General features: G+C 51.3%; 50 protein-coding genes (1 of these 50 running past the window's edge). 20 read left to right on the forward strand and 30 right to left on the reverse strand.

Features of this window, described 5'->3' with window-relative positions:
* Positions 1 to 21: 21 nt before the first annotated feature.
* A complete protein-coding gene (gene srmB, locus QWY20_RS14835; protein ID WP_330129780.1) occupies positions 22 to 1,242 on the reverse strand; it encodes an ATP-dependent RNA helicase SrmB in 1,221 nt (406 codons plus the stop codon).
* 116 nt (positions 1,243 to 1,358) lie between these two features.
* Between srmB and QWY20_RS14840 the strand changes: the two genes are divergently transcribed.
* Positions 1,359 to 2,066, forward strand: a complete 708-nt coding sequence (locus QWY20_RS14840; RefSeq protein WP_330129781.1) for a tRNA1(Val) (adenine(37)-N6)-methyltransferase — start codon at positions 1,359 to 1,361, stop codon at positions 2,064 to 2,066.
* 20 nt (positions 2,067 to 2,086) lie between these two features.
* Here the strand turns inward: QWY20_RS14840 and fldB are convergent, their stop codons facing one another.
* Positions 2,087 to 2,602, reverse strand: coding sequence for a flavodoxin FldB (gene fldB, locus QWY20_RS14845; RefSeq protein WP_330129782.1), 516 nt, complete (start codon positions 2,600 to 2,602; stop codon positions 2,087 to 2,089).
* A gap of 113 nt (positions 2,603 to 2,715) precedes the next feature.
* On the opposite strand from fldB, the gene xerD reads away from it, so the two are divergent.
* The 5 genes from xerD to lysS all read left to right on the forward strand — a co-directional run bounded on the left by xerD (position 2,716) and on the right by lysS (position 8,870).
* Complete coding sequence (gene xerD / locus QWY20_RS14850) at positions 2,716 to 3,642, forward strand: site-specific tyrosine recombinase XerD (protein ID WP_330129783.1); 927 nt, start codon at positions 2,716 to 2,718, stop codon at positions 3,640 to 3,642.
* Positions 3,643 to 3,681: 39 nt separating this feature from the next.
* Positions 3,682 to 4,404, forward strand: coding sequence for a bifunctional protein-disulfide isomerase/oxidoreductase DsbC (gene dsbC, locus QWY20_RS14855; protein WP_330129784.1), 723 nt, complete (start codon positions 3,682 to 3,684; stop codon positions 4,402 to 4,404).
* 1 nt (position 4,405) lies between these two features.
* Positions 4,406 to 6,130: a single-stranded-DNA-specific exonuclease RecJ gene (gene recJ / locus QWY20_RS14860; protein ID WP_330129785.1), complete on the forward strand. Its 1,725-nt coding sequence runs from the start codon at positions 4,406 to 4,408 to the stop codon at positions 6,128 to 6,130.
* 83 nt (positions 6,131 to 6,213) lie between these two features.
* Positions 6,214 to 7,312, forward strand: a protein-coding gene (prfB, locus tag QWY20_RS14865) for a peptide chain release factor 2 (protein ID WP_330129786.1) whose coding sequence is annotated in 2 segments (ribosomal slippage) — positions 6,214 to 6,288 and positions 6,290 to 7,312 — 1,098 coding nt in all. Because the reading frame shifts where the segments join, the coding sequence is not laid out codon by codon here.
* A gap of 40 nt (positions 7,313 to 7,352) precedes the next feature.
* Complete coding sequence (gene lysS / locus QWY20_RS14870; protein ID WP_330129787.1) at positions 7,353 to 8,870, forward strand: lysine--tRNA ligase; 1,518 nt, start codon at positions 7,353 to 7,355, stop codon at positions 8,868 to 8,870.
* A 42-nt stretch (positions 8,871 to 8,912) separates the two neighbouring features.
* Here the strand turns inward: lysS and QWY20_RS14875 are convergent, their stop codons facing one another.
* Together QWY20_RS14875 and ispB are read right to left on the reverse strand one after the other, a co-directional pair.
* Complete coding sequence (locus QWY20_RS14875; RefSeq protein ID WP_330129788.1) at positions 8,913 to 9,266, reverse strand: DUF3718 domain-containing protein; 354 nt, start codon at positions 9,264 to 9,266, stop codon at positions 8,913 to 8,915.
* 104 nt (positions 9,267 to 9,370) lie between these two features.
* Positions 9,371 to 10,342 carry an octaprenyl diphosphate synthase gene (gene ispB, locus QWY20_RS14880; RefSeq protein ID WP_330129789.1) on the reverse strand — a complete coding sequence of 324 codons (972 nt, stop codon included), beginning with the start codon at positions 10,340 to 10,342 and terminating at the stop codon, positions 9,371 to 9,373.
* 213 nt (positions 10,343 to 10,555) lie between these two features.
* Between ispB and rplU the strand changes: the two genes are divergently transcribed.
* The 5 genes from rplU (at position 10,556) to QWY20_RS14905 (ending at position 13,414) form a co-directional block, all read left to right on the forward strand.
* A complete protein-coding gene (gene rplU / locus QWY20_RS14885; protein WP_330129790.1) occupies positions 10,556 to 10,864 on the forward strand; it encodes a 50S ribosomal protein L21 in 309 nt (102 codons plus the stop codon).
* A gap of 17 nt (positions 10,865 to 10,881) precedes the next feature.
* Positions 10,882 to 11,139 (forward strand): 50S ribosomal protein L27, encoded by a 258-nt coding sequence (gene rpmA, locus QWY20_RS14890; protein ID WP_330087436.1) that lies wholly within the window; start codon positions 10,882 to 10,884, stop codon positions 11,137 to 11,139.
* A gap of 155 nt (positions 11,140 to 11,294) precedes the next feature.
* The gene (cgtA, locus tag QWY20_RS14895) at positions 11,295 to 12,464 is read left to right on the forward strand and encodes an Obg family GTPase CgtA (RefSeq protein ID WP_330129791.1); all 1,170 of its coding nucleotides are present in this window, start codon (positions 11,295 to 11,297) and stop codon (positions 12,462 to 12,464) included.
* A 20-nt stretch (positions 12,465 to 12,484) separates the two neighbouring features.
* The gene (folA, locus tag QWY20_RS14900; RefSeq protein ID WP_330129861.1) at positions 12,485 to 12,964 is read left to right on the forward strand and encodes a type 3 dihydrofolate reductase; all 480 of its coding nucleotides are present in this window, start codon (positions 12,485 to 12,487) and stop codon (positions 12,962 to 12,964) included.
* A gap of 75 nt (positions 12,965 to 13,039) precedes the next feature.
* Entirely contained in the window at positions 13,040 to 13,414 is a 375-nt protein-coding gene (locus tag QWY20_RS14905; RefSeq protein WP_330129792.1) for a DUF3718 domain-containing protein, read from the forward strand.
* A gap of 64 nt (positions 13,415 to 13,478) precedes the next feature.
* Here QWY20_RS14905 and QWY20_RS14910 read toward each other — a convergent pair whose 3' ends face one another.
* From QWY20_RS14910 to lptD, 7 genes are all read right to left on the reverse strand, one after another.
* Positions 13,479 to 15,488: a methyl-accepting chemotaxis protein gene (locus QWY20_RS14910; RefSeq protein WP_330129793.1), complete on the reverse strand. Its 2,010-nt coding sequence runs from the start codon at positions 15,486 to 15,488 to the stop codon at positions 13,479 to 13,481.
* 116 nt (positions 15,489 to 15,604) lie between these two features.
* Positions 15,605 to 16,429 (reverse strand): symmetrical bis(5'-nucleosyl)-tetraphosphatase, encoded by an 825-nt coding sequence (locus tag QWY20_RS14915; protein ID WP_330129794.1) that lies wholly within the window; start codon positions 16,427 to 16,429, stop codon positions 15,605 to 15,607.
* 11 nt (positions 16,430 to 16,440) lie between these two features.
* Positions 16,441 to 16,815 (reverse strand): Co2+/Mg2+ efflux protein ApaG, encoded by a 375-nt coding sequence (apaG, locus tag QWY20_RS14920; protein WP_330129795.1) that lies wholly within the window; start codon positions 16,813 to 16,815, stop codon positions 16,441 to 16,443.
* A complete protein-coding gene (gene rsmA / locus QWY20_RS14925; RefSeq protein WP_330129796.1) occupies positions 16,812 to 17,624 on the reverse strand; it encodes a 16S rRNA (adenine(1518)-N(6)/adenine(1519)-N(6))-dimethyltransferase RsmA in 813 nt (270 codons plus the stop codon). Before rsmA ends, apaG begins: the two co-directional genes overlap by 4 nt.
* The gene (gene pdxA / locus QWY20_RS14930; protein WP_330129797.1) at positions 17,624 to 18,634 is read right to left on the reverse strand and encodes a 4-hydroxythreonine-4-phosphate dehydrogenase PdxA; all 1,011 of its coding nucleotides are present in this window, start codon (positions 18,632 to 18,634) and stop codon (positions 17,624 to 17,626) included. Before pdxA ends, rsmA begins: the two co-directional genes overlap by 1 nt.
* A gap of 3 nt (positions 18,635 to 18,637) precedes the next feature.
* The gene (gene surA, locus QWY20_RS14935) at positions 18,638 to 19,921 is read right to left on the reverse strand and encodes a peptidylprolyl isomerase SurA (protein ID WP_330129798.1); all 1,284 of its coding nucleotides are present in this window, start codon (positions 19,919 to 19,921) and stop codon (positions 18,638 to 18,640) included.
* A gap of 11 nt (positions 19,922 to 19,932) precedes the next feature.
* Positions 19,933 to 22,179 carry an LPS assembly protein LptD gene (gene lptD / locus QWY20_RS14940; RefSeq protein WP_330129799.1) on the reverse strand — a complete coding sequence of 749 codons (2,247 nt, stop codon included), beginning with the start codon at positions 22,177 to 22,179 and terminating at the stop codon, positions 19,933 to 19,935.
* Between the two features lie 281 nt (positions 22,180 to 22,460).
* On the opposite strand from lptD, the gene djlA reads away from it, so the two are divergent.
* Positions 22,461 to 23,270 (forward strand): co-chaperone DjlA, encoded by an 810-nt coding sequence (gene djlA / locus QWY20_RS14945; protein WP_330129800.1) that lies wholly within the window; start codon positions 22,461 to 22,463, stop codon positions 23,268 to 23,270.
* Between the two features lie 37 nt (positions 23,271 to 23,307).
* Positions 23,308 to 24,147: an ion transporter gene (locus QWY20_RS14950; RefSeq protein WP_330129801.1), complete on the forward strand. Its 840-nt coding sequence runs from the start codon at positions 23,308 to 23,310 to the stop codon at positions 24,145 to 24,147.
* Here QWY20_RS14950 and QWY20_RS14955 read toward each other — a convergent pair.
* From QWY20_RS14955 to rapA, 5 genes are all read right to left on the reverse strand, one after another.
* Complete coding sequence (locus QWY20_RS14955; protein WP_330129802.1) at positions 24,108 to 24,530, reverse strand: hypothetical protein; 423 nt, start codon at positions 24,528 to 24,530, stop codon at positions 24,108 to 24,110. The genes QWY20_RS14950 and QWY20_RS14955 overlap by 40 nt on opposite strands.
* A 42-nt stretch (positions 24,531 to 24,572) precedes the next feature.
* Positions 24,573 to 25,346 (reverse strand): DUF3530 family protein, encoded by a 774-nt coding sequence (locus tag QWY20_RS14960; protein ID WP_330129803.1) that lies wholly within the window; start codon positions 25,344 to 25,346, stop codon positions 24,573 to 24,575.
* Between the two features lie 110 nt (positions 25,347 to 25,456).
* A complete protein-coding gene (locus QWY20_RS14965) occupies positions 25,457 to 26,527 on the reverse strand; it encodes an OmpA family protein (protein ID WP_330129804.1) in 1,071 nt (356 codons plus the stop codon).
* Between the two features lie 218 nt (positions 26,528 to 26,745).
* Positions 26,746 to 27,396 carry a pseudouridine synthase gene (locus QWY20_RS14970; protein ID WP_330129805.1) on the reverse strand — a complete coding sequence of 217 codons (651 nt, stop codon included), beginning with the start codon at positions 27,394 to 27,396 and terminating at the stop codon, positions 26,746 to 26,748.
* 6 nt (positions 27,397 to 27,402) lie between these two features.
* Positions 27,403 to 30,312 carry an RNA polymerase-associated protein RapA gene (rapA, locus tag QWY20_RS14975; RefSeq protein WP_330129806.1) on the reverse strand — a complete coding sequence of 970 codons (2,910 nt, stop codon included), beginning with the start codon at positions 30,310 to 30,312 and terminating at the stop codon, positions 27,403 to 27,405.
* Positions 30,313 to 30,561: 249 nt separating this feature from the next.
* Here rapA and QWY20_RS14980 point away from each other — a divergent pair, with 249 nt between their 5' ends.
* Positions 30,562 to 31,947, forward strand: coding sequence for a PhoH family protein (locus tag QWY20_RS14980; protein WP_330129807.1), 1,386 nt, complete (start codon positions 30,562 to 30,564; stop codon positions 31,945 to 31,947).
* Here QWY20_RS14980 and QWY20_RS14985 read toward each other — a convergent pair.
* The gene (locus QWY20_RS14985) at positions 31,942 to 32,817 is read right to left on the reverse strand and encodes a hypothetical protein (RefSeq protein WP_330129808.1); all 876 of its coding nucleotides are present in this window, start codon (positions 32,815 to 32,817) and stop codon (positions 31,942 to 31,944) included. The genes QWY20_RS14980 and QWY20_RS14985 overlap by 6 nt on opposite strands.
* 68 nt (positions 32,818 to 32,885) lie before the next feature.
* Entirely contained in the window at positions 32,886 to 33,518 is a 633-nt protein-coding gene (locus tag QWY20_RS14990; RefSeq protein WP_330129809.1) for a choice-of-anchor H family protein, read from the reverse strand.
* A gap of 84 nt (positions 33,519 to 33,602) precedes the next feature.
* Here QWY20_RS14990 and QWY20_RS14995 point away from each other — a divergent pair, with 84 nt between their 5' ends.
* Positions 33,603 to 34,436 (forward strand): pseudouridine synthase, encoded by an 834-nt coding sequence (locus QWY20_RS14995; protein ID WP_330129810.1) that lies wholly within the window; start codon positions 33,603 to 33,605, stop codon positions 34,434 to 34,436.
* A gap of 33 nt (positions 34,437 to 34,469) precedes the next feature.
* Here the strand turns inward: QWY20_RS14995 and QWY20_RS15000 are convergent, their stop codons facing one another.
* Together QWY20_RS15000 and QWY20_RS15005 are read right to left on the reverse strand one after the other, a co-directional pair.
* Positions 34,470 to 36,497: a hypothetical protein gene (locus tag QWY20_RS15000; RefSeq protein WP_330129811.1), complete on the reverse strand. Its 2,028-nt coding sequence runs from the start codon at positions 36,495 to 36,497 to the stop codon at positions 34,470 to 34,472.
* A 68-nt stretch (positions 36,498 to 36,565) separates the two neighbouring features.
* Entirely contained in the window at positions 36,566 to 37,510 is a 945-nt protein-coding gene (locus QWY20_RS15005; RefSeq protein WP_330129812.1) for a D-2-hydroxyacid dehydrogenase, read from the reverse strand.
* A gap of 103 nt (positions 37,511 to 37,613) precedes the next feature.
* On the opposite strand from QWY20_RS15005, the gene QWY20_RS15010 reads away from it, so the two are divergent.
* Positions 37,614 to 38,525 carry a GGDEF domain-containing protein gene (locus tag QWY20_RS15010; RefSeq protein WP_330129813.1) on the forward strand — a complete coding sequence of 304 codons (912 nt, stop codon included), beginning with the start codon at positions 37,614 to 37,616 and terminating at the stop codon, positions 38,523 to 38,525.
* Between the two features lie 26 nt (positions 38,526 to 38,551).
* Positions 38,552 to 38,779: a DUF2798 domain-containing protein gene (locus QWY20_RS15015; protein WP_330129814.1), complete on the forward strand. Its 228-nt coding sequence runs from the start codon at positions 38,552 to 38,554 to the stop codon at positions 38,777 to 38,779.
* A 9-nt stretch (positions 38,780 to 38,788) separates the two neighbouring features.
* Here QWY20_RS15015 and QWY20_RS15020 read toward each other — a convergent pair whose 3' ends face one another.
* Genes QWY20_RS15020 through QWY20_RS15035 form a run of 4 tightly spaced genes read right to left on the reverse strand, consistent with a single transcriptional unit; the run spans position 38,789 to position 43,023 of the window.
* Positions 38,789 to 39,208 carry a group I truncated hemoglobin gene (locus QWY20_RS15020; RefSeq protein WP_330129815.1) on the reverse strand — a complete coding sequence of 140 codons (420 nt, stop codon included), beginning with the start codon at positions 39,206 to 39,208 and terminating at the stop codon, positions 38,789 to 38,791.
* Positions 39,208 to 40,038, reverse strand: a complete 831-nt coding sequence (locus tag QWY20_RS15025; RefSeq protein ID WP_330129816.1) for a DUF3034 family protein — start codon at positions 40,036 to 40,038, stop codon at positions 39,208 to 39,210. Before QWY20_RS15025 ends, QWY20_RS15020 begins: the two co-directional genes overlap by 1 nt.
* Positions 40,035 to 42,365 carry a putative bifunctional diguanylate cyclase/phosphodiesterase gene (locus QWY20_RS15030; protein WP_330129817.1) on the reverse strand — a complete coding sequence of 777 codons (2,331 nt, stop codon included), beginning with the start codon at positions 42,363 to 42,365 and terminating at the stop codon, positions 40,035 to 40,037. Before QWY20_RS15030 ends, QWY20_RS15025 begins: the two co-directional genes overlap by 4 nt.
* Positions 42,366 to 42,375: 10 nt before the next feature.
* Complete coding sequence (locus QWY20_RS15035) at positions 42,376 to 43,023, reverse strand: cupredoxin domain-containing protein (RefSeq protein ID WP_330129818.1); 648 nt, start codon at positions 43,021 to 43,023, stop codon at positions 42,376 to 42,378.
* A 115-nt stretch (positions 43,024 to 43,138) separates the two neighbouring features.
* On the opposite strand from QWY20_RS15035, the gene QWY20_RS15040 reads away from it, so the two are divergent.
* The gene (locus QWY20_RS15040; protein ID WP_330129819.1) at positions 43,139 to 45,418 is read left to right on the forward strand and encodes a patatin-like phospholipase family protein; all 2,280 of its coding nucleotides are present in this window, start codon (positions 43,139 to 43,141) and stop codon (positions 45,416 to 45,418) included.
* Positions 45,419 to 45,457: 39 nt separating this feature from the next.
* Here the strand turns inward: QWY20_RS15040 and QWY20_RS15045 are convergent, their stop codons facing one another.
* The 4 genes from QWY20_RS15045 to QWY20_RS15060 form a co-directional block, all read right to left on the reverse strand.
* Complete coding sequence (locus QWY20_RS15045; protein ID WP_330129820.1) at positions 45,458 to 47,446, reverse strand: S9 family peptidase; 1,989 nt, start codon at positions 47,444 to 47,446, stop codon at positions 45,458 to 45,460.
* 92 nt (positions 47,447 to 47,538) lie between these two features.
* Entirely contained in the window at positions 47,539 to 47,718 is a 180-nt protein-coding gene (locus tag QWY20_RS15050; protein WP_330129821.1) for a hypothetical protein, read from the reverse strand.
* A gap of 54 nt (positions 47,719 to 47,772) precedes the next feature.
* Positions 47,773 to 49,827 carry a putative bifunctional diguanylate cyclase/phosphodiesterase gene (locus QWY20_RS15055; RefSeq protein WP_330129822.1) on the reverse strand — a complete coding sequence of 685 codons (2,055 nt, stop codon included), beginning with the start codon at positions 49,825 to 49,827 and terminating at the stop codon, positions 47,773 to 47,775.
* Entirely contained in the window at positions 49,817 to 51,409 is a 1,593-nt protein-coding gene (locus QWY20_RS15060) for a methyl-accepting chemotaxis protein (RefSeq protein ID WP_330129823.1), read from the reverse strand. Before QWY20_RS15060 ends, QWY20_RS15055 begins: the two co-directional genes overlap by 11 nt.
* A 339-nt stretch (positions 51,410 to 51,748) precedes the next feature.
* On the opposite strand from QWY20_RS15060, the gene rmuC reads away from it, so the two are divergent.
* Entirely contained in the window at positions 51,749 to 53,122 is a 1,374-nt protein-coding gene (gene rmuC / locus QWY20_RS15065) for a DNA recombination protein RmuC (RefSeq protein ID WP_407935438.1), read from the forward strand.
* Here the strand turns inward: rmuC and QWY20_RS15070 are convergent.
* Positions 53,082 to 53,285, reverse strand: coding sequence for a hypothetical protein (locus QWY20_RS15070; RefSeq protein ID WP_330129825.1), 204 nt, complete (start codon positions 53,283 to 53,285; stop codon positions 53,082 to 53,084). The genes rmuC and QWY20_RS15070 overlap by 41 nt on opposite strands.
* Positions 53,286 to 53,620: 335 nt before the next feature.
* On the opposite strand from QWY20_RS15070, the gene QWY20_RS15075 reads away from it, so the two are divergent.
* A complete protein-coding gene (locus tag QWY20_RS15075) occupies positions 53,621 to 56,479 on the forward strand; it encodes a TonB-dependent receptor domain-containing protein (protein WP_407935437.1) in 2,859 nt (952 codons plus the stop codon).
* Positions 56,480 to 56,668: 189 nt separating this feature from the next.
* Here QWY20_RS15075 and QWY20_RS15080 read toward each other — a convergent pair whose 3' ends face one another.
* On the reverse strand, positions 56,669 to 57,671 hold the 3' portion of the coding sequence (locus QWY20_RS15080) for a dipeptide epimerase (RefSeq protein ID WP_330129827.1). The gene runs 92 nt beyond the window's last position; only the last 1,003 of its 1,095 coding nucleotides appear in the window; its start codon lies beyond the right edge, outside the window; it ends in the stop codon at positions 56,669 to 56,671.

The following is a 57,671-nucleotide window of genomic DNA, read 5'->3' on the forward strand; positions in this document are numbered from 1 at the left end:
CCGTATGGTGGGGGCTGTTGTTTACTTCTTAACCTTGGGTTTGGCAGCGGTTTTTTTCTTGCCCGCTGGTTTCTTCTTTTTCACCGGCACCTTGGCTTCTTTGTGCTTTGGTCGAAGGCCTTCGATAAAGCGCCGTTTCAGCTTTTGCTCGGTGTAACGCTCAATTTTGCTTAAAATCGCCATATCGTGCGCTTCGACCAGCGAAATGGCGGTGCCTTTCTTGCCGGCACGACCGGTGCGGCCGATGCGGTGCACGTAAATATCTGCGGTGCGTGGCATGTCGTAGTTGATGACATGGCTGATGTCGTCGATATCCAAACCGCGGGCGGCGACGTCGGTGGCCAGCAATACCGGCACCTGGCCTTGCTGAAAGCGGAAAATGGCTTGCTGGCGTTTATCCAGAGGCATCTCCCCCTGCAACCAGGCATTGCGAATGCCAGCCGTTTGCAGCTGACCAGTCAGTTGCGCCAGCCGTTCTCGGGTTTTCACGAACACAATGGCTTTTTTCACGTCTTCTTGTTGCAGGATGTGGGTGAGCAGCGCCAGCTTATGGTTTACATCATCCGCCAGGTGGATCCACTGGGTGATTTTGCCCCGTTCACGCCGTGGGGGCTCGGCTTCAATCCGCTCAGGTTCATGCAATGAGTGGCCGGCAAAACGTTCCAGGTTGGCGCCTTCCAGCGTGGCAGAGAACAACATGGTTTGTTTGCGCTGGCGCGCCTCCAGCACAATGCGGTTCATTTCACCAATAAAGCCCATATCCAGCATGCGGTCGGCTTCGTCCAGAATCAGTAGCTCGATGTGTTCGGCCTGGAATTTTTCTTTATCCAGGTACTCGGTCAACCGTCCCGGGGTGGCCACCAGTAAATCGTTGTTTTTGGTCAGCACATCGGTGTGGCTGTCGTAGTGGATGCCCCCGGTGATGACGCCGGCATTCAGCTCAGTGAACTGGATCAGCTTCTGGATTTCCTGATGCACCTGATACGCCAGCTCGCGGGTCGGCGTCATAATCAATACCCGGGCAAAGCCGGGCGAGCGACGCGGGAAATCCAGCAGGTACTGAATGGCCGGTAACAAAAACGCCAGCGTTTTGCCGGTACCCGTTGGCGCACAGGCCAGAATGTCACGTGCTTCCAGCGCAAAGGGCAGCACCATTTGCTGGATCTGGGTGGCTTGCTTAAAGCCGCATTTTTGCAGCGCCCGGTTCAGGGCCGGGTGCAGATCGAACTCATCAAATTGCATGCACTACTCTCTTGGTGTAAATCGCCAGCCGTTAGGTGTAAAGCCGCTCTTGCTGTAAAACCATCAGGCGGATGACAAGGTGACTGCCGCCAGATACACTTGGCTCTGGAGGAATTATGGCAGCAGGTTTTCAATGTAAACAGTTTTTCATCGGCCATCAGCACTGTGCGATGAAAGTGGGCACCGATGCGCTCTTGCTGGGTGCCTGGGCCCGTATTCCCGCCAGCGGCAACCTGTTGGATATTGGTTGCGGCAGTGGCATTCTTAGCCTGATGTTGGCGCAGCGTACTGAGGGCCGTCGACCCATTACCGCTTTGGATCTCGATGCCGGTGCTGTGCAGCAAAGCCGCAGCAATGTGGCTGCCAGCCCCTGGCCTGCCACCATACAAGTGCTGGAACAGGATATTCTAACCTATCAGCCGGCAGAGCGTTACTCTTTGCTGCTGTGCAATCCACCTTATTTTCATCAGGCCTTGCCTGCCAGGGATCCGGCGCGCCAGCTGGCGCGTCACAGCGATAGCTTGCCCTGGCCACACCTATTGCAACACGCGGCCCAATTGGCCTGTGACGATGCAGACTTTGCGCTGGTGATCCCGGATGCCAGCGCGACGATGTTGTTGCAGGCGGGGGCAGAGGCCGGCTGGCAGTTAAAACGATGGTGCCGGGTGCAACCAAGCCCACAAAAAGCAGTACGCCGGGCCTTGCTGCAGCTAAGCCGGCAACCGGCTGTGCCTGAGCACAGCCAGTTGTGCATCCAGCAGCACGATGGCCAGTACAGCGAGGCTTACCGGCAGCTGTTAAAAGACTTTTACCTGAAGTTTTAGCGGTTATTTGGCAGAAGCTGCTACAGCGTTTCCAGTTCAGCCAGCAGCTGATCGACCCATTGTTTTAAACGTGCATCGGTAAGATCGTACTGATTTTCATCATCCAGTGCCAGGCCATAAAACCACTGACCATCCGGGGTTAAGGCTTTGGAGGCTTCAAATTCATAGCCTTGGTTGGGCCACAAACCAATGCGATCACAGCGGTTGTGGCTGATGGCCTGATGCAGCATACCAAGCGCGTCCTGAAACCATTCGGTGTAGCCAATCTGGTCGCCCATGCCATACAGCGCTATGACTTTGTCATTCAAATCGAGCTCGGCGATATCGGCCCAGCAGGCTTCCCAGTCTTCCTGCAGCTCGCCAAAATCCCAGGTGGAAATGCCTAGGATCAGAATGTCGTAATCCTGCATCCGTTGAAGTGAGGTATCTTTCAGGTTGTGCAGTGCGACCAGCTCTGGTCCCAGCAATTGCTGAATTTTCTCTGCTACCATTTCGGTGTAGCAGGTGGTGGAACCATAAAACAGCCCAATCTGCATTGGCCTTGTACTCCGCAATCAGTTCAAAGACACAGTTTAGCAAATGCCGTGCAGCGGCAAAAGCAAGGCAAAGGCTTTGTGTCCGATTGGCTTCGCGGTACACTAGGGGCTTGATGGCAAAGAAAGTGAACAAGCTGGCCGTGGTCAAGTCCGAACATCCTTTGATTGAGCAATTTTTACAGCAGCTCTGGCTGGAGTCGGCTGCCAGTGCGCATACGCTTAGTGCCTATAGCAGTGATTTACGCAAGTTTGCCACTTTTTTAGCCGGATACGATGCAGGTACCGACTTGCTGCAGGTACAGCCAGAGCAGATCGAGTTTTATCTGGCCCACCGGCAGGATAAGCAATACAGCGCGCGCAGTACCTCGCGTTTATTAAGTGCCTTACGGCGTTTTTACAGCTGGTTGCAGCAAAGTGGCCAGCGGCCCGATCACCCACTTAGCCAGACACTCAATCCCAAACTGGGACTCAGCTTGCCAAAAAGTTTATCGGAAGCTGAAGTGGAGGCCTTGCTGTCTGCACCGGATCTAACCGCCACTATAGGGCTGCGTGATAAAGCCATGCTGGAAGTGCTCTACGCCGCCGGGTTACGGGTTAGCGAACTGGTTGGCCTCACCTTACGGCAACTGAATTTGCGCCAGGGGGTGTTGCTGGTACAGGGCAAAGGTCGCAAAGAGCGGTTGGTACCCATTGGCGAAGAGGCGATGGACTGGTTGCAGCGGTACTTAACTGAGGCCAGGCCAGATCTGCTGCGCCTGCCAACTGAGGTGCTGTTTCCTAGCAGCAGGGGCCAGATGATGACCCGGCAGACCTTCTGGCATCGAATTAAGTTTTACGCTAAGGTAGCGGGCATTCAAAACCCGTTGTCACCCCATACGCTGCGCCATGCGTTTGCGACGCATTTGCTGAACCATGGTGCTGATTTGCGGGTCGTACAGATGTTGCTCGGGCACAGCGATTTATCAAGCACCCAGATTTATACCCATATCGCGCAGGCCCGCCTCAAGGACTTGCATCAACAACATCATCCCCGGGGCTAATGTTCAGCATCGGGATAACTATAGAGTATAGGAACCATCATGCGTCGATTTCCAATCTTATCTGCAACACTCTTACTTGTACTCCATGGCTTATGGAGCAGTGTGTCGCTGGCAGAAGCGGCCCCAGCTTATGATGAGGCCAACATCAACCGCCAATTAAGTCAGCTTGGCTTGCAGGTCGACTCGATGTCGCCATCGCCGGTGGATGGATTGGTGCAGGTATTTACCAATCGTGGGCTGTTTTTTGTCAGCAACGACGGTAACTTCTTTTTTGAAGGCAACGTATTTGATATTCAAAACCGCCAATTGGTGAATGAGCAGCAAATGCGGCCATTCCGTCAACGGCAACTTGAGCAGCATAGCGATTACATTGAGTACAAAGCCAAAGATGAACGCCATGTGGTCACGGTATTTACCGATCCCAGCTGCGGCTATTGCCGTCGGTTGCACCAGGAAATTGCCGATTACAACAAAGCAGGTATCACCGTGCGTTACCTGGCTTTTCCTCGTGGTGGCCAGGGGTCGGATACCGCTAAAGAGCTGGAAGCCATCTGGTGTTCGCGCGATAAAAACAGTGCTATGGACCGAGCCAAAGCTGGCCGCTCCGTTAACTCCATTGAGTGCCGTAACCCGGTTGCTAATCACTACCAAGTGGGGCAAGCCTTTGGTGTGACCGGTACCCCGGCTATTGTGTTGCCAAGTGGCCAGATGATCCCTGGCTATCAGCCCGTTGCAACCCTGGTACAGCAGTTGACTAACTAAGATGATAGCGAAACAACTGCGTCAGCGCACGGTGCCGGCTGGTACCTTAACCGGTAATTTACACCCGGTATTGCAGCGTTTGTACTTAAGTCGTGGTGTGCGAAGTGTGCAAGAGCTTAGTCGTACTGCGGCCGATTTACTGCCCTGGCAGCAATTAAAGGGTATGCCTGAGGCCTCGGACTTACTGATCGAAGCGCTGCAAAGCCAACAGCACATTGTGATTGTCGGTGATTTTGATGCCGATGGCGCCACCAGTACCGCGGTGCTGATGGCTGGCCTGAAAGCTTTTGGTTTTAAATACCTGGAATACCTGGTACCTAATCGTTTCGAGTACGGCTATGGCTTAAGTCCGGAAATTGCCGAGCTTGCCGTGGCACAAGGGGCTGAGCTTATCATTACCGTGGATAATGGTATCTCGGCGCTGGATGGTGTGGCGTTTGCGAAAGCCGCAGGGGTCAAGGTGCTGGTGACTGATCACCATCTGGCAGGCAATGAGTTACCAGCTGCTGATGCGATTGTGAATCCGAATCAACCTGGCTGTGATTTTCCAAGCAAAGCCTTGGCCGGTGTTGGCGTTGCTTTTTACTTGCTACTGGCTTTACGTGCCCGTTTACGCGAGCAGCATTACTTTGAAGAAAAAAACCTGCCAGAGCCCAATTTAGCCGAGCTGCTCGACCTGGTCGCGCTTGGGACAGTCGCTGATGTCGTGCCGCTGGACAGCAACAACCGCATCTTGGTGCATCAGGGGCTGCAACGCATTCGTTCTGGTCGTTGCCGCCCTGGTATTCAAGCACTGATTGATGTGGCCAACCGCACAGCCAGCCGACTGACTGCCAGTGATTTTGGTTTTGCGTTGGCACCACGGCTCAATGCGGCTGGCCGGCTGGATGATATGTCGCTTGGCATCGGCTGCTTACTGGCGCCTGAGCTTGGGCTGGCACGTGAGTTGGCTGCCCGGCTGGATGAGCTGAATGTGGAGCGGCGTGCCATCGAGCAAAGCATGCAGTTGGAAGCTCAGCAGTTTCTTCGTCAGCTGTCTTTGCAGCAAGCCGAGCTGCCTGCTTGCTTGTGTCTGTACCAGGCCGACTGGCATCAGGGCGTTATTGGTATCCTGGCAGGTCGCATTAAAGAGCAGTACCACCGGCCGGTGATTGTCTTTGCTGAAGGAGACGCCGGTGAGCTAAAAGGCTCGGCCCGTTCGATCCCTGGTTTGCATATCCGCGATATGCTGGAAGCGATTGCCAGTCAGTATCCTGGTTTACTAAAAAAGTTTGGTGGCCATGCCATGGCGGCGGGTTTAACCATCGATGCTGACCGGCTGGAAACCTTTCAACTGGCACTGAACTATGTGGCCAGCCGTTGGGTCAGCGATGAACTCTTGCTGGCAGAACTATTGACTGATGGTGAGTTGCCGCAGGACTGCCTGGCGCTGGATTTTGCCGAACTGCTGCAACAGGCAGGCCCCTGGGGGCAAGCCTTTCCGGAACCCGTGTTTGAAGGTGAGTTTCGGCTGTTGCAACAAAAAGTGCTGGCCGATAAACACCTGAAGCTGATGCTGCAGCACAGTTCGGGTCAGTTGATGGATGCCATCTGGTTTAATGCCGATCGCAGCAACTGGCCGGATGTGAATGTGCAGCAGGTACGGCTGGCATATCAGCTGGATGTGAATGAATTTCGCCAGCAACAAAACCTGCAATTGCTGGTACGGCATATGATGGCCGTATAAACGGCGAAAACTACTGCCCTTGGCGTGGAAATTTGCTACAATCCACGCCAATTTTTTTGTCGCCGTAGCAAGGTCCAGATCCCATGTTTGAAGTCAACCCAGTCCACCAGAGTATCAAAGACGTTACCGAGCGCACTGCCGTGCTTCGGGGGTATCTTTGACTACGATACCAAGCAAGAACGCCTGGAAGAAGTAAGCCGCGAACTGGAAGATCCTGCCATTTGGAATGAGCCGGAAAAGGCGCAGGCATTGGGTAAAGAACGCTCGGCCTTAGAGCAGGTGGTTGGCACCATCCAGAAGCTGGAGCAGGGCGTGCAGGATGTGGCTGGCCTGGTGGAGCTCGCGGTGGAAGCCGACGACGAAGATACTTTTGAAGAAGCCAAAACGGAGCTGGCGGAGCTGGTGCAACAGCTGGAGTTACTCGAGTTTCGCCGCATGTTCTCTGGCAAACATGATGCATCCGATTGCTATCTGGATATTCAGTCGGGCTCGGGCGGCACCGAAGCACAGGATTGGGCCAGTATGCTGATGCGGATGTACCTGCGTTGGGGCGAAGACAAAGGCTTTAACCCTGAGCTTTACGAAGTCACCGATGGCGATGTGGCCGGCATCAAAGGCTGTACCATCAAGTTTAGTGGTGAATACGCCTATGGCTGGCTCCGCACCGAGACTGGTGTGCACCGGCTGGTCCGCAAAAGCCCGTTTGACTCCGGCAATCGCCGTCATACTTCCTTTGCTTCGGTGTTTGTGGCACCGGAAATTGACGACGATATTGAAATTGAAATCAATCCGGCCGATTTACGTATTGATACCTACCGCGCCTCTGGTGCCGGCGGTCAGCACGTTAACCGGACCGACTCGGCTATCCGGATCACTCACTTACCGACCAATACGGTGGTTCAGTGCCAAAGCGACCGCTCGCAGCACAAAAACCGTGACAATGCCTTTAAGCAATTGCGCGCCAAGTTGTATGAGCTGGAGCTGCAAAAACAAAATGCCGAGAAGCAGGCGCTGGAAGACAGCAAGTCGGATATCGGCTGGGGCAGTCAGATCCGCTCCTACGTGTTGGACGACTCCCGCATCAAAGATTTACGGACAGGCGTTGAAACCCGCAATACCCAGGCGGTGCTGGACGGCAATCTGGATAAATTTATCGAAGCCAGCTTAAAAGCCGGCTTATAAGTCACAAAACGCTCTTACTTACCAAACTCAGGAATCAAACATGGCCGAACAGCAGAACCAAGATAACGAAATTCAGGACGTTAACAAGCTGATTGCTGAGCGAAAACATAAATTAGCGGCTTTGCGCGAAGACGGATTTTTGTTCCCGAACGATTTTCGGCGCGACAGTATTTCCAGTGATGTGATTGCCAAATACGGGCACCTCAGCAAGGAAGAACTGGAAGCGCAGAAAATCACCGTCAGTCTGGGTGGGCGCATTATGACCCGGCGCATTATGGGCAAAGCCAGCTTTACCACCATTGCGGATATGGGCGGTAAAATTCAACTCTATGTCGCCCGGGACAGCCTGCCAGAAGGCGTGTACAACGAACAATTCAAAAAGTGGGATCTGGGCGATATTATCGGCGCCAGTGGCCACTTGTTTAAAACCCAGACCGGTGAATTAACGGTGTGGCTATCGGATATCCGCTTGCTGACCAAAGCCCTGCGGCCCTTGCCAGATAAATTCCACGGCTTAACCGATAATGAAGCGCGCTATCGTCAGCGTTATCTGGATTTAATTTCGAACGAGCAATCGCGTAAAACTTTCCTGGTACGCAGCAAAACCGTGGCCTATATCCGTCGTTTTTTCAATGATGAAGGCTTTTTAGAAGTCGAAACGCCAATGTTGCAAGGCATCCCAGGCGGTGCCTCGGCGCGTCCCTTTGAAACCCACCACAATGCGTTGGATATGCAAATGTTCTTGCGTATTGCGCCGGAGCTGTATTTAAAACGGCTGGTAGTTGGTGGTTTTGAAAAAGTTTTTGAGCTCAATCGTAACTTCCGCAATGAAGGGGTCTCGACCCGCCATAACCCGGAATTTACCATGCTGGAGTTTTACTGGGCGTATGCTGATTACAACGACTTAATGGACTTAACGGAAAAGCTGTTCCGTGGTCTGGCGCTGGATGTTCTCGGCACCACCGAAGTGCCTTATCAGGGCGAAGTGTTTGATTTTGGCAAACCCTTTGCCCGCATGTCGGTGACTGAGTCTATTTTGCATTACAACCCAACGGTCAGCAAAGAGCAGCTGGCAACGCGTGAATCGGTGGCAGAGCTGGCGAAAAGCCTGGGTATTGACGTCAAAGCCAACTACGGCCATGGCCGTATTTTGATGGAGGTGTTTGACGAGCTGGTAGAAACCAAGCTGCGTCATCCTACTTTTATTACCGAATACCCGGCGGAAGTGTCGCCGTTGGCGCGTCGTAACGACCATAATCCGGAGATTACCGACCGCTTCGAGTTCTTTATTGGTGGCCGTGAGCTGGGGAATGGTTTTAGCGAGCTAAATGATGCCGAAGATCAGGCCGAGCGCTTCCTTGAGCAGGTGAAGCAAAAAGATGCTGGTGATGATGAAGCCATGTTCTACGATGAGGACTTCGTTACTGCGCTGGAGCACGGCTTACCGCCGACCGCAGGTCAGGGCATTGGGATTGATCGTTTGGTGATGCTGCTGGCTGATGCACCTTCTATCCGCGATGTGATCCTGTTTCCACATATGCGACCAGAAACGAAATAATTGCTTCACCACTGGCCGGCTATGACCGGCCAGTGTCTTTTCTTATTGTCCTATCCGGGTACGTATTTCATTTACCAGCGGTGAGTGACCCAGGCCGTTGTTATTGGCCCATTCGATATAGCCTGCCTGTTCCAGTGAGCCTGATCGCATCTGCTTAACAATGAAGCTACCTATTTCAAATGACTCATTGCGCATGGCAAATTGCAATAAAGTATCATTATTACAGCGTATTCCATCGTAAATGTTACGAAGATTCAATCGGTTATCCGATAAATAACGTCGCATCTGGTTTCTGTCATCTTGCTGGACCATACTACAAACCATTTCGACCTGTGGATCAGCCAAGGCCATTCCTGTCAGTAGCAGGGGAGTAAGAGCAAATAGAACTTTTTTCATGATGGGCATCTCATCAAATTAAAAGGGAGGAAGCAAAGAGCTGAGGTCAACTCTTTGTTTCAGTATAGTCTTAATTTGATAATTGCCAGCAGATGTCGCTGTTTTTAACTTGAGCGGCCGACCGATAAGTCAGCCAGTTGTAACAACGCTGTTTTGTAGGGGCTGTCGGCCAGAATATCCAGTGCCTGCTTGGCTTTCTCCGCTTCTTGCTCAGCTTTTCTGCGGGTGTAGCCAAAGGCGTCGGTTTGCTGCATGGCAGCCATGATCGCATCTAAGTATTGCAGGCCATTACCATCGGTGATGGCACTACGTATAAGCGCCTGCTGCTCGCAATCACCATGTTTTAACGCATGGATCAGCGGTAGGGTCGGCTTGCCTTCAGCCAAATCATCACCGATGTTTTTACCAAGCTCAGCCTGATCAGCCTGGTAATCAAGCACATCATCAATCAGCTGAAAGGCGGTACCCAGATGCAGGCCATAGGCGCGCATGGCATTCACTACCGATTCAGGTTGATCTGCCAAAATAGCAGCAAGCTCGGTAGCCGCTTCAAACAATTTAGCAGTTTTGCAATAAATGACTTGCAGATAATTGGCTTCACTGGTGTCGGCATCGTGCACATTCATCAGCTGCAGCACTTCACCTTCGGCGATTTTATTAGTGGCATCGGCCAGAATGGACATCACTTCCATCCGCTTGAGCGATACCATCAGCTGAAAAGCACGGGTGTAGAGAAAGTCCCCAACCAACACACTGGCTTGGTTACCAAAGACGGCATTGGCGGTTTCTTTTCCACGGCGCAGCGTCGACTCATCGACCACATCATCGTGCAGCAGGGTAGCGGTATGGATAAATTCAATGATGGTCGCCAGGGTAATATGATCCTGGCCCTGATAACCCACTGCTCGGGCAGCCAAAGTAGTCAGCAAAGGGCGCAGCCGTTTGCCACCGCTATTGACGATGTAAATGCCTAGCTGGTTGATTAACGCTACATCCGATGTCAGCTGAGAAAAAATATGTTGGTTGACTGCAGCCATATCGTCCTGAGATAACTGCCGGATCTGCTCTGGTAACATCAAAAACCGCTTTGTTTAAGGGATGAAATTGCGGCAATTCTACACCAAGGGCCAAAGGGACTCCAAGTGAAACGGGATCCTTTTGCCAGTGAAGGGATCTTTTTCGAATTTGCACTTGCGGGGGCAGGGGAAATTGCGTACAATTCGCGCCCTGTGAATTGAATTAACACGCCTCTTCTATTATGCACAGGCGTGCTTTGTACGGAGTTAACTATGTACGCGGTTTTCCAAAGTGGTGGTAAACAGCACCGTGTGACTGAAGGTCAGACCCTGCGTCTTGAAAAGCTGGACTTAGATGCTGGCGCCACAGTCGAATTTGCCCCTTTGATGGTAGCAAATGGTGAGAACATCAGCATTGGCACCCCTGTTCTTGAAGGTAGCAAAGTGGTTGCGGAAGTGGTCAGTCATGGCCGTCATGATAAAATTAAAATCGTGAAGTTCCGTCGTCGTAAGCATTCACGTAAGCAGATGGGCCACCGTCAGTGGTTCACTGAAGTGAAAATTACCAGCATTAGCGCGTAATCGAGGAGTACTGAACCATGGCAAGTAAAAAAGGTGTAGGTAGTACCCGTAACGGTCGCGATTCAGAAGCTAAACGCTTAGGCGTTAAGCGCTTCGGTGGTGAGTCTGTGTTAGCGGGTAACATCATTGTTCGTCAGCGTGGAACCAAGTTCCATGCCGGTAATAACGTAGGTATTGGCCGTGACCATACCTTGTTTGCCCTGTCTGACGGCAAAGTGCAGTTTGAAGTCAAAGGCGAGCACAATCGCAAATACGTCAGCATCGTTGCTGAGTAAGCTTCCTGCTGCGATAAGACCCCGCCCTGGTGCGGGGTTTTTTGTATCTGCTGACCGTGAAACAGACTGCGAAGGTTTTGCTGCGGGTACTTTGGTATATACTAGTGCTAGGCGTGAGTCGATGCACCCATATTCTTTGAATCAGGTAACCACAGATGAAATTTGTTGATGAAGCCGTGATCCGGGTTGAAGCCGGTGATGGCGGGAACGGAATAATCAGTTTTCTACGCGAAAAATTTATTTCCAAAGGTGGCCCGAATGGGGGAGACGGTGGAGATGGTGGTGATGTGTATCTGGTGGCCGATACCAACCTGAACACCTTGGTGGATTATCAGTTTGAACGCTTTCACCGTGCTGAGCGTGGTCAAAATGGCATGAGTAAGAACTGCACCGGAAAACGTGGTGAGGATTTGGAATTACGGGTACCGGTAGGCACCCGCGCCATCGACATTGACACCAATGAAGTGATAGGTGATTTGACCAAAGCAGGTCAGCGTTTACGGGTCGCCAAAGGCGGCTGGCATGGCTTGGGTAACGCCCGTTTTACCAGCAGTACCAACCGGGCACCCCGTAAAAAGACCAATGGTACCCCAGGAGAAATCCGCAATTTGCAGCTGGAATTAATGCTGCTGGCCGATGTAGGCTTGCTTGGGCTGCCCAATGCCGGTAAGTCGACCCTAATTCGCTCTGTATCGGCTGCTAAGCCTAAAGTTGCTGATTATCCTTTCACCACACTAGTACCAAATTTAGGGGTGGTACGGGTCGATGCACACCGCTCTTTCGTGATTGCTGATATTCCTGGTTTGATTGAAGGGGCTTCTGAAGGTGCTGGTTTGGGTATTCAGTTCTTACGCCATCTGGAGCGTTGTCGTTTGTTAATACATCTGGTCGATGTATTACCCGCCGATGGTTCAGATCCGGCAGAGAACGCCAAAGTGATTGTCGAGGAACTGCAGAAGTACAGCCGCAAGCTGGCTGACAAACCTCGTTGGTTGGTATTCAATAAAACTGATTTAGTACTGGACGATGAGCTGGCTGAGATCCAGGCAAAGGTCATTGCGGCGCTTCACTGGGAAAACCCAGTCTACAGCATAGCTGCTGCCAGTAGCACCGGTACCAAGGAGCTGGCCAAAGCCGTGTTCGATTATCTTGATGAGTTGCCAAGAGAACAGGAGCAAGCGGATGCTGCCGACCCTGAGCAATTTAAATGGCATGATGATGAGCCGGTGCATGCTCAGCCAGTGCATCAGCCGCATGATGATGACTTTGATGATGACGATGACGACGATGATGATTATGAAGTCGAAGTCATTTATCAGCGTTAGGGAGTGGCGGTATGATTTCGATGATCGCTGCCATGGCACAGCATCGGGTGATTGGGCTGGACAATGCGATGCCCTGGCATATGCCAGCCGATTTGCAACACTTTAAGCGCCTGACAATGGGAAAAACCGTATTGATGGGGCGAAAAACTTATGACTCCATTGGCCGCGCCTTACCCCATCGTCGTAATTTGGTGGTAAGCCGTCAGCCAGCACCATTACAAACAGATGCAGAGTGGTTTGCCAGCCTGGAGGCAGCGTTAGCGGCCACCAGCTCTGATGAAGAAGTGATGGTCATGGGCGGGGCAGAGATCTATCGTCAGTGTTTGCCAAAGGCACAGCGCTTGTACCTCACGGAAATTGATGCTGAATTGGCTGGCGATACCTGGTTCCCTGATTACCATGCAGTGGCCAACTGGCAATTAATTGCGCAGGAAAAGCATGCGGCAGACCCAAAGAATCCGTATGCGTATCAGTTTATTACTCTGCAACGAGTGGTTTAGTTGATCAACATTTGCGCAGGCTGCAACATGTTGCTACTATGATTTTATCGCTGATGTGTATTTGAGGAGACGTAGATGAAGTTGTTGCCTACTATGCTTTGCAGTGCTGTGCTAGCCGGAGCTATGGTCTATGCACCGGTGGCTTCTGCTGATCAGCAACTGGCTGCCTCCATGTGTGACTATGTGGCTGCAGATGATCGTAATCGTTTTCGTAAGGTGTTGAGTGATTATCGGTTACGACTGCGAAATATTTACGATGGTGTGATTTGCAATGGTGAGAGCCTGGTGCGCCATGCATTTCGCAGCAATGCCAACGATGTTGGCGAGTTTATTATTCGCCAATTACCTGGCTCACAAATAGCTGACTCGGGCGATGTGGAGTGGGCGCAGGCTAATGGTTTTGGTGATACGCCCTTGTTTGCTTCATTGCAAGAGCGAGCTGGCAGCTAATACCCTGTTACCCATAAAAAAATCCGCCGGCTGGCGGATTTTTTTATGGGGATTGTGCCAGAAATCAGACCTTGAATTGATCAACTGACTGGCGCAGTTCTTCCGCCAAGCGAGCCACTTCATGGCTTGAGTCTGAGGTTTGCTCAGCGCCTGAGGCAGTCTCTTCTGCAATAGATACAATGGACTCCAGCAGTTGGCTGATATCATTGGCAACCTGGTTCTGCTCTTCTGCCGCATGGGCGATTTGCTCACTCATATCGCGGGCCTGGTGCACAGCGTGGGTGATGGAGTCAAGCGCCTTGTCCTGAATATCGGTTTGCGCCACGCAGTTCTCAGCTTGCTTCTTGCCTTTCTTCATCGCCTCTACTGCATTCTGGGCACCCTTTTGCAGTACTTCTATCATCGCCTGGATCTCTTGCGTTGACGCCTGCGTTTTGCTGGCCAGCGAGCGTACTTCATCGGCAACTACGGCAAAACCCCGACCTTGCTCACCCGCCCGGGCGGCCTCGATGGCGGCATTCAGCGCCAGCAGGTTGGTTTGCTCAGCAATGCCGCGAATAACATCCAGGATACTACCAATTGATGCACTGTCCTGATGCAGTTTATTGATCACCAGTGATGCTTGTTCTACCTCGTGCGACAGCTCGGTAATGATTTTTTTGTTGGTTTGAGAAATCCCTTTTACGCGCTCTGCTTCACTGTCGGCATTCTTGATTTCAGCCAAGGCATCGCCTGCACTTTGCATCACGCCTTGTGACGTGCTGCTCATTTCAGTGGTTGCCGTAGCCGCTTGAGTGACTTGAGATTTCTGCTCTTTAATTGCGCCACCTGTTTGAACGGTAATGGCTGAGGTTTGCTCAGAAGCGGCTGCAAGTTGGGTAGAGCGGGATATAATCCCCTGAATCAGTTGCTGCAAACTTTCGATCACTTTATTGCAATTGCGCGATAGTTCAGCAAACTCATCATGGCCTTTGACCTCGAGTTTACGGGTTAAATCACCAGAAGCCACGATGCCTAAAATTTGATTGACCCGGTGCAGCGGTTGAGTGATGCTGCGTACCGTCCAAATGGTAATACCTGCGGCCAGGACCACTGAGATGAACATCACGATAAAGTTAAAGGTGACTGCGTTACTCACCGTACTGGCTGAGGTTTGTTGAATGGCATCGGCTGCATTGCGGGCTTGGTTAAGCAGTGTATTCAGCTGATTAAGACCCGAGTTTGCGTGTTGCTCGGTTTGCTCCAGTAGTGTCTCTGCTGCTTCTATCGATTGTAAATGTTGCTCTTTCAGGCGTGTCAGGCCTTGACTACCAGATAGTAATTGCTCAATTTCTGCTATTTTCTCAGCCAAATCGGAGATTAAATCAAGGCTGCCGGCCTGCTGTTGAACCGTCGAAAAATTCTGGGTTAGCTCACTCAGGCGAAAAGTCAGTTCATTGCCGACGGTCGTTGCAATCACAGGGTTCTCAGTGCGAATCAGATCGACTGCCGTGCTTATTAATGTGTTTAACCCCATTTCAATCTGAGTTGCCGCTTGATACGCATCAGGAAACCGGTTACGTACATCGCGCACATCGGTGAAGTCGAGAATAAACATGGCTGCGTCATCCGATGCTGTTTCCAGTGCTTCCATGCGCTGATTTAAATTATCTCGTAAGGTCAGGCGGTTGGTCAGTTCTTCAAACAAACGATCGCTGGCAGGCAAAAACTGGTTATAGACTTCACGTACCTGGCTGTAAGCAGACCTGAGTTCATCTTCATTTTCAAGAGCCTGCTGTAAGTTTTGAGCAGAGCGGTTGAAGGTTTCCCGTTCCTGATTAAACTGCCGTTGGAAACGGCTGATCTCATCAACTTCCGTGGCATAAAAAGCCTGCAAACTGATCTTGCTTAAAATAACAAACTGGCTTTGCAAGGCCGAGCTGTTTTCCAGTGCCGGGATGGATACGTTGTTGACCTGAGTGGTGGAGTTGTTGATGCTGTTCAGGCTAAGATAGGCTGATATACCAATGAGCAGCAGTAGTAAGGAGATGATGCCGAAGCCACCAATGACCCTGAGCGCTACAGTTAACTTCATAAAAACTCCCGATGGACTGGCCTGTCAGACATGTTAAGAGAAAAGTCTGTTGAATCAGCCATTAGTTTAGCTAAATTCATGCTGAATACCAAAACCAAAGTAGCCAGAGTGCTTTATTAGTCTGTGAGCAGCATGGTTTTTTTCTGATATCCTTGCACACTATACCGCTGTTTTGTCTGAATACAATAGGCTGTTAACAGATTCCCCCAGACGCAGCCAGTGTCAAGCGCTATCGCCTTGGGATGTGGGCAAGCGCCATTTAATGCTGCCCAGTGACCAAACAGGATGGTCGTGTCTGCTTGCTCAGGCCAGAAGTCAAACCATGGTTTCAGCTCACTGAGGCTGGTTGGCTCCCCTTTTTCGTTTAGCTCCAGCCGGCCATCGGCATGACAGAAACGCATCCGGGTCAGTGCATTGATGGTAAAGCGCAGCTGATCCGATGCATTGTCCTGAGCTGACCAACGACAGGGCTCATTGCCATACATGCTGGCTGTCAGGGATTGTGCATCCAGTTGCAGTGCTTGAGATACTTTTTGGGCTTGAGTTATCGCCAAGGCGCGATCCCAGCCGGGTGGAATGCCGGCATGGACCAGCAAATATTCTTCATCCGGGCTATGGATAAGCGGTTGTTGCTCTAGCCAGTGCACGAGTTCACCAAAATCAGCAGCTTGCTGAAGCGCATCCAGCTGATCACTGGCTTTAATACGGCCATAACCATAGTAGCTGGCAATCAGGTTCAGATCATGGTTGCCAAGTACTGTGACCGCAGCGCTTTCAAGGCTCTGAATAAAACGCACTGTTTCCAGCGATTTAGGGCCCCGGGCGACTAGATCGCCACATAACCACAATTCATCCTGACGCTCATTAAAATCGAGAGCGCTCAGTAAATGCTGCAGTTGGTCATAGCAACCCTGAATATCACCAATGACGTAACTGGCCACGTTGGTTCCTGTTAATGCAAAATATTGGGCAGCGCCAGCCGGAACAATGGAATTTCAACCTGAAACTCCTGCTGGGTTTGATCCAGCATGATGTAGTGGCCTTGCATGGTACCGACCGGCGTTTCCAGAATGGCACCACTGGTGTAACTGTATTTTTCATTCGGTGCCAGCACTGGCTGCTCGCCAACCACACCGTCGCCATCGACCTCGACCTGTTTGCCATTTGCATCGCTGATTAACCAGTGTCGGCGAAGCAGCTGCACGGTTTCAGCACTTTTATTTTCTATCTGGATGCTGTAAGCAAAGACATATTTATGCTCATCAGGCACTGACTGGGCCGCGATGTAAAAGGTCTCGGCTGTCACCAGGATATCTGCTGGATTCATAAGGGCTTACTTTCCTGTTGCTGAGTGGCTAGCCAGCGGCCAATGCGGATAAAATCATCGACCGACAACTGTTCCGGGCGCTGGCCCGGATCAAGACCAAGCGCTTCCAGCTGCTCAGCCGTAGCCAGATTGCCAAGGCAGTTGCGCAGTGTTTTACGGCGCTGATTAAACGCTTCCAGGCAGACCTGATTCAATAAATGAACCGGTACCTGCTCCGCTTCTGGCCGGTTGCGGGGGAGCAGTCGTACTACGGCAGAGTCTACTTTGGGGGCTGGTTTAAAAGCGCCTGGGCCAACTTCTACCACCGGTAAAGCCTCACAATAATATTGCGTCATCACAGTTAAGCGGCCAAAGGCTTTACTGCCAGGTGCAGCTGTCATGCGTTGCACGACTTCCTTTTGCAACATGAAGTGCATGTTTTCAATCAACGGGCAAAAGTTGAACAGATGAAACAGTAGCGGCGTTGAAATATTGTACGGCAGATTGCCGAATATTTTCATTTTTTTACCAGGCTGAGCCAGGCTGGCAAAATCAAACTTCATCGCATCAGTCTGAATAATCGTAAGTTTATCCGACAAGGTTGGATGCTGCTCAAGACGAGCGGCCAAATCCCTATCCAGCTCAATCACCGTCAATCGATCGGTACGCTCGGCCACAGGTTCGGTAATGGCGCCAAGACCCGGACCAATTTCAATTAGTATTTCACCGGCTTGAGGGCGAATGGCTTTGACAATGCGTTCAATCACGACAGGATCGTGCAAAAAGTTCTGCCCAAAACGTTTTCTGGCTTTGTGTTCTGGTTGGTTCATTAGTTTAATGTTGCTCCGGCGGTGCTGGTGGCTGCACGCTGAATTAGTTGAATCGCTTGCTCGACAGCATGCAATAAGCTGCCTGGATCGGCCTGACCTGTTCCGGCCAAGTCCAGTGCTGTACCGTGATCAACCGAGGTACGGATTAAAGGTAAGCCCAGGCTGATGTTGACCGATTTGCCAAACCCCATATGCTTAAGTACTGGCAATCCCTGATCGTGATACATCGCCAGTACGGCATCGGCATCGTTCAGGTACTTGGGTTGAAACAAGGTATCCGCGGGTAAAGGGCCGACCAGATCCATGCCTTGCTGTCGCAACTGCTCCAGCGTAGGAATAATGATATCGAGCTCTTCGCGTCCCAGATGCCCATTTTCTCCGGCATGCGGGTTCAGACCACACACATAAATGCGCGGCTGAGCAATACCAAACTTGCTTTGTAAATCCTGATGCAATACCTGCAGAACCACTTGCAACCGCTCTGTGGTAATGGCTTTGGCAACGTAAGCCAATGGGATATGGGTAGTAGCCAGCGCGACTCTTAGTCCTTTTGTGGCCAGCATCATAACGACATGGCTACTGTTGCACTGGTGAGCAAAGAACTCGGTATGGCCACTAAAGGGGATACCTGCCTGATTGATAATACCTTTATGAACCGGGCCAGTGACGATAGCGGCAAAAGCCCCGGCGATGGTTTGCTCGCCAGCAAAGCGAAGTGTGTCAACCACGTAGGGGCCATTGGCTTCATTCAGTACGCCAGGCTGCACTGCTTCAGCGGTTGGGAACGATGCCAGCGTCAGGCTGCCGGCGCGTTGGGGCTGAGCAGGCTTATCTGGATCATAAGGCAAAAGCTTAACCTTTACTCCCAATAACCGGGCTCTTTGCTGCAACAGCTCGGCATCTGCACAGACCACCAGTTCAACCGGCCAGTCACGACTGGCCAGTTGCAGCACCAAATCAGGGCCTATACCCGCCGGCTCACCGGGAGTGATACCAAGACGCTGCGTCATGGTTTAATCCAGCACTTCAATGTAGGCTTCATCACGAAGCTCTCGCAGGAAAGTGGTCGACTCTTCATTGAAGCGGCGATTGAAAATCATCCGGTAAATTTGCTCGCGTTGCCGATCAGCCGTCGCATCAACAGAGCGGCGTTCCAGCACTTGCACTACATGCCAACCATGCTCGGTTCTGAATGGCTCGCTGATTTCATTGAGCTCCAGGCTACGCAAGGTGTCGCGAAACTCAGGTACAAAAATGTCCGGCTCTGCCCAGCCGAGGTCACCACCATTGTTGCGTGAACCCGGGTCTTCTGAATGTTCACGGGCAAAATCGGCAAAGCTGACAGCGCCATTGCGGAAATCTTCGACAAAACGGGCCAGCCGGTCGCGCGCGCGCTCTTCACTCAAAATAATGGAAGGGCGAATAAGCACATGGCGTGATTTGATCTCTTCGATTTCAGCAACGTTTTCACCACGGATATCAAAAATGGTCAGGATATGAAAGCCTGCGCCGGAGCGTAATGGACCTATCATTTCGCCCCGACGTTTTCCGCGGATAGCTTCAGCGAATAAGGTTGGCATTTCATTGATGTTCATCCACCCCATATCACCACCTTCCAGAGCACGGCTGCCGGACGATGAGGTAATGGCTTGTTGACGAAAGTCGGCACCTTCCCGAAGTAACTCGAGCACACGCTCGGCCTGGCTGCGAGCTACTTCAATATCTTCGGTACTGGCCTGGCTGGGTAAACCGATTAGAATGTGGCCGATGTTGTATTGCTCGGAGCTGGCACCTTGCTCTTGCATCACCCGCAGTAAACTTTCAACCTCCTGGGGACTGATATAAATACGACGCTGTACGGCATTGCGCATTACTTCGTTGGTGGTGATTTCTTCCCGCAGGCGCTCGCGAAACTGCTGATAACTGCCTTCCTCTTGCTCCACTTGCAGGCGGAACTGATCCAGGCTCATGCCTTCCCCCGCGGCGATACGTTGAATGGTCTGATCCAACTGAGCATCGCTGATCTGCAGGCCCATGCGATTGGCCATTTGCATTTGTAAGTTGGTTTGAATTAAGCGCTCCAAAGCCTGTACCCGTAACACTTGATCAGAGGGTAACCCCTGACCCTGAGTGGCCGCATTCCGCTTTACGCGTTCGACCACTTCCCGGACTTCAGACTCAAGTACAACACCACTGTCTACAATGGCAGCGATCCGATCGATTTCCCGTTCAGCTGCATGGCTTTGAGGCCAGGACAGCAAGCAACCGACAAGTACAATACAGGACAATAATCTCATAAACCCCTACACTAATTATTCAATAAATATGGACGGCGATAGCTGAAGATGCCATTAGATAACATGTCTGTGACGGCAAAACCAGCATTATCACCAAAGCCTTTTAACACAAATTGCAGCGAAATACCGTGATCAAACCGGCTTGGAGCGGCGAAGTCTAAAGCCTCTCTGCCGAGCTCTGCCATAATTTGGCGCCGGGCAACCACGCGCACGGCCCAGCAACAAGACTCGAATTGTAACCCTAGATGCGCATCCAGTAATTGACTGCGCTTTAAGTCGTAATAATAACTGGCAACCAGTTGCCACTCATCGGACACTGGCATAGTGCCCAGTATGCCAAGCTGACTGATTTCGTAGTCTGAGACAGCCTGACTGTAACGATGGTTCAACTGAAACAGTTTTTTGTCACTGCCACGGTAATCCAGGGTGGCATTGCTCTTCACCAGTGTGCGACTGTCACTATCGTACTGGACACCGGCACTGACAAACCAGCGATGGTGCCATTGCCACATGGCTTCGGCGGCCAACATCGACTCAATACTGGTCAGGTTCTGTTGGTGGGGGTCGTCCTGTTCCGTTGGTTGCTGTAGAAAAATAATCTGTCCCAGGCTAAAACGAAATTGCTCACGATCAGAGCCATCATAAATGCGGCTGGTGGCGCCCAAAGTCAGTTGATTGGCTTCATTGATCCGATCCAAACCAGAAAAACGATTCTGCCTAAAAAGGCCATAATAATCATCTTGCAGCCGTGTGGTATCGTACAGGCCAATATTGCTCTGATCACGGTAGGGCACATAGAGATATTGCAACTGAGGTTCCAGTGTCTGGGTACCACCTGAGTTGCCTTGCAGTGCACGTTCAAAGTTCAGCTGAGCACGTAAACGGAACTTAGGCAAAGTACGTTGTACCCGGCTATCTTCAGGCAATAAAAACTGATGGCTGTTTTGCTGGTAACGGGTGTGCATCAGGCTGGCTTCTGCCACCAGTTCTGCGCCTGGTGTGATCCAGGGTAATCTGAGCTCTGGCTCAAAATGGGTTCGGTGTGCTGAATGGATCAGAGCAGCATCATTGCGAAAGTGGGCATAGTTTGCCTGCCAGTCCAGTTCAAACCAGGCAAGCTGAATTGCTTCGGCTGCTCGGAGCTCTAGCTGCGGTACGGCCATATAGGCTTTGTCATAGTCACCCAGCACCGAGAACCCTTGCAACTGCATGCGTGCCAATATTTGCTCACCGAAATAGGACAGGTTCGCCTGTTTTAGAAGCTGTGTATCAGTGGGGTTGACATGATCAGAGCCAAGGTCGGTAAGGTAGGCATCATCACTGATTTCAGTGACATCAACCGTTGCACGCCAGCGCGGGTTAAAGTCGCTCAGTTGTTGATAGTGTCCCAAATAGCGCTTGCCAAGCGCTGACCTGTCTTGATCTTTGTGCATGTACTCGAGGTGCATCAGACCCTGATGGTCTTCTGTCAGATAGCGGAACTCGGATTTTAGCTGGTAGCCCCGGCTAGTCATAATGCGGGGCGTTAAAGTCATATCGTAATTGGGTGCCAGGTTCAGGTAATAAGGTAGCTCCACATCCACGCCCAACCGCTGTGAATTACTTAACTTTGGCAATAACAAACCTGTGCGGCGCTCATCGGAGATAGGAAACGACAAGTAAGGTAAGTAAAGGACAGGCACATCTTTGACCCGAAAGACCGTATGCCAGGCTTCACCCCAACCTTCATCCGCATTCAGTTGAATGCGGTTTGCGTGTAAAGCCCAACTGTTATCTCCATCCGGACAGGCAGTAAAGCTGGCGTGCTCCAATTGCAGGTGCTGTTCAGTGGCAGCCAACACATCGGCTGAACCACGACCTGCCTGCTCAACTAACTGATAGTGCGCCTCGGATAGCTCGACGCGGTTACTGGCCAGATCGGCAAGAAATTGCTCGCTGCGAACGGCGATGACGGAGCTGAAATAATCAATGCCTCCTTGCGCCAGAATTTGTTGTCTACCTTGGTCGAAACTGGCCTCTGGTGCTTGCAACAGGGTGTCGCGATAACTGACCTGCACGGCACCATCAAAGCTGGCAAATTGGTTGTTGCGTAACCGTAATCCTTCAGATTCGATGCGTACCTGGTTGTTGTAGCGATCCAACTCGGTAAATGCTGCAGGCTGAACCAGTGGCGTGTAACAACGTAGCAGGGCCAGTTCCGACTGCGTTTCCGGCGCTTGTGCAGCAATCCCCGTGTGCTGGAGACTGATTAGGGCCATCAGGCAGCCTATTGCAGGGCTGGTCAAGCGAAACGTCATTTGTTAGTTAAACCTTGATTTGTATTTGGGAGTACGTGCAAGTGCTTATGATAAAGCAAATTGCTTTACCCCGCTATGCTGTTCTGCTGCCAGGGCGCAGAAACACTACGTTCTGGGCTGGTACAGTATCTTGGTACTGGTATAATGGGCAACCTATCCAGTTGAACCGTGGCTACTGAATGGAGGTTGTCTGGCTATTTGTGCAGGTAGAGTGCTTCCCAAGGCTTTGAAGGAGTTTTTTGATGTGGGGTAAAATTCTTGGGGCCTTATTTGGTATGGCTATTTTGCGCTTACCCGGACTTTTTATTGGTTTGCTGGTCGGCCACTGGTTTGATCGGGCGCTGAGCCGGCAATTTGAACGTCAAGGTGGTTTCCAGCGCTTGTTTCGTAACCAGCCGGAGGCGCAGGGTATTTTCATGTTCAGTACTTTTGCTGTCATGGGACACCTTGCCAAGTCATCTGGAGTAGTTACGCCGGCGCATATTCGTCAGGCCCAGCATTTTATGGAGCAACTTGGCCTAAACGCGGTTCAGCAAAAAGAGGCTCAGGCAGCATTTCGGGACGGCAAAGCCAGTCATTTCCCTTGGCAACAGCAACTGCAGGAACTAAAAGAAGCCTACCGCAACCGGCCCGATGTATTGATGCTGTTCTTAGAGATACAGCTGGGGATAGCACTGGCTGATGGCAAAGTAAGCCCTGTGCAGCGTACGATTTTGCGTCAAATGGCAGAGCAACTGGATTTTTCAGCACTGCAGTTTGAGCAGATCCTTGGTCGTTATGAAGCCGAGGCCCGTTTTACTCACCGGCGTCACCAGGGGCGCAGTACACAGCAATCAGTCTCAAGTCTGGCAGATGCTTACGCCTTACTGGGGGTGTCTGACAGCTGCAGTGAAGCTGAGTTGAAGAAAGCTTACAAACGATTAATGGCGCAGCATCATCCGGATAAATTGATCGCCCAGGGGATGCCAAAAGAAATGCTTGAGTTGACCAAACAAAAAGCTCAGGAGATACAAGCAGCTTATGCGTTGATCAAGCAACGCCGTTCGCGTTGATCTCTTTTTCATCATTTATTTTTCAGAGGTAGCGTGCATGCAGATGGATGCCAGTTGGTTGCAACGTTTGAAAATTATTGAGCAAAGTCGTTATTTTCAGGGCTTTGTGATTGCGGTTATTGTGATTGCTGCGCTGGCTGTAGGCGCAAAAACCTATCGCTTACCCGTCTGGTTGGAGCAGAGCATTAGCGTGCTTGACGTAGCGATTACCCTATTCTTTCTGGTTGAAATCAGCATCCGTTTTTTATCGGCTGAGCAGAAAAAGCGTTTTTTTTATGATGGCTGGAACCTGTTTGATACCTTGATCGTGGTGGCCAGTTTAATTCCGCTACCTGACAGTGAGATGGTGGTCATTGGCCGGTTGCTACGGGTATTACGGGTTCTACGCCTGGTGTCGATCGTGCCGGAGCTGCGCTTTTTAATCAATGCTCTGCTCAAAGCCATTCCAAAGATGGGCTATATCGCCTTGTTAATGTTTATCATTTTCTATATTTTTGCCGCGGTTGGCTCCATCTTTTTTGCTCATATTGATGAGTTTCTTTGGGGGGACATTGCGATTTCGATGCTAACCCTGTTCCGGGTAGCAACGTTTGAAGATTGGACCGATGTGATGTACGACACCATGGAGGTGTATCCACTCAGTTGGATTTACTACATCGTGTTTATTTTTCTGACGACCTTTATTTTCCTCAATATGATGGTGGGGGTGATTCTAGAGATTATGACCAATGAAACCAGAAAAGAAGATCATCAGCAACAAGAAGACCATCACACTGAGTTGCTGCAGCAGCTGACAGCGCTGCAGCAACAGGTAGCCCGGTTAAACAGCCGGCTGGATCAGCAGCAGGATACTGCAGGTAGAGCAGGGGAAGGTTGAGCAGCGGTAGCTGCTGCGGGCAGCAGATAATTGTCGAAAGTGAATACCTCCGAACTTTCCAAAGCAACTTTGCGATAGCCTTCGCCCTCCTCCAGCACCACAACCTCACTGGTCACTGCATAAATAGTGCATTGATCGGTGGGGAGGAGCTCCGCAAGATAACGAGCCATAGCCCGTAACTGCGAGCTGGCAGCCAGGCGACGGGTTTCTGCTTCATCATGGCAGACATGAGCCTGTTCCATCAGTGTCATTGTGCTGCCAACACTGCTAACAGGTTCAGGAATGACTTCAACTGGCGCCACTACGACAGGCGTAGGGGCAGAACAGGCCTGCAGCAGACCAAGTCCTGCCAAAGTTAATAGAGTTCGGGTTGTATTTTTCATTGTAGATACCAAAAGAATGCATGGAGGGGAGCTCGTTACAGATTATAGACCAAGATAGCTGAGCCAGCCATACACCTCTTTATACATGACTTGTTGTGTGGTTTCCAGCTCGGCATGTCCTGTTATCAGGCGCTGACGATATAATAAGTTGGCATGCCGATGACTCCACTGGCGGCGAAGTTCGAAAGTGCTGGTGATATGCAGGTAATCACGGTGATGTGCTAAGTCAAGCACCGGTATCGTCTGCCGTGAGATGCGTTGTGCCAGCTCGCGGTTACTGGCTGGATCCATATGGTAACTGCTAAGGAAGACCAGCGCTTCTGGTTGCCTGGGTTGCTGGGCCCAATCCAGTTGGCTCAGCAGATAGCCGCTTTGCCCTTGTGCCAGGATCACCAGATGGCCAGCTTGCCAGGCTTGCTGGCTTAACACCAATTGCAATTGTTGTTGGAACAGAGAGAGTGTTTCGCCATCGTCACTATCTGCTGCTGTGTTTGCAAGGGCCGGATAGTTGGGCAGGACAGCAACGGTTGACCAGCCATGCTGATTCATTGCATGCCGCAGAAAGTTGATCTGGCGTGGGGAAGCCGGGTGCTGGCTTGGATCCGGTAATAACACCAGCGTGCCTTGTTGGTAAGGTGTCATGGCTTCTCGATGTATTACCAGTAATCTGTCTGAGGCTTCGCCAATGAGGTGCAGTTCCCAGTCGGGCAGGTAATGCTGCAGATCAGCCTGCAGCCAATTTGATTGGGTTACTGCTGCTGCCGTCAGGCCGGGTAATAACAACAAAAGCAGTGCTACGAAACCAAAGAATTGCATCTGTAGCTCCAGCTGGGTGATGGGTCAGAGTCCCTTGTATCGGCCAGCAGAAAAAAAAGTTAAAAAAAACCGCTGACTGGCAGCGGTTTTTTTATGCAAGAGACCAGCGATTAACGCATTACAGGCTCTTTGATGCGTGCTGTTACCAGAGCTTCAATGCGCTGGTTGGCACGATGCGCTTCACGAGTAGCGCCTTCCATACGAGGACGACTGAAGCCGTAACCTACTGTGCTGATACGAGAACGCTCAATACCATGGGTGTTCACCAGCAAATCTGCAACGGCACGGGCACGACGCTCTGACAAACGCTGGTTGTAATCAGCAGCACCAATGCGCGAGGCGTGACCTTCAATTTCAACAGTCGCTGTTGGGTAGCGTTTCAGGTAGTCAGCCAGACGGGCAACATCAGCACGTTGCTCGCGGGATACTTCAGCAGAGTCGAATGCAAACAGAACGCGGATTTCTGCACTGCCGACACGTTGCTCAACTTCCTGATACACAGTACAACCACGCTCATCAACTTTGTGGCCACGAGGGGTGTTCGGGCACTGATCTAGATGATCTGGTACGCCATCACCATCTGAGTCAACCACTGCTGGCTGAGTTGGAGCTGGAGCTGGAGCTGGCGTTGGAGCTGGAGCAGATGAGCTACCAAACACATAAGTAAGGCCTGCTTTAAGACCTGCATCAGCAAAGCCACTCTTTCTCAGCTCTTGGTACCGATTTGCTTCAGCATAAAAGGCTAAGTTTTCGTTCAAAAAAGCACGGTAACCAATACCAACATTCAGTGCATCAGAATGATGCATATCAAAATGTTTGTAACCACCAACCAGATACAGGTTAGAGTTAGTTAAATGGTACATGGCATCAATACCAACACGATTGCCAGTTACACGATCACTGGTTAATTTGTTTTTCAGGCGCTGACGAGCATACTCAACACGAACAGCCCAGTTCTCATCAAAACGGTAACCAAGCTCAAGACCAACACCTGGTCCACGGGTCAGATAATCCCATTCCACATCACGGGTTTTCTTACGATCCGGCATGTAGTATTCAGCGAATACTGAGCCAAACATACGCTCTTGCAGCTCTGCGGCTGATGGGGTATTAGCGTAAGCTGTACCAGCCATCATTGGCAAAGCAACAGCAACAGCTACTGAACAAATTTTACGTTTCATCCAATTCTCCTTTAGGTGAAGTCTTACTTGCCAATTTTATAGGGAAAATGCTTATTTAACAAACCAATCCCGTAAATAATGCAGACAAATCCTTAAAAACGACAGTTTCTGATGGTCATAGCTATCTTAAGCAAACAAGCTGAACCCCAGGTTAACAAAATGCGCTAAGTGTAGCATCTTTTCACCTTGTTGGCAGTGGGGTTTGTATTTGGATACCGCTAAAATTGACAGTCGCTATGAAACCGAAGCCAGTTGCCGTGATTTGGGTGATAAAACTGCAGTGACTCTGCGTGAAGTAACAACCGCTCCTTGGCAGGAAGCGCATGGTCATTGTAAAATTTGTCACCCACGATCGGATGGCCAAGCCATTGCATATGTACCCGTAGCTGGTGGGAGCGGCCCGTTACAGGGATCAGTGCAACTTTGCTAGCTGTATTGGTCTGTGTCAGCAGCTGAAAGTGGGTACAGGCTTTTTTCCCCTGCACAAAGCACACTTTTTGTTGTGGCCGTTTTGGCCAGTCACAAATAAGGGGCACTTCAATGGTTCCTGTTTGCACCGCTAACAAGCCTTCTATCCAGGCAATATAGCGTTTTTGCACCTGCCGCTCAGCAAACTGGCGATTTAAATGGCGTTGACTTTGCAAGTGCATGGCCATGACAACCAGCCCAGAGGTCGCCATATCAAGCCGGTGCACAACCCGGGCGGTCGGGAACACCCGTTGTACCCGCCAGCTTAAACTATCCTGGTGCTCAGGAGCCTTGCCCGGTACCGATAACAGGCCACTCGGCTTATTCAGTACCAGAATGTCATCATCCTGGTAGAGAATCTCCAAATAAGGGTGTAGTGGTGGTTGGTAGTCAATCAGCATGCTGGTCTAGGGTTTATCATGACTGACGATCACCAAACGGATGGCATCGAGCTTTAAGCGTGCTTTAGCAATGTAGTGGCAAAGGTCCGTCTGCTGTTGTTGCAAAAAAGCAATTTCCTCCAGCCGCACGGCTGGGTTCACCTGCCGTAGCTGTTGTAAGCGCTCAACTTCGGCGCCTAAGGCCTGTTGCATGCAGTGCTGAGCTTGCTGCTGAATAGCAGGAAGTTGTTGTAGTGCTATTTGTTCAGCTTGAGACAGGCTATTATCGAGCTGTTTACGCAGTGCTTTGACAACTTTTGCCGCCCCCTGTCTGGCGAGGGGTGCCAGTTGCTTCTCCAGTTGGGAAAATGACACGGCTTTGGCTAGATCGCGTCCCTGAGGATCCAGTAGCAAACGCATAGGAGTTACGGGTAAGTAGCGTCCCAGTTGCAGCTTAGCGGGTGCAGTCGCTTCAACCAGATAGATTAACTCCAAAAACCAACTGCCAGCTGGCAAGGCCGGATTGTGCAGCAAAGCGACGCTGTTATTACCGCGCTGTTGTTCTGTCAAATAATCTAAGGTGCTTAGCACCATTGGGTGATCCCAACTTAAGAATTGAATATCTTCCTGAGCCAGTGCTGTAGCACGGTCGAAGGTAATACTGATGCCATCTTCGTGCAAGCCAGGACAGTAACTGTCTTCCAGCTGTTCGGATGGTTTCAGGATCAGACAAGTATCGGAGCGCTCTTCCTGTTGAACACCCAATTGATCCCAGCTTTGACACATGAAAAGAGCAAGATCAGGCTGGTTATCCTGTTTGGCCAGCTGCTGACTGAGCAAACCGGCACGGGCCCCTCCCGATGAGTTTAGTTCCAGCAGTTGATCGCGACCTTGTTCTAACTGCTGTTGCAGCTGCTGTTGCAGCGCTGTGCTTTGGCGTAACCAGTCAGCCAATTGCTCAGGTTGCCAGCCTGGTGTTTGTAGTAAGGACCAGAATAAGTCCGCGGTTTGCTGAAACACGGCTGCACCAGTCTGGCAAGTATGAGCAAACGCATTGAGTACCTGATGATACCATTGCTGTTGATAATCCTGAGCCGATTGTTTGAAGTACAGAATATGCAGCAGAATGTCTTGCTGTTGGCCAATCCGATCCAGCCGGCCAATGCGTTGTTCCAGCAAATCCGGGTTCAGCGGTAAATCAAACAACACCAAATGGTGCGCAAACTGAAAGTTGCGGCCTTCACTGCCAATTTCTGAACACAGCAATATTTGTGCGCTGTAATCCTGCTGCGCAAAATAAGCTGCTGCTTTATCCCGCTCCAGTATACTCATGCGCTCATGAAAAACTGCAGCGCGAATGCCTTCGCGTTGCATCAAGGCTTTATCCAGCTCCATGGCGGTTTCTGCATGGGCGCAGATAAGCAGGAACTTATCTTTTTTATGCTGTTTCAGCAGCTGGATTAAGGCATCTATCCGTGGGTCAAGCTCGGACCAGGTACTGCCTGGATGCTGTCGACTGTACAAACGCTCAGGCGTGAGCAGGGCTTCAAGTTCTTTGGATGCAACGGTAGTTTGCCGAAGTTGCTCTGCACTGTCTTGATAGGCAGCTGGCATATCAAGCCCGATAAAACAGGGGGTGCGTTTTGGAAAGCCGGTGATGGTGCGGCGACTGTTGCGAAACAGGATACGCCCTGTGCCGTGACGATCCAGCAGTGGTTGCAGAATTTGCTGTTGCAGTTGTGACCGTGTTGATGACTCAAGCCCTGTAAGTTGCAGTTGTTGCAGTGGTAAAGTTAAGCTGGGATCCTGCAGCAGTTGCTGTAGGCCTGCTGCCGTTGCAGCTGACAGCGGGTCCTGCTGTAACAGCTGTTCGGCTAATGTCGCTATCTGTTGGAAATGTGTTTCTTGCTCTAAAAATGCCTGATAATCATAAAAACGATCGGCATCAAGCAACTGCAAGCGGGCAAAGTGACTGCGGTGGCCTAATTGATCCGGGGTGGCTGTCAGCAAGATAATGCCTGGGATCTGCGCTGCCAGCTTGGCTACGCATTGATAAGCCAGGCTGGGTGCTACGTCATCCCAGCTCAGGTGATGAGCCTCATCGACCACCAACAAATCCCAGGAGGCAGCCTCCGCTTGCGCCAGCCATTCGGGCGAGTTGCTCAAAAATTCCATGCTGCATAATACGATCTGGGCTGTTTCAAAAGGATTTTGTTGATCGAGAGCGCTTTGTTCACAACGCTCTTGATCAAAGATGGCGACTGTCAGATTAAAACGGCGCAGCATTTCTACCAACCACTGGTGCTGCAGTGACTCAGGTACCAGAATCAGGACGCGTTGAGCCAGGCCGCTGATCAGTTGCTGGTGCAGGATCAGTCCTGCCTCTATGGTTTTACCCAGACCGACTTCATCGGCCAACATGACACGCGGAGCATGACGTTTGGCGACTTCTTCAGCGATGAAAAGCTGATGCGGAATAAGGCTAATGCGAGCTCCCGCTAGCCCCCGCAACGGATCCTGTTGTAACCGATGCAACTGTTGCTGGCTTTGATAGCGCAGACTAAAGGCTTCCAGCCGGTCTATCTGACCAGCATACATACGGTCTTGTGGTTGGCTAAAGCTCAAAAAGTGGTCGAGGAGGATTTCGCGTAGTTGCGTGTGCTGCTGATTGTCGTTACGAATACCGTGATACACCAGAGTATCAGCCACTTCTTCAACCTGGCTGATGGTCAGCTCGAAGCCTTCAGCGCTGCGTACCCTGTCGCCGGCTAAAAAGCGAATACGCGACAGAGGAGCCTGTTGTCTGGCGTAGCAACGTTGCTCGCCGCTGGCAGGAAATAAAATGCTGACGGTGCGATCATCCAATGCCACTACCGTCCCTAAACCTAAATCGGACTCACTCTCGCTGATCCAGCGCTGACCTAAAGCAAACGACATGATGTATCCAGTAACGAACAGGGGGCGCTATGGTACAGGGAAATGGGCTGTTCTGCACCCGGAAACTCGCATCTTCAGCTGGCATACTGCACGTTGTCATGCAGTGGTCATGCGGTTGTCTTAGACTTGTCATCGACTGTTTGCTGTTTTTTTGTGCGGTTGAACTGAGAATTGCCAGCGCTCTTAGCAGCTTGCACTATCCTTAATCAGAAGCTTACTTGCAGCCTGTGTGCCCTCAAGGAGATTTTCATGGTGAGAAAACGAAGTAAGAAAATTTATGTGCTTGATACCAATATACTTCTTCATGAGCCGTTTGCGTTTTTAAATTTTCAGGAACACGATGTCGTTATTCCAATGACCGTGCTCGAAGAGCTGGATCATATCAAAGACCGCAATAAAGATGTCAGCCGGGATGCAAGGGTGGCCATTCGGGCATTGGAGGATGTACTGCGGGATGCCAGCCCGGAGCAAATGCTGCATGGGGTGGCTTTGCCATTGCATGGTGAGCAGAAAATATCGGGTCATCTTACCATCATCAATGATCACCACTTAAAAGATGAGTTACCCGGCCTGCCCGGTGGCGAAAATGATCATTTGATCATCAATACGGCTTTGTATTTGCAGCGTGAGCGTAGTCCGCAAAAAGTCATTCTGGTGACCAAAGACATTAATATGCGGCTTAAAGCCAAAGGAGCTGGTTTAAAGCTGGTGGAGGATTACCGTACCGACCAGTTGATAGACGATGTTCGCTTTTTGTACAAAGGTTATTACCGGTTTCCGGGTGAGTTCTGGGGGCAGGTAAAAGAGTGTCAGACCGAACAAAAAGATCGTGATATCTTGCACTTGCTGGAGCGGCAATTGCTGCCGGATGCCTATATCAACGAATTTCTAATCGATGAAGCGGAGTCTTTCGCCGGCCAGGTGGTTGCTATCAATGAGCAGAAAATTCGGGTTCGGGATTTAGGCTATGAGCGCATGATGCACCGACATGCCTGGGGGATTACTCCCAAAAATATTTATCAGGCCATGGCGCTGGAGGCTTTGTTGGATCCCAACATGGACCTGGTGATCCTGACAGGCCCGGCGGGTTGTGGGAAAACCCTGATTGCACTGGCGGCTGCCCTGGAGTTGGTGATTGAAAAGGGGCTATACGACAAAGTAATTGTGACGCGCAATACCCCGGAAATTGCCGAGTCGATAGGTTTTTTGCCCGGTACAGAAGAAGAGAAAATGGCGCCCTGGTTGGCGGCCATTACCGACTCGCTGGAGGTATTACACAAAACTGATGAGCATCCCCATGCCAGTGTGGGTTACATCATGGATAAAGCCAATATTCAGTTCAAATCGGTTAATTTTATGCGTGGCCGAAGCATTCAGAACGCCATAGTGATTCTGGATGAGTGTCAGAACTTAAGTGCAGCTCAGCTCAAGACCATTATCACCCGCTGTGGTGAGGGGACCAAGTTGATTTGCTCCGGCAACCTCAGCCAGATAGACAGCAACTACCTGACTGCTGTGACTTCGGGTTTAACCTATATTGTTGAACGTTTCAAAAATTTCCCGGGCAGTGCCACCATTAATTTAAATGGCGTGGTCCGCAGTCGGCTGGCGTCTTTTGCAGAAGAAAATTTATAGTTTACGGTAATTGACGATACCAGGTTGCAGATACAGCTGATAATGCTTAGCAATCTCACCTACCTGTTGTAAGGCCGGCCCGGTTGGGTCGGCCAGTACAAAGTTTTGCCCGTCCAATCTTAGCTGTTGGTCACTACTTTGACTCTGCATCCCTATGCCAATGATCGCGTGCTCAGGTAAATACACGATAACCAGGGGTACATCGGGTAACAGCAAGCGCAGTAGAGCTGCCATCAGCACCACTTTACTATCACAGTCGCCCCGGTGTTGCTGAATGAGTTGTAGAGGGGGCAAGAAGCCTGCAGCGGAGCTCATATTTCGATCGTACAGTTCCTGATAAGGGATCCGCTGCAACCAGTCCAGTAAGAACTGGCTAATTTCCCGGGTGGTAGTGTAGGGGAATTTTTGCTGCAGGGCAGCTGCAACCGGCAGTAAATCATGCAGAGCATCGGCGACAATGCGCGGATGGTCGATCATAATCACCCGACGATTGGGCTTTAGTGTCAGCTCGGTATGATAAATACGCTGCAAGTAATCTTGTCTGGCTTGCTGCAGATGCGCTGTTAGCTGTTGTTGCAATACACGAGCATCTGCAGCGTGCCTGGCTGTTACCTTCAGTGGCAATGGGAAGCCAGTTGGTGGCAGTTCCACCTGAATGCCTGCTATGTTTTGCCTGCCTAACTCCTGTTGCAGGGCCTGACGCATCAGCGTATGTTCCAGTTGAGGCGAGTAGCGGCGAAAACTGCTTATATGCTGGTGCACACTCTGCTCAGGCAGTTGAAATGAAAAATTAACGGGTTGCCCTTGCTGGTGCCAGGAATAGTGGTAGTGCAACTCACCATCCTGACTGCTGCCTCGTTGCAGTTGCATGCTGGCAAATGCCGGGACGGCAACACATGCTAACAGCCAAAACCAGAAAAAATACGTTGTAATCTTGGTCACTTGCACCTTTTTGATTGCTGCCGCCAAAGCAGTAAGCTTAGCCCTAACAGGCCAAAAATACCAAGGCTTCCGCCGTAGCTTTCTACCACGGTCAGTACCTGTTGATCGCGTTGATAATCTTCCAGTGGCAAATCAGCCAGAATGAGCTCGTCATAGCCAGAGATTTCAGCCACTAACCAGCCGGTACTGGCATCATACAGCCGAATGATCAGATCGTAATAGCCGGCCGGATAGTGTGCCTCCAGAGTGGTATCAATGGCAAACCAGTCATGTCGGCTTTGGCGATACAGGGTGAAAATCGAGCTAATATGAAACAGTTGCTCCGCCCGGCCTGGCCGTTGCAGGCTAAACTCGGCCCAAACAGGCAGGCTGGACCTGTTGGTGTCTGCATCGAACTTCAGGTAGAGCTGATGATAAAAACCGTTGTTATTGAAATCACCACTGAGCTCCAACTCTAGGCGATGAAACCAGACATCGGTACTGTAACTTTGTGCACTGACCAAGCCGGTTGCTTCATCCATGGCTTCGGATTCGGCAGTACCACGTTGTTCCAGGGTGGTACTGACAGGTTGTTCAGCACCGAGGCTGGAGGCAGTGATTAACAGCAAGACACTTAGTAGCAACTTCATGGCTATTCCTTCCTTTCTCTCTTGCGTACAATACTAGGTATAGAGTGAAAGGCATGAATCCCTGCTGAACTAGAAGGAACCAAGGTGACCAAGCTAAGCCGTAGCTGGCATATCGAGAAAAAAGTTGTTGCGATACAGTTCTTAGCCGAACAAGTGCCAGTATTATCCAAAGGCCGGCTGAAAGATGCGATGGCAAAAGGCGCCGTCTGGTTGCAACAGGGAAAAAAGCAAAAGCGACTGCGTCGGGCGCAAGCTGAATTACTCCCTGGCCAGACGCTGGCGCTGCATTATGATGCGGAAATCCTGCAACGCTCGGCTGGGCACAGCCAGTTATTGCTGGATCAGCGTGCCTATTCTGTCTGGTGGAAACCGGCTGGTGTGTTGTCGCAAGGCAGCCTCTTTGGTGATCATCTGTCTTTGCTGCGACAGGCTGAGTTGCAAACAAAGCGGCCAGTGCATCTGGTGCATCGGCTCGATCGGGAAGCCAGTGGCTTGCTTTTGGTGGCTCACAATGCCGCGGCTGCTGCCAGTTTAAGCCAGCAGTTTCAGCGCGGTCAGATCAAGAAGCTCTATCATGTGGCGGTGCAAGGGCGGTTATCCGATGCGCTTAAAAATGCGGGCGAACTGACACTGATGTTGGATGGCAAAGCCTGTGTGACACGGTTTGTTGTATACAAACAGCTGGAAAGTGGGGTTAGCTGGCTAAAAGTAGACTTGCTGACCGGGCGCAAGCACCAAATTCGTCGCCATTTTGCTGCTGCTGGCCACCCTGTGATGGGAGATCCGCGCTATGGTAATGCGCACTCAGCGGCTGATACCTTAGCCCTTCAGGCAGTTGAGCTAGGCTGGTATTGTCCAGTTAATAACACAGACAAAGTATTCCACTTACCCGAGGCATTGCGTTTGTTTGCAGGCTAAAATTGCGTCAGGCTTGCCATGCTATCACTTACCTTATTCGATGAGCTCTTTAATACTGGGGTTGAGCAAGCGTTGCTGCTGCCAGAGTTCGATGCTGCCAAGTTGCAATGCATTGAGTAAGTCTTGTCGGATATTTTCTGCCATCCACTCGCAGGGGCGTTGCTCCAGTACCTTTAGTTGCAGATAGAGGTTATCGTCACTTGGATTAAGCTGCTCAGCCAGATACCAGCTTAACCAGACTGCTTCACGCAGCGCTTGCAGGTGTTGGGCTTTAAAAGGCTCACCCAACATAGCCTGCAATGGCAATACCAGGGTTTGCAACTGAGGGATGGGTTTGAGAGCTTTGCGCTGCTGCCCTAAGTGCAGCAATACTTTTTGTTCCAGTGCTGGTAGCTGGTCATCTGGGCAGTTCAGCCCAAGCCAAAGAACGTCGCTGTGAATGGTCACCTGGATAATTTCAGGAAAATTCAAACTTTGTAGCAAACTGATCAATGCCTGGCGCAGCTGAACCTCACCATGGCGTTGCTTGTATTGCTGACAGCCCCTTAAAGTAACGGCCATCAACTGTAAGGGGAGTTTTTGCCGTTGTTCCGCCACCAGTTTTTCACTGAACTGAATCCATTGCCTGGAGAAAATCAATTGATTCGGAGTAAGCCGCTGACGGTGTTGCCATCCAAACCGGCCAAGTACCACGACCAGCAAGAGCAACGTTGCAGTCACTGTTATCAGCCAATAGCTTGGTAGAAAAGCTGGATGAGAGTCTACCATTGCAGCTGCTGGGGTACCTTGATGCAAGTAGTCTAGCTTCAACTGATACTGTTCCCGCAAATCATCAAAGCGCAGCGCCCGGGCCAATTGGCTGTAGTGAAAAGCTTGCTGCCAGTCTTGTTGCCAGGCCGCCAGTTCTGCCGCCAGCTCTGCATAGCGGTAGCGTAGAAATAAAGCCTGACTGTGATCCTCTGGCTCAATGGTCAGCTGTTGGAACAGCGATTTGGCTCGTTCAAACTCTTGTTGCTGGAGCAGGCTTTCGGCCAGGATAAGTTGTACCTGGTTTAATAGACTATGGCTGTTAATCTGAGTGGCAATGCTGACAGCTTGCTCAAAATAATCATACGCCAGTGCTTGTTGTTGCTGAAGCTGATACCACTGGCCAAGATAGAACTTACTCTCGGCGATGCTGTAAGCATCACCATGTTGGTGGCTGAGCTGCAGCGCTTCTTGCAGATAAGCATAGGTTTGTTCATCCTGCCAATTCTGGTCCAACTGAACACTAGCTACCCTTAATAAACTATTGATGTAAGCACGTTCACGTTGATAGTTGCTAAAGCCTTCCTTTGCTTGCAGGAAGGCCTGCAGAGCTTGCTCGGGTAGCCCCATTTTCTGGTAGCCAATACCATAACGTAACTGGACCAGTGGGTAGGCATGATAAGCCTCCAACTGGGTCGCGAGTGTTAAGGTGGATTGAAAGTGAGAAAAAGCCTGATTGATCCGGTTCATTTGCAGATGCAAACGCCCAAGCAGGAAGTGTGCATTCATTTCCTGTTGGGGCAACATGGCTTCAGCCAGGCTCTTTTCGGCATAAAAGATTGCTTGCGCGTAGTCGCTGTTTTGCAAATGAGCCTGAGCCAGACTTTCATACAGCTCGTTTTTCTCTTTGCGGGCCCGCTCATCCTGCAAAGGCTCCAGCCACTGCAAGGCTTGCTGCAAGGCTTCAATACCCAGTTCAGTATTGCGATATAAGCGGCCATAAATTTCGGCTTTGGTATGGTAGAGCTGGGCTTGAAACAGCGGCTGATCATCCAGCAGCACCGCCAATGCAATGGCTTGCTCAATGTTCACTAAAGCACTTTCTCTTTGGTTCAGTAACAGCTGGGCATAAGCAAGCTCCAGCCAGTAACTGCTGGAGTTAGGAGCAGGTTGCTGCATGGCTTGCTCAAGGAACTGCTCGGGAGCCTGACGGATCAGGGAGGGCCTGAACTCGGGAGTGGCACTAGGAGTGGCACTAAAAGCAGGGCCATAGCTCAGAAAAAGTAACAGCAGCAGAATGAAAGCAGCATGCATAAAGAATCAAGCAGGTGTCATAAATTTGTTGTGGTCATTGTGCGTCAGATTATGGATGCTGTACAGCTTTATCCGGCTTGATTCTTAAGCCAATGGGAAAGTTGGCTGGCAGTGCTCGCAATCAGGCGATTGCGTGCAGCCCGGGTTGCCCAGGCCACATGGGGTGTTATCAGCAATCTGGAATGAGACTCTTGCAAAAGTGGGTGGGTGCTGGCCGGGGGTTCTTGTTCCAAGACATCCAGAGCTGCAGCATACAGCTTATTCCGCTGCAAAGCACTCAGTAGAGCAGCAGGCTCTATCAGGCCACCACGGGCGGTATTAATCAGTATGGCTGTTGGTTTTAACCAGGCTAACTGTTCAGCGCCAATCAGGTGGTGATTATCTGCTGTGAGTGGGCAGTGCAACGACAGCACATCAGCTTGTTCCAGTGCTTGCCGAAAGGGGGTTCGCCCCGGACGGCAACTGGCAGCGTCTGGTCGCTCAGCAATACAGATCTGCATACCAAAAGCCCGGGCCAGCTGAGCTGTGGCCTGACCAAGGGCACCGTAACCGACGATGGTCATGGTTTGACCTGCCAATTCCTGCATTGGCTGCTCCAGCAGGCAAAAATGTGCGCTTTTGCTCCAGCTCCCTTGTTGGACACTCTGGTGATGCGCTGTGCATTGGTTGGTGAAATGCAGTAACAGGGCAAAGACATGTTGCGCTACTGAAGCGCTGGTATAGTTATCGACATTCTGAACCTTGATGTCTGCAGCGGTTGCTGCGGCCAGATCAATATTGTTGGTGCCGGTGGCAGTCACGGCGATATAACGTAGCTCGGGTAGTTGCCTGAGCACTGCGCTGTCTAGTACCACCTTATTAACGATAGCGATTTGGCAACCGTGCAACCTGGTCAACACTTGATTAGGGCCTGTGTTGGGGTATAAGGTCAACTGCAGTGGTAATTGCTGCAATGGGCTTAGATCCGCATCGCCAACGGATCCTGCATCAAGATAAGCGGCGTTGTTGGTCACAAATGCCTCGTGCAATGATTGTTTGGCATGATCCTAACTGCTTTACCCACCGTAAGCTAGTATTGATGCAGAGTTTGATTTTTATGCAACAACGGCGGCCCAGATGCATAAAATGCTGGTTGATTTCTTGTACAACAGTGGCGATGGCTACGGTGTTTTTGATGCAAAAGACCAACTGGTATTTGCCAACCCGGCATTAGCGGAGATTTTTGCCATTGAATTGGAGCAGCTCACAGGTATGAGTTTTGCTAACATTATCCGTCATTGCCATCAGCAAAAGTCAGGCTTACTTATCGAAACCACCGATCTGGATGATTGGTTGTTGTACGCTGGTCAGCGTAGGCGCAGTGTGCCGTTTCGGATTTTTGAGGCGGATACTGTAACTGGTCACTGGTATTTGATGTCGGAGCAATGCAATGCGCAAGGTGCCATTTTACTGCATGCAAAGGACATTACCGAGCAAAAGCGCCTGCAGTTCGCTCTGCAGCAAGCAGAGCAGCTGCTAAGAAACCAGGCCAACACCGATGTACTCACCGGCATAGCCAATCGGCGTTACTTTATGCAGCAGGCTGGCAAAGTCTTGAAACATCAGCAAAGAACTGGCGCCGCCTGTAGTTTATTGATGCTGGATATTGATCACTTCAAACAATTAAACGATGCTCATGGCCATTTGGCTGGCGACAAGGCCTTGCAGTTTATTTGCGAGCATATCCAGTCGCAATTGCGCAATTACGATTTATTTGCTCGCTACGGTGGTGAGGAGTTTGTCATTTTGCTGGCTGACATTGCAGCTACTGAGGCTGTACAAGTGGCCGAACGTATTCAGCAGCAGCTGGCATCCCATCCTATGAGTTATCGCACTAAGACACTACCGATTGAATTATCCGTTGGCATCGCGGAGCTTCAGCCTCAGCAAAGCCTGACTGAGTTGTTACAACATGCTGATAAAGCCTTGTATCAAGCGAAGGCTGCTGGCAGAAACTGCTGTATCGTTGCCAAAACTTCTGCGTTATAATCCGTTTTTTTAATTAGGGTCTCCTTATGTTCTCGGTGAAACTTCAGCCACTGATCTTTGCTTTTATTATGTCTGGCTTTATGGCTTTTTTAATGTCCGGTATTTTAACATTGCTCAATCTCGGCTGGTTTACCGGTTTTATGCAAACCTGGCTTAAAGCCTATCTGGTCGCCCATGCCTGTGCTTTTCCACTGGTACTTATTTTTGCTCCGATTAGCCGTCGTTTAGCCGCTATGCTGGTTCGCCAGCCATAAAACAACCAGCTAGCGACCTACCACTTCCGGGTACATCGGTGCCAGTAGCGCCAGCAACTGGTTTTGTACACCATAAGGAATGCCCTCTTGCTGCATGGCACTGATCAGGTGATTAACCAAGCGATCAAAATCCCGGGTATTTAGGTTGAGGCCGGTATGGCTTTCTTCCATGGTGGCTCCGCTGTAGATGCAGGGACCGCCGGATAGCTCGCACAGTTGCTCAATCAATAAACGCCGGAAGCGTGGAATGTCGGTATCGCGAAAATGCTGCACGATCAATGGGTCATGCTCAATGTGATGCAGCAAGTGATCCGTAATTGCAGTGATGCCGGCTTCTTCGCCCAGTTGTTGATATAAGCTAGACTGAGGTGTCTGACTGCACGCTAACAGTAGCAGGGTCGAACTCAGTACAATAAGCAGTGACTTCATTACCAGCTTCCTTCTAAAGCAAGATACCACCCTTGTTGCGAGGGCAGGCCAGCAATGTCGCCTAAATCGACATAAGCCGCGGTGACTGACAGATTAGGGTTAACAAACCAGGCGACAAACACATCGCGCCAGTGCTGCTCATCGGCAAATGCCAGTCGATTTGGCTTTTGCTTAAATTCAACCCCTACGGCTAGCTGATGAGTGAGCAGCAGAGCTGCCGAGCCTTCAAACATCAATTGATGACGCTGATTCTCTGCGTTGCCAAAACCAAGCAAACCCGTCTGGTTGGCTTGAGTAGCCCGCACCGTGCCGTTTAGCAGCAAGTTACGGCCTGCAATGACATCCAGCCAGACCGTGCTGGCCGCCAGGTACAGATCAACGCCACTGCGGGAGCGGGCGCCCACCAGTGAGGGTAACTCAAAATCCTGATGATACTTGTATTGCAGGCCTACACTGATTTGTGGCAGCGAGGTATACAGCAGCTGTCCCGTCAGGCGGTATTTGATACCAACAATATCCTGGCGTAATTGTCCACCAATGGTATCAAGCTTGAACTGTTGTCTGGCATAAGAGAGCTCCCAGCGATTATCAATACTTAACCCAACACCGGCTGAATGCAGGGTGAAATCATCAACACCGACCCGGCTGCCAAAAGCCTGTAAACTCCACTCATCATCACTGCCATAACCGTTGATCACGGCCCAGGGCACAATACCGCCACCAGCAGCCCCTTCAATGGTCGTTGCCCCTCCAGTAGCCAGTACCCGGCTGCCGGCCTGCACTGGCAGGGTTAGGAAAACAAGAAAACACCCGATCACTGCTTTGTTCATGCACTGTCCTTTTGGAAATAGTTGGCAGCTGTGTGCTGAAATTGCTGCAGCCAGTTGGCAAAGTCAACGGCGGGCATAGGTTTAGCAAAATAATAGCCCTGAACGGTATCGCAACCAAGCACCTGCAATTTAGCAAGGCCTGCCCGGTTTTCCAGTCCTTCGGCGGTGATCTGAAACCCTAAGCCTTTGGCTAACCGACAGGCGGCTTCTACAATCAGTTCATCGTCGCTGTTGTGTTCAATGTCTTTGATAAAAGCCCGATCAATTTTCACTTCATGCACCGGCAACAGCTTCAGATAGGCCAATGATGAATGGCCGGTACCAAAGTCATCGATCGCCAGCTCAATCCCAAGATCGGCCAGCTTACGCAGAATCCAAATGGCCCGCTCCGGGTTCTGCATCACGGCACCTTCGGTGACTTCCAATGCCAATATCTTAGGAGGCATTCTGGCCTGATCTAACAGTTGTTGGATACGGGTTGGCAGTCGCTCATCGATCAGATCCACCGGCGAAAGATTCACTGCCAGCTTTAAACCTGGATGAGTGCTCTGCCACTGTGCAGCCTGCGCAATCACCCGGCTTAGCATCCAGTCGGTCACCAATTGAATATGGCCGCTGTGTTCGGCTAAGTGAATAAACTCATCCGGTGGGATAAACCCAAGACTTGGATGCTGCCAGCGGATTAAAGCTTCAGCAGCATAGCAGCTTTTTTGCTGCAGTGAGACTTTGGGTTGATAGCAGATGCTGAGTTTATCTGTCGCAAGAGCCGCCGGCAAATCCTGAATAATGGTCAGCTCGCGAAGGTGGCGCTCATCCTGACCTGCCTGATAACCAGCCATACCCTCACTCAGTTGTTTAGCCGCAGCGCTGGCAATATCAACGCGGCGTAGCAAGGTACTGACTACCACTGGCTCTGTCTCATGCACAGCAAACTCATAATAGCCAAGAGAGAGTTGCAGGCTGATGGTGCTCTGTTGCAGTGGATAGGGTGCTTGCAGCGAAGCTATCCATTGGGTCAGTGTGGCGGGTAGCTCGTTGTACACTAATAAAAACTCATCACCGCCAACCCGAGCGCTGAACAGTGGCGGTGGCTCAAGTTGCCTGATGCGATCTGCCAGCCGTTGCAGCAGTTGATCACCCGTATCCAGGCCAAAGGCATCGTTCAGATGTCGGAAGTTTCGGATGTTCAGCAGCTGCAAGACGCCAGCATGCTCGCTGGCGTAACGTTGTAACCAGCATTCAGCCGCACTTCGGTTGTACAGGCCGGTGAGTGGGTCTCGCTCGGCCTGCTCAATCAGTAAACGCTCCCGCTCGGCCAGCCGTTGCTGCATCTGGCTCAGGGTTTTACTAAGTACTCCCACTTCACCCTGAGCTTGCGGCAAAGTGCTGGTGGTTTTACCTTCTCCCAACTGTCTGGCAAAGTTGGTCAGTGTTTGCAATGGTTCTGTAATGCTTCGGCCCAGCCAAAAAGCAACCAGTAAGGCTATGGTTAAAGCAACACCAAAGATCCCGAGCAGCTGACTGCGCATGCTCTGGTAATTTTGCAGCCAGCGACTGTTTGGTAAATGCAATAAGGCCCACAGCCCTGTTTCTTCCAGTGGCCGGCTTAACGTCAGGTAACGCTGATCTTCGCTGGCAGAGGGCTCATCGGTTAAGGCGGTTAAAGCCTGGTTATGGGGCAATAAGGCTGCCAGGCTTTGCTGGCCCAAGGTGGAGGTGAGTAGGCGTAGATCCTGTCCGGCCTGGTGCTGGACAAAACTGATATCCAGACCGGTGATGGCTTTTAACTGCAAAGCCAGGGCATCGTCCAACACAAAGCCCATACCCACCCAGGCAATAACATTCGGTGCCCGTACTGGGACCAGAACCAACTGATAGGCTTGGCCTGCCAGCGGTAAAATGCTGCTGTGAAGGCCAGCAAGGGCTTGCTGGCCTGACTGCAACAGTGCACTGAGCTGGTGTTCGGTCAGCTCATCGCGGGTACTGGCCAGTAAGTCGCCTTGCGGACTGAGTAGTACCACCAATTGTGCATCAATCCGGCTGCCATGGTTTTCCAGCACCGATTGAATGGTGGCCGACTCGGATGTGGCTACCGCCTGACGAAAACCAAAATCTGCCGCCAATACCTGTACCGATTGGCCAAGCTGGACAGATCGGTCGGCCAGTAATTGGCTGAACACATTGGCACCAACCTGCAATACCTGATGTGCTTGCTGCTGACTGTCTTGTTTCATGGCAGTCAGACTGGCCAGTGCAGTGGCCAGTGCCAGCAGGCCAAGCAGCGTGATAATAACCAGCAGTAAGCGATGACGTAACGAATTGAGCATGGGTGATCGCCTAGGAGCCAAAACCACGTTGTGGGGTGGGTTGCTTCGGCCGGTGTTGGACCTCCACGGCAAACTGCAGCTGGGCAGAGCCACCATCGTAGCTGAGCTCTTTCGGCATCCATTCCTGTTGCTGGAATGGATGCCAAATAGTTAGTTGATAACGTCCTTCAGTCAACTGATGAAATTGCACCAGGCCCGCCTTATCGCTGACCGCTAGCAGCGGACTCTCACTAATAAACACATAAGCTTCCATGTAGTCATGGATATTGCAGCCAAGAGCGACAATACCAGCTTTATCAAACAGCACTGGTTGTTCGGGACGATCATGGTAGAGCTGAATTTCAAACACTTTCGCCGCTGAAAAGGAATACACATGGTGACGGGTTCTGTCCAGATTGGGAAAATCGACTTCGGTGCCCACCTGAACTGCGGATACAAAAGGCACAAAGTTCAATCCCTGTTGGCGGATAGTGGCCTGTAATGTTGGTGACAGGCTGGTTGATGGTTGGTGGTCCAGTGGAATGAGCTCTACCACGGCATCATCCAGTGGCTGACCATCTTGGTCCTGGATAAAGAATTGCCACGAGTTGGCAGTTGCATTCAAGCTGATGAAACTGCAAAGTAAACAGAGTGTGGTCCAGCCAACAGATAATGTCATAGCAAGCAGCCCCGGGTCAGTCTATGACACAAAGTCGGTATTTTTGTGTCTCTAGTAACCTTAGCAAGGTGTTGGGGTGGACTCAATCATTATTAACAAGTTGCAAGGGTATTGGATGCATCAAACAAGAGTGTGGAGCGGCTGGTTGAGTGGCTGTGTACTTAGTGCCTGGACATTAGCAGGTATTGCTGAGCCCCGCTTAGATCCTCAACCATGCGACATGGTGATCGATCGCCCCTGTGTAGCTTTGGTATTGGGTGGGGGGGGCGCCCGCGGCGGCGCCCATCTGGGTGTGATCCGTTACCTGGAAGAGCAGCAAATTCCGGTCGATCTGGTCGTTGGTACCAGCATCGGTGCCTTTGTCGGCGGTTTGTATGCCAGCGGCAAAAGTCCTGCTCAGATTGAGGATATTTTAACCGGTCTACCCTGGAGTGAAGGCTTTCAGGACCGGGTGCAGCGGCATGAGATGCCATCACGACGCAAACAACAGCGTGATGCTTACCCGATCCAGCTGGAGTTAGGGGTGCGGCTCGATGGGGTGCATCTGCCCAAAGGAGTACTGCATGGTCAGGCCATGGCTGAATTGCTGCAACGGGCTTATGGCCTGCAGGCCAATCAACTGGATTTTAATGAATTGGCTATTCCATTTCGGGCGGTGGCGGCTGATTTAGTCAGTGGTGAGGCGGTGGTGCTGGCTGAGGGCAGCTTGCTTCAGGCTGTGCAGGCTTCGATGTCCATTCCCGGCGTGGTCAGTCCGCTCGAAATCAATCAGCGCATCCTGGTGGATGGAGGCGTTGCCAACAACTTACCGGTAGATGTAGCCAAAGCGCTCGGCGCTGAGCGGATTATCGCGGTCAGCATTGATGCCCCTTTGCTGCAAAAAGACGATCTGACCGATGCGTTTAGTGTCTCCGAACAGTTGACCAACTTTTTGGTTCGACGGGGACTGGCCGTGCAGCTGGCCTTATTATCCGAACACGATATCTTACTGCAGCCAGAGCTAAGCGGCATTGGCACACTGGACTTTGAGCGTCTAATGGTAGGAGCCGGGATTGGCTATCAGACAGCCGCTGCAGTTCCTGCTTTGCAGCAGTTGTCGGTACCGGCAGAAGCATACCATCAATGGCTGTTAACGCATCGCTTATCCGAGAATCCTGAGCAACCCATTGATCGGATTGTGCTACACAATCAATCCACACTGGCGGATAGTATGCTGCTGAAGCGACTGGGCATTGAACCGGGAGATATTTACGATAGCCAGGTGGTGGAAAAAGGTATCCGGCGTTTGTATGGTCTGGATGTATTTGAGCGGGTGTCACAGCAGCTCACTATTCTGGACGATGACAGCACCGAGTTGCAGGTGCTGGTGCAGGAGAAAAGTTGGGGGCCAGGCTATCTGAATTTTCGCCTGCGCTTTGAGGATGACTTTCAGAATAAACATCATTACCAGCTGGGCGCCAGTTATCTGTATACCAATTTGAGTCCGCTTGGTGCCGAGTGGTATTCAGAGCTTGGCATAGGCAGTGATAAGCTCATCAGCACAGAGCTGTACTGGCCTGTGATAAGTCCGGCTACGTTTGTCAGTGGCAAATTGGCGGCATTCAGTGAGCGCCAGGTGCTGGAGGATGAAAATCGGCGTTCGTTGGGTGATTTGAATCACAGTGAGTTTATCAGCACCATGCTGGCAGGTTGGCATCCCAGTGATCATCTTACTGTCGCCAGTGGCTGGACCAGGCGTGTGGGGCGTTACCGTGCTCCGGGTTCGCTCAGTGATCCGGTGGCTGGTCAGCGTATTTCCTATCAACGGCATGGCCCTGTGCTGCAGGGGCGCTGGGATACATTGGATAACATCAACTTCCCAGGTCGGGGTATCCGGCTTCACTCAGAAGTGCAATGGTTGCAGGATCGATCCGGCGCTGAGCGTGGCAGCAGTCGCACTCTGAGCCTGGATGTACTGGCAGCCAAAGGTTGGCAGGCGCATCGGCTGCATAGCCGCTGGCGCTGGCAGCGGTATCGTAGTGATGACCCTGCGCTGATTCTGGAGCAGTTTAGTCTGGGCGGTTTTTTAAATCTGTCTGGTTACCCTCATCAGTATTTGTATGGCAGTACCGTCAGCTTTGGCAGCCTGGTTTACCAGTATCAACTGACGCAACCGCAGTTGTCGTTTTTAAATATGCCCTGGTATATCGGTGGCTCGATTGAGCGGGGCCGGGTGCAGGATGATTTATTGAATCTGAATCAGGCACAGCAAACCGACACCTGGCTTTGGGCTGGCAGCCTGTTTCTGGGCTGGGATAGTCCGCTTGGTCCCTTGTTCTTTGGCTATGGCCGCGCCCAAAGTGATGAGCGCAGCCAGACTGAATCTTGGTACTTGTCGTTAGGACATCACTTCTAATGATGTATCCACTGGCGGTGCTTCCATGCACCGCTGGGGTTAGCCGCCATGGCGTTCAAACCACTCCAGGATACGTTTCAGCCGCTCCACCAGATTGACTGGGGTACCATTTCTGGACAGGCTGTGGCCTTCGCCTTTAAACACCACCATCTCCACCGGCACCTGATTGGCTTTCAGGGCGTAAAACCATTCTTCACCCTGGCCAATCGGGGTAATGTGATCCTCGGTGCTGTGAATAATCAGTGTTGGTGTACTGACCCGATCGGCATACTTCAACGGCGAGCGGCCCCAATACAGCTCGAAATTTTGCCAGATAGTGCCGGCAAACTCGCGACGCATGGAATTTGGCGGATACTGCTGGGTGCCGGCTTCGGATAGCCAGTTGCTGACACTGCGCTGGGTCACTGCGGCTTTAAAGCGATCGGTTTGAGTGGTGATCCAGTTGGTTAAAAAGCCGCCGTGGCTGCCGCCGGTAAGATACAGGCGGGAGCTGTCCAGCCAGTCGTGTTGCTGCAACACATGTTCCAGCACGGCGATATTGTCGCGATAATCCACCCCACCGTAGTCAGCATGCACTGCGTTCTGGTGTGCATAGCCATAACCGGTACTGCCACGGTAGTTGGTAAAGACCACCGTATAGCCAGCGGCAGCCATCATCTGGAATTCATGGAACCACTGATGCCCCCACATGCCACCCGGGCCGCCTTTGATATTCAGGATCAGTGGATAAGACTGACCGGCTTGCCAGCCGACAGGTTTGAGCAAAAAGCCCTGACTTTGACCTTGCTCGTGCTCAAACCAAAACGACTGCAATGGCTGCAGCTTCAGCTCGCTTAGCAGCTCCTGATTGAATCGGGTAAGTTGGCGTGGTGCTTTGTTGCCATCCTGGAACCAGACTTCCGGTAGTTGTTGCTCATCCTGCCACAGGTAGCTCAGAGCTTTACCATTGGCAGCAAAACTAAAGCTACCCGCACTGCCGTGCTCGCTCAGGCGAATGCTGGTCCGATCGCGACGTAAATTGAGCTCAAACAAAGGACGTGAACCCAGGTGATCGGCCCCCATCACTATCCGGCCCCGCTCCGGCCAGTGCAGCGAGGTGGCTGAGCGATCCCAGTCCTTGGCAATGCGCCGGTTGTGACCGTCGCTTAAGCGGTAGATGACCAGTTGCTCAGGCTCAAAGTAGTCGGCTTGATGGCGGTACAAGAGTTCGCGCCCATCCGGTGACCAAAGTGGTGAGCTGGCCTGGCCGGGCAGGGTATCCAGTCGGGAGACGCTGCCACTGCCCAGATCCATGACAAACAGATCTTGCTGCATACTGCCTTCCAGCGCATCGGTACTGCGATCGGAGGCAAACACAATCTGTTTGCCATCGGGGGAGAATTGCGCCGAGTGATCGTGCCAGCGGGCATCGCCGGTCAGGCGAGTGAGTTGCTGCGTGGCGATATCCAGCAGCCAGAGGCCAGAGCGGCGCTCATTCAGGTAGCCGCCGCCATCACTTTTGTACAGCGCGTGGCGAATCACCACGACATCAGCTTTTGGCTCGTCGCTGTTGGTTTTGGCTACGGTTGGATCGTCAATCCCTGGATCCACCGAAAGCGTAAGCAGTAGCTGGGTGCCGTCGGGTGACCAGCTAAAATCACGAAGGCCGGCCTGCTTTAAAGACGTAATAGCCCTGGCCTCACCTCCCGCCATAGGCAGCAGGTGCAATTGCTGGCCCTCGCCCCGACCAGAGATGAAAGCCAACTGCCGGCCATCGGGTGACCAGCGTGGGCTGCGATCCCCGTCGCTAAAGGTCAGCTGGCGCGGCTCCGACTTACCATCGGTTGCTACCAGCCACAGATTGCTGTGCCGGCTGCGTTTATCATCAGCAATGGTGCTGTGCACAAAGGCAACCTGGCGGCCATTTGGCGCTAACTGGGGATCCGCCACAAAGGTAAAGCGGTAATAATCGTCCGGCTGCATGCCGCGTGGCGCGGCATGCAGCGCCAAAGACAGCAGCAAAGAACAAACAAGCAACAAGCGGATCATCGGTATACTCCTGAGTGGGTCGCAGCAGATTTCAGCCCAGATTGCTGGTGGTTACAAGGCAAAACAGATTGTCAGCACCCCTGCTGAGATAATTAGCGAAATAGCATGTACAGCAGTTGAGCCAGCAGCACGATACCCACCAGCGGAAAAATATAGCGGGTAATTTTGCTCAGCTCTTCGTCGCTGCGGCGTTTACCGTATTTTTCTAACACCGTAACCAGAATAAATAAGGCAACAAAGAGTAAACCCAGAATGATAAAAATAGGTGGCATGGTTGCATCCTGCGAAACCGTCAAAACGTCAGTGTAATAGGAAGCCTTGCAACTTTAAAGGCTCCCGGTTAACTGCAATGCCATTTGCTTGGCCGGCATGGGCTTGGCGTACCAGTATCCTTGCGCTTGTTGGCAGCCCAGCTCCACTAAAATCTGGTGCTGCTGCTGGTTTTCAATACCCTCGACGGTAAGACCCAGCTGCAGTTCACTGGCCAGCAATTGAATGCTTTTGATAATGCACAATGCTTTGGCATTGGTAGTGAGATCCGACACCACAGAGCGGTCAATTTTTACCGTATCCAGAGGCATGTTTTTCAGGTAACACAAGCTGGAATAGCCGGTACCAAAATCATCCAGAGCTATTCTCATGCCATTGTCTTTAAGCAGTTGCAGCTTACTGATGGCATTGGCTTCATTATCAATCAGGGCCGTTTCGGTGATTTCCATTTCCAGCGCAGAAGGTGGGATCTGATAGGCTTGCAGGCAGCCCAGCAGCCAACTGGTGAAATCCGGCTCCACCAAATGCCGGGCTGAAATATTAAATGAAATCACCGGTAAGCTGAGTTGTTTTTGCTGCCAGCAAAGCAGTTGTTTACACAACTGTGTGACCACCCAACGATCCAGTTCAATAATCAGGCTGCTTTGCTCAGCAATCGGAATGAAATCAGCCGGCGAAATGGTGCCAAGTTCCGGCTCATGCCAGCGGATTAAAGCTTCTGCACCCGCAAGACTGCCATTGCTCAGTGTGACTTTGGGTTGAAAATACAATTGCAACTGCAGTTCATTTGTTTGTAAGGCTGCCTGCAGTTTTTGCCGGATAAGAGCCCGGCGGTGATAGTCGGCGCCTACTTGTCGATTGTAGAAGTTCAGGCCGGGGCTGCCTTTTTCTTTGGCAGCAAACATCGCCAATTCAGCCGCGTGCAATAAGTCCTCTTCCTGCTCGCCATCCTCCGGGTAGCAAGCAACGCCAATATGCGGAGTTGGCAGCAGGACTTCATCGCCCAGTCTGGCTGGTTGTTTTAACACCTCCAGCAAGTGCCCTATCAATTTATTGGTCTGGCTAAAACCGGCTTTCGTTTGATGCAACAAAATGTAATCATCAGCATAAATGCGCACCAACGTATCTTCCGGGCCGATCAGCTGTTGCAAACGCTCTGCCTGCAACTGGATTAATTGATCGCCACAGGTGAGACCAAACTGCTGATTGACATCACTAAGCTGGCCGCCATCAATCCAGCACACCAGTAGTTTGGATTTATGCTGCCTGCACTGAGCCAGTGTCTGGGGAAAACGGCTCACCAACAACTCCCGGTTGCCAAGCCTGGTGAGGCGGTCAAAGTTTACCAGTTGATGAATTTGTTGATCTTTGGAACGAATAACACTTAAGTCCTGAAAGACGGCTAAGTAGTGGCTCAATGCACCGTCACTATTCAGCACGCGTGAAATTTTCAACCATTGCTGATACACAGTGAGATCTTTTTTCCGGTTCCAGATTTCACCTTGCCAGTAGCCATTTTCTTCAATGGTTTGCCACATCTGGCGGTAAAAGTCGGCTCCATGATGAGCTGAGCGCAAAATAGCCGGTGTTTTGCCAATCACTTCAGCCGCTTCATAGCCGGTAATGGAGGTAAAAGCCGGATTGACTTTGAGGATCCGGGCCTGAGTGTCTGTCACCATAATGCCTTCAATGGCATCAGCGAATAGCTGCTTACTTAATTCATCCAGCGTTTTAGTGTCCAGACTGGGCTGCGTATGTGCTATGCCGGTGTAGCTAATAATAGTGCCTGCCAGATCCCGATGCGCCAGCACTTTCAAGTGGCTCGGGATGCAGTTATGTTGTTGGTCAAAAAAGCAGAGTGAACCTTGCCAGTACGAGTGCTTTTGTACGTGAGGAAAGACGATATTGAGCAGGAACTGGTAGTTTTCTTTATCGTGAAAGTTGTGCACATACAGTGGCTGTTGCATCAGGTCATGGTCTGCAGCGATACCACAAAGTTTTCTACCAAAAGGGTTCAGTGTCAGAAGCCGTAAGTCCGTGCTGACCGTACTGATAAAATAATCCAACTGTTCAACAATGTCCTGATGAATACTTGGTAAGTCAGTCAGCATAGGGAAGCGCCTTCTGTTGAGCATGCAAAAAGTGTTGCGCCAACATGGTTAACTGATTGAGTTGCACTGACAGGACGTCACCCTGCTGTTTTGCCTCATCGGCTGCATGAGCTGAGCTTTGTGCCAGGCTGGCCAGTTTTTGCGTATCGGCACTCAGTCGTTCCACGGTATTGAGTTGTTGCAGACTGGCTTCACTGATGTGGCGGGCTTTACTACGCATGGTACCAATGCCCTGGTGGATTTGCGTCATACCTGCTGCAGTACTGGCCGCACTTTGCGCGGTTTGCTCTGAGGCACTGACCCCCTGCAACAGCGCTTGATCGGCTTGTTGTATGCTGTCATACAATTGCTGGATGATGGTCTGAATTTCATGGGTGGAGTGATGGGTACGGCTGGCAAGCGCCCGGATTTCATCGGCTACGACGGCAAACCCACGCCCCAGTTCGCCTGCACGAGCTGCTTCAATGGCCGCGTTGAGTGCTAGTAAATTGGTTTGCTCAGCGACTTCACGAATGACTTTGACCACCTTGGCGATGGCTTCCCCTTGTTTATTCACTTCAGTAAAGCGTTGGCTCAGTTCATTCAGCTGATGCTGCATACTCTGGCTGGCCGACAGCATTTGCTGCAGTTGCTGATTGCCAGCTAAAGCCGCTTGCTCGGATTCACTGGAATGTTGTTCCATCTCAGCAATGGCGGCATCGACCTGGCTTTGCTGGTTTCTCAGCTGTGCCAGTTGCTGCAAAAAGCCATCAGTTGATTGATGTTGCTGCATACTTTGCATGGAGGCCTGATGCATGGAGTCAGCCGCTTTGTTTTTGGCCTGATGCAGGTAACCTGAAGTATTGACCAGTCGGGCCATCAGGGCTCTGTTTTCCTGACGTTGGGTTGACAGTGCAAACGCCACCCGGCACTTGTAGTTAACACCGCCGGTATAAATCCAGCCCATCGCTGGGTTGGCATAGGTTTTATCCGCGATCTGAAGCAACTGCTTGCACTCTTTATGCTGAGTGGCAAGAAAAAGTGCGGTTATACAGGCAGGTAACAAAGCCAGCAGCGACCACCAGGGTGAAATGGGAAATAACAGCGCACCCACACAAGCGAAACTAGCGGCAAGCCCTGCCAGAAGCCAGCGTGTGGATTGAAAAGGTGAGGCATGGATCAAGTTTGGGAGTTTTCCAGCCAGCCATTGCTGATAAAGTTGCTCTGCCCGCTGTTTTTGGTCACTTTGCAGCATGGTTCGAATGGATTGATATTCAACAATCTCACCATTTTTCATCACTGGTGTGACATAAGCATCTACCCAGTAATGATCGCCATTTTTGCAGCGGTTTTTTACCGCTCCACGCCAGGAGTGCCCACTTTGGATGGTGCGCCACATATCTTTAAAAGCAGCTGCGGGCATGTCGGGGTGGCGGATCAGGTTGTGATTTTTACCCAGTAACTCCTCTTTGCTATAGCCGGAAACCTCAATAAAATCTGGGTTGGCGTAAGTGATCACGCCGCGTTTATCGGTTGTGGTAATGAGGTGTGCATCACGTGGGAAACTGACTTCGCGCTGAGTAACTTCCTGATTTCTGCGCATATAAATCCTTACTTTTTTAATGGTTATAACTGGAAGCTTATACCAATGCGTCCCCAAAATGGATCTTGCTAATTTAGCTTTAGTTTGATCTGGATCAAACTTAGTGCATTGAGCGGTGATGGTTCCGGAATCGCTTGTCTGTGTTAGTGAGATAAGTCAGCATAGTAAGTATCGTGGATGAAGTGATTGCACTATATGAATGAGATGTCCTTATACAGTTTGGCTGGCTGTGCGTTTGCGTTGTTGCTGCTGTTGCCCTTGTGGCTGCTAAGCCGGCAAAAACAGCGGTTAGCTTTGCAGTTATCGGAGCAAAAATGCCTGCAGCTCGAACAGCAATTGATGCTCTGTCAGCAAGAGCTGCAGAGCCACACTGAACTGGCTGCGCGTAGCCGTGAGCTGGTGCAGGTACGGCAAACCGAGCTTCGCGAGCGCGAGCTGCAACTGGCAGAGCTAAAACAAACACTGCAGCAACAAAAAGCCGAGCAACAGGCCGTGCAGAGTGATTTTCTGGCGGTCAAAGAACAGCACGACCGGCTGCACAGTACGCTGACTGCCAAAGAACAGCACTTCGCCGAGCAACTAGCGCTGATCAAAGACAGTCGTGATCAGCTGAAAAAGGAATTTGAATTGTTGGCGCAAGAGGTGCTGGAGCGAAAAGGGAAGGCATTTAGTGCGCTGAGCCAGCAGCAGCTGCAACAGTTGTTGTCGCCACTGCAGCAGGATATGAAGGGCTTTCGTGACAAGATGGAGCGCATTCACAGTGAAGAGTTGCAACAGCGCAGTGCACTGAAAACCGAGTTGATCAACTTGCAGCAACTGAACAACCGTATTACCGATCAGGCCGAGCAACTGACCAGAGCGTTGCAGGGCCAGAAAAAAGTGCAGGGCAATTGGGGCGAGCTGATGCTGGAGAATGTGCTGGATAACTCCGGGCTGCGTGCCGGGGTGGATTATCAGCGCGAAGTCAGTTTTGACACTGAGGATGGGAAGCGCCGGCCCGATGCCATTATTTACCTGCCGCAGCAGCGCCATATGGTGGTGGATGCTAAAACCTCACTGGCTGCTTATACCCGGTTCGTCAATGCAGAAGACGACCAGCTTCGTATGCAGGCTTTGGCAGAGCATTGTCAGGCGGTGAAAGACCGCATCAGTGAGCTGGCGGATAAAAGTTATTACCAGTTAGCCGGACTGAACTCTCCGGAAGTGGTGTTTCTGTTTATTCCGATTGAGTCGGCCTATGTCGAAGCACTGAAATACGATCCTGATTTGTACCAGCGGGCGCTGGAGCGTAATGTGCTGGTTGCTACACCGACTACCTTATTGACCAGTCTGAATATTGTCCGCCAGCTGTGGCGCTTTGAAGAGCAGAGTAAACACAGCGCTGAGCTCGCCAACCGGGCGGAAAAATTCTACAACAAACTAAAACTATTCTTAGACAGCATGCAGGGTGTAGGCAAGCAGCTCGATAAAGCGCGTGAAAGCTACGACAAAGCCTTTGGTCAGTTGTACAGTGGCCGGGGAAATTTAATTAAACAAGCGGCTGAGTTTAAAGAGCTCGGGGTGGCGGTAAAAAGTGAATTGGATGCGGAGCTGTTGGAAAAAGCACGGTTGGAGCTGCATCCAGCTGGGCATCAAAACCAGCCGGATGGTAGCACAGCGCACGCGGACGATGTTAGTGATAACAGAGCGCAAAAAGCATCACCGCCAGCATAGCGAAGCCGCCAGCACTGAAAATGCCAAACTCGATGCGTGCCTCCATTTTTTGCTCCGGGCTTAGTCCGGCCGGCAACAGGCAGGCATAGATCAAACAGCTCAGACCAAAAGTCAGGCCAAGGACAATAAAAGCGAAAATGAAGGACGAAACAACTAATTCCACACAAGACTCCTTACAGCATGCAGTTCAGGACTTTGGATAGCCTGCGGATCATCGGCGGCACATTCTACGGCAAATGCATGCACTTTGCATAAAAAAGCCGTTCAATGGGCCACCAAAAGCGCCGAGCTTCCTTGACAGGTACGGAACTATTCTTGTTTTCATTTATATCTATTCCTATTTGAAACATAAGCTTACACTGTTTTCGGAATGAAATATTCTTATTTATTAAATTATTCCGCATAATTTATTTCAAATTGTCTGAATCTTTGCTATGTTAAAACTGTTCGGAAAACGAACAGCGCATTATAAGAAATCCAGGTGACCAGTTAGGAGAGATGCACGTGAAGTTGAAACCATTAATCGGATGTTTAGCCCTGGCCGGGCTAGGCACACACGCGATAGCGAACGACAATCTGTCTGCCGCAGAGGCCGATGAAGCCGTTGAACGAATTCGGGTCACCGGCTCCAGTATTAAACGTACAACCCTGGAAGGTGAACTTCCTATTACCGTCTTTACCCGTGACGAAATCAACGCGGCTGGCATTACCTCGGGTGAACAGTTGTTGATGCAACTGAACATTGCGGGTAATGGCGTAGACAATATGGCCAGTAATGAAGGTATCTCAACGGCAGATAACCGGGCCAACCATGGTAATTCCGGTGCCAACCTGCGTGGGCAGGGCTCGGACGCTACCTTGGTGTTACTGAATGGTCGTCGTTTAGCGCCGCATGGCTTAAAAGGCCGCAGTGTTGACTTGAACTCGATTCCTTTTGCTGCACTGGATCGGGTTGAGATCCTGCGGGATGGCGCCTCTGCAGTCTATGGTACCGATGCCATTGGTGGGGTTATTAACTTTATTACCCGCAGGGATTACACCGGTGCTCAGGTTTCCGGCTTTGCCGATGTGACTGAGGCAGGTGCTGGTCATATTTACCGTGCCAATGCCCTCTTTGGGGTTGGTGACTTTGACCAGGATGGTTGGAATGCCTTTGCGACCATTACTGCCAAGCGCAATTTGGGTATTCGTGGCACGCAGCGGGATTTTACCAACTCTTTTCAGGAAGACAGAGGGTTATCACCCGATACCCGTGGTACCCCTTTTGCGACCATTTTCAATGTCAGCACTGACGCAGCACCAGGCTTGATAGGTTCCGGCCTGATTGACCCTAACCCAAACAGCCCTGTCGCCCGTCAGGATGCCATCAACATCCTGGCTCTGCCAGGTGGTGGTGGTTGTGAGTCTGGCGGTGACTTTATGGGCCGTTTTGATCCGAATCTGTACCCATGGTCGCCGCAGTCTCAATATGCCTGTGCCTGGGAGTATGGCCGGCACCGTATGCTGCAATCGCCTCTGGAAAGTCTGGATTTTGTTGGCCGGCTGTCGTTCAACTTGGGTGATAGTCATGAGATGTTCTTCGAGCTCTCCGCTGCCCATGTTGAGTCCAGAAAGAGTTTTGAGCACTATCAGATCAGTTCCAGCGCTCTGGCAACAGCTCAATTCAATCCATCGACCTGGTACCCAAGTACCGGTGCTAATTACGACCGGATCTACAATGCTCTGGGGGATTATTTTGGTTTTGACGGTCTGAACTATGGCGCTCCTATCGCTTATCGTTGGCGCTGTATCGAGTGTGGCCCGCGAACCTTTGATACCGATACCACTTCGTACCGGGCTTTGCTGGCATTTGAGGGCATGGTTGGTGACTACGATTACACCGTGGGTCTGTCGCGTTCAGAGAATACCTCCAAGACGAAGCTGGTCGATGGTTACTACTATCTGGACCAGTTACAGACGTTGCTGGGCAGCGGCACCTTGGATCCCTTTGTATTTCCGGGCCAACAATCGCAAGCAGCACTGGATGGTTTAGCCGCAGCGTCTGCTGCTGGTCTGAAACTGTACGAGGGCACCACTACGTTGACGCAGCTGGATGCTGTTGTATCCGGTGATCTGGGCTTCGAGTTACCGGGTGGTTTTATTCAGGCTGCGGTAGGCACCGACTTGCGCCGTGAGGAATACAAGTTTGATGGTTCGGATTTAGAGCCGGGACGGACAGTGCCACTGGCGCCGTTTGATGACCAGAATGCGCTGGATAGAGTTAGCCGCAACATCAAAGCAGTCTTTGCCGAAGTCTATCTGCCGGTACTGGATAACCTGGATCTGACCCTGGCAGGCCGTTACGACCACTACAGCGGTTTTGGCAGTACCACCAACCCGAAAGTCTCTTTGAAGTACCAGCCAGTGGAGCAGGTAATGGTGCGGGCTGCTTACAGCACCGGTTTTAAAGTACCTAACTTTAACCAGTTGTTTGAAGGTGAGCGCTCGGAGCCAATCACGGTCGATACCTGGTTTGATCCGGCAAGTTGTCCGGATGGCCAGGTGAGTGAAACCCCGGGCTGTGAATCGATTCAGCCAAACCTGATCCGCGGTGGTAAGGTGGATTTGCAGCCGGAAGAGTCCACCCAAAAGAGCATTGGGGTGGTCTTGGTTCCTACCGATAATTTCAACATCAGTGTCGACTGGTGGGAAATTGAGCGTACCAATACTATCCGGGTGGCTACCCAGGCGGTATTGCTGGAGAACTACGCTTCGTTCCAGGAGAACTTTATCCGGGATAGTTCAGGTCAGATCACAGCGATTGATGCCCGCTTTATCAACTCGGGCGGTACCTTAACCCGTGGTATTGAAGTGGATGCCAACCTGACTGGTGAACTGGCTGGCGGGAGCTGGCGTCTGCGGTTAAATGGTAACTACCTGCAGAGCTTTAAGACCAAAGCACTTGATACGCTGCCCTATAGCGAAAACCTGGTTGGCCAGTTTGTGTACAACAACAACTTGCCTATCAAGTGGAAGCACACGCTGAACTTCAGCTACACCCATGGTGACTTTATGCACAGCCTGACGCAAATCTATCGTCATGGGTATGAAAGTGCCGTTTTCGCCCGGATTGCCAGTGGTGTCCACAACCCGCCCAACTTTGATTACCGGGTGAAAAGCTACACCACCTACAACTACAGCCTGACGTACCGTGGTCTGGAAAATACTCTGATTACCATGGGTATTAAGAACCTGTTTGACCAGGACCCACCATTCTCATCGCACAACATGGACTCTGCAGCTGGTTCTGCCTGGGAGCCTCGTGTGGCAGATCCTCGTGGCCGGGCTTATACCCTGCTGGTTGAGTACACCTTCTAAGGTTGTCTACAACAAAGAAGTAAGTGCAGTAGCACTACCCAAACCGCAGCCCTGGAGCTGCGGTTTTTTTTAACTGCAGTACCTATACAGCAAAGCAGATGGTATGACAGGTATGGCAAAGCTAATCGGTATAAAAAAAACCGGCAACCTTGCGGCTACCGGCGGTGGTATCGGCAGGGAGAGTGCCGTTTAAGCAAGCATGTTAAGACCTTTGATACTGCGAATACCAAGGCCAGGGGTGTCCTGAATGCTGATGTCCGCACCTTCGAACAGCACATTGCCCTCAACAGGATCAAAAGAGCAGAGTGAGGGGCCATCCAAATCAACCTTGGTAATGACATCGGATTTTGCCACGGCCAGGTGCACTGCTGCAGACACGCTGATACTGGTTTCCAGCATGCAGCCAATCATGCACTGCATATCGTAAAAGGAGCAGATGTCGGCAATTTTAATGGCATTGGAGATCCCGCCGGTTTTCATCAGCTTGATATTGATGATATCGGCAGCACGCATTTTAATCAGTTCAATCACTTCGCGTGGGCTAAAGGTGGTTTCATCAGCCATCACTGGGGTATGCACCCGATCGGTCACGTACTTGAGGCCATCGATATCCAGCGCTTTCACCGGTTGCTCGACCAGCTCCAGCCGGACGCCGGCATCTTCCAGTTTGTGCAGCGCATAGACCGCCTCTTTCGCAGTCCAGCCCTGATTGGCATCCAGTCGGATCAGCGCCCGGCCTTCTACCGCGGCGTAAATGGCTTTTACCCGCTCAATGTCTACACCAATGTCTTTACCGACTTTCACTTTCAGTGTTTCAAAACCCCGCTCCACGGCTTCGAGAGAGTCGGCCACCATTTTATCGATGTAATCGACACTAATGGTCAGATCGGTGGTGAGCTTCGGCACACCGCCACCCAACATCTTGTACAAAGGGGCGCCGTACAATTGAGCAAATAAGTCATACACCGCAATCTCTACCGCTGCCTTGGCGCTGTAATTTTTCATAATACAGCCTTGAATCACCCGGGTGACGTGGTTCAGATCCGAGATATCCAGGCCCAGTAACTTCGGCTTGATCACGGTTCGAATCGCCTCGATAATCGAGCCATGAATATCACCGGTGATCACTGCGGTGGCTGGTGCTTCACCATAGCCAATGTGGCCGGTATCGGTTTCTACCATCACCACCACA

This window comes from Alkalimonas cellulosilytica, from assembly GCF_036325985.1.
GTDB lineage: Bacteria > Pseudomonadota > Gammaproteobacteria > Enterobacterales > Alteromonadaceae > Alkalimonas > Alkalimonas cellulosilytica.

Coding starts and splice junctions, on each gene's coding strand:
- QWY20_RS15020 (WP_330129815.1), bottom strand. CDS start 39,208: ATGAAGTCACTGCTTATTGTACTGAGTTCGACCCTGCTACTGTTAGCG.
- xerD (WP_330129783.1), top strand. CDS start 2,716: ATGGCAAAGAAAGTGAACAAGCTGGCCGTGGTCAAGTCCGAACATCCT.
- QWY20_RS15010 (WP_330129813.1), top strand. CDS start 37,614: ATGCATAAAATGCTGGTTGATTTCTTGTACAACAGTGGCGATGGCTAC.
- QWY20_RS14910 (WP_330129793.1), bottom strand. CDS start 15,488: ATGAAGTTAACTGTAGCGCTCAGGGTCATTGGTGGCTTCGGCATCATC.
- cgtA (WP_330129791.1), top strand. CDS start 11,295: ATGAAATTTGTTGATGAAGCCGTGATCCGGGTTGAAGCCGGTGATGGC.
- QWY20_RS15030 (WP_330129817.1), bottom strand. CDS start 42,365: ATGCTCAATTCGTTACGTCATCGCTTACTGCTGGTTATTATCACGCTG.
- QWY20_RS15000 (WP_330129811.1), bottom strand. CDS start 36,497: ATGCATGCTGCTTTCATTCTGCTGCTGTTACTTTTTCTGAGCTATGGC.
- QWY20_RS14905 (WP_330129792.1), top strand. CDS start 13,040: ATGAAGTTGTTGCCTACTATGCTTTGCAGTGCTGTGCTAGCCGGAGCT.
- QWY20_RS15035 (WP_330129818.1), bottom strand. CDS start 43,023: ATGACATTATCTGTTGGCTGGACCACACTCTGTTTACTTTGCAGTTTC.
- djlA (WP_330129800.1), top strand. CDS start 22,461: ATGTGGGGTAAAATTCTTGGGGCCTTATTTGGTATGGCTATTTTGCGC.
- QWY20_RS14990 (WP_330129809.1), bottom strand. CDS start 33,518: ATGAAGTTGCTACTAAGTGTCTTGCTGTTAATCACTGCCTCCAGCCTC.
- folA (WP_330129861.1), top strand. CDS start 12,485: ATGATCGCTGCCATGGCACAGCATCGGGTGATTGGGCTGGACAATGCG.
- QWY20_RS15045 (WP_330129820.1), bottom strand. CDS start 47,446: ATGATCCGCTTGTTGCTTGTTTGTTCTTTGCTGCTGTCTTTGGCGCTG.
- pdxA (WP_330129797.1), bottom strand. CDS start 18,634: ATGACGCAGCGTCTTGGTATCACTCCCGGTGAGCCGGCGGGTATAGGC.
- QWY20_RS14985 (WP_330129808.1), bottom strand. CDS start 32,817: ATGCAACTGCAACGAGGCAGCAGTCAGGATGGTGAGTTGCACTACCAC.
- QWY20_RS14840 (WP_330129781.1), top strand. CDS start 1,359: ATGGCAGCAGGTTTTCAATGTAAACAGTTTTTCATCGGCCATCAGCAC.
- recJ (WP_330129785.1), top strand. CDS start 4,406: ATGATAGCGAAACAACTGCGTCAGCGCACGGTGCCGGCTGGTACCTTA.
- rsmA (WP_330129796.1), bottom strand. CDS start 17,624: ATGAACCAACCAGAACACAAAGCCAGAAAACGTTTTGGGCAGAACTTT.
- rpmA (WP_330087436.1), top strand. CDS start 10,882: ATGGCAAGTAAAAAAGGTGTAGGTAGTACCCGTAACGGTCGCGATTCA.
- QWY20_RS15075 (WP_407935437.1), top strand. CDS start 53,621: ATGCACGTGAAGTTGAAACCATTAATCGGATGTTTAGCCCTGGCCGGG.
- QWY20_RS15050 (WP_330129821.1), bottom strand. CDS start 47,718: ATGCCACCTATTTTTATCATTCTGGGTTTACTCTTTGTTGCCTTATTT.
- QWY20_RS14980 (WP_330129807.1), top strand. CDS start 30,562: ATGGTGAGAAAACGAAGTAAGAAAATTTATGTGCTTGATACCAATATA.
- QWY20_RS15025 (WP_330129816.1), bottom strand. CDS start 40,038: ATGAACAAAGCAGTGATCGGGTGTTTTCTTGTTTTCCTAACCCTGCCA.
- QWY20_RS14960 (WP_330129803.1), bottom strand. CDS start 25,346: ATGCAATTCTTTGGTTTCGTAGCACTGCTTTTGTTGTTATTACCCGGC.
- fldB (WP_330129782.1), bottom strand. CDS start 2,602: ATGCAGATTGGGCTGTTTTATGGTTCCACCACCTGCTACACCGAAATG.
- srmB (WP_330129780.1), bottom strand. CDS start 1,242: ATGCAATTTGATGAGTTCGATCTGCACCCGGCCCTGAACCGGGCGCTG.
- QWY20_RS14950 (WP_330129801.1), top strand. CDS start 23,308: ATGCAGATGGATGCCAGTTGGTTGCAACGTTTGAAAATTATTGAGCAA.
- rmuC (WP_407935438.1), top strand. CDS start 51,749: ATGCTCTGTCAGCAAGAGCTGCAGAGCCACACTGAACTGGCTGCGCGT.
- dsbC (WP_330129784.1), top strand. CDS start 3,682: ATGCGTCGATTTCCAATCTTATCTGCAACACTCTTACTTGTACTCCAT.
- lptD (WP_330129799.1), bottom strand. CDS start 22,179: ATGGCCCTAATCAGTCTCCAGCACACGGGGATTGCTGCACAAGCGCCG.
- QWY20_RS15015 (WP_330129814.1), top strand. CDS start 38,552: ATGTTCTCGGTGAAACTTCAGCCACTGATCTTTGCTTTTATTATGTCT.
- ispB (WP_330129789.1), bottom strand. CDS start 10,342: ATGTTACCAGAGCAGATCCGGCAGTTATCTCAGGACGATATGGCTGCA.
- QWY20_RS14970 (WP_330129805.1), bottom strand. CDS start 27,396: ATGCTGATTGACTACCAACCACCACTACACCCTTATTTGGAGATTCTC.
- QWY20_RS14875 (WP_330129788.1), bottom strand. CDS start 9,266: ATGAAAAAAGTTCTATTTGCTCTTACTCCCCTGCTACTGACAGGAATG.
- rplU (WP_330129790.1), top strand. CDS start 10,556: ATGTACGCGGTTTTCCAAAGTGGTGGTAAACAGCACCGTGTGACTGAA.
- rapA (WP_330129806.1), bottom strand. CDS start 30,312: ATGTCGTTTGCTTTAGGTCAGCGCTGGATCAGCGAGAGTGAGTCCGAT.
- lysS (WP_330129787.1), top strand. CDS start 7,353: ATGGCCGAACAGCAGAACCAAGATAACGAAATTCAGGACGTTAACAAG.
- apaG (WP_330129795.1), bottom strand. CDS start 16,815: ATGAATCCAGCAGATATCCTGGTGACAGCCGAGACCTTTTACATCGCG.
- QWY20_RS15060 (WP_330129823.1), bottom strand. CDS start 51,409: ATGCGCAGAAATCAGGAAGTTACTCAGCGCGAAGTCAGTTTCCCACGT.
- QWY20_RS14955 (WP_330129802.1), bottom strand. CDS start 24,530: ATGAAAAATACAACCCGAACTCTATTAACTTTGGCAGGACTTGGTCTG.
- surA (WP_330129798.1), bottom strand. CDS start 19,921: ATGAGATTATTGTCCTGTATTGTACTTGTCGGTTGCTTGCTGTCCTGG.
- QWY20_RS15055 (WP_330129822.1), bottom strand. CDS start 49,827: ATGCTGACTGACTTACCAAGTATTCATCAGGACATTGTTGAACAGTTG.
- QWY20_RS15040 (WP_330129819.1), top strand. CDS start 43,139: ATGCATCAAACAAGAGTGTGGAGCGGCTGGTTGAGTGGCTGTGTACTT.
- QWY20_RS14965 (WP_330129804.1), bottom strand. CDS start 26,527: ATGAAACGTAAAATTTGTTCAGTAGCTGTTGCTGTTGCTTTGCCAATG.